The sequence below is a fragment of the Streptomyces sp. NPDC054849 genome (assembly GCF_053610945.1).
The window spans coordinates 1-55,542 of record NZ_JBSGZI010000024.1 but is presented as its reverse complement, the minus strand read 5'-3'; the positions used below and the strand labels follow the sequence as shown (position 1 = coordinate 55,542).

Here is a 55,542-nt window from a genome sequence, read left to right as displayed (position 1 = left end):
TGGGGGTGCTGCACACCGCCCAAGACGGTGACTCCTCCGAGACGCGTGGCTGAAAACTCCTCGGCGCCACGCTGACACGCAACGTGACACGCCGCACCAGTGCCCATTGCGGCCGACCATGCGACGACCGCGGGTTCCCGCGCTTCTGCCTCCTGCAGCCGGGTCAGGGCAGGCCCCGGCGCAGGCCCGCGTCGGCATACCCTCCGCACGCCCGGGTAGGGGCAGGACAGCAATCAGCCGCCGCCCAGGAGAAGCCTTACGGCGTGCGGCGACGGCGCCTCGGGTACCGCCGGAGGCTGCGGCCTTCCTGCGGTGTCCCGGTGAACGGAATGCAGGACGGACGAGGAAGGTGCAGCAGCCATGGCCAGTCCACAACAGCCCGCGGCCCGGCGTAGCGGCCGCGGCGGGGCCACACCGCAGGACAGCAGAAAGCAGAAGGCCGGCGAGGGGATCCAAGGGGGCGCCAAGGAGGGGCGCCCGCACGGTACGGACAAGGGGAGCAAGGGCGGCGGCAGGGGCGGTTCGGTTCCTCCCGAGCAGCAGCCTGAGCAAGAGGAGCGGCGCGACGCTTGACGTCGGCCCGCCCAAGCCGCGTGGCCTCAGCCTTCGACGCCGGTCGCGGTGTGGGGGGAGCCGACCGGCTTGGACTCGGGCGACCCCCGCTGGCGCAGGTAGACGGAGAGGATGACCATGGCCGCCACGGCCAAGAGCTCCGACTGCCAGTTCTGCAGGGTTCTGCTCCAGAAGTCCGGCGAGGCCACGTAGGCCCCCCATCCGACGGGGTCCTGGAGTTCCCGCAGCTGCTGCTCGTCGTAGGCGGCCACGCCCGAGATCGACTGGGCGAGCCAGGACAGCACGAACAGGGCTCCCATGACCAGGCCCAGCGAGCGCGAGTACACCCGCTGCCGCCAGTCCTTCGTGCCGGCCCAGCGCGGCGACTTCTCGTCCGCGTGATCGCCGATCCGCTGCTCGCGATCGGACTCGGTACCGATCTTGTGGAGTTCCTTGGACTCCGGGGATCCCCGCTGGACCAGCCACACGGTGCCGAAGATGAACAGGAAGAACTGCAGGAACTCCGATTGCCAGTTCTCGGTCACGTCCACGGCGAAGTCCGAGGACGTCATGTACTCGCCCAGGCTGATCCGCTGGAGCCCGTCGTCGGTGAGCTGCTCGTTGAAGTCGGCGTGCCCGGCCAGCGCCTGTCCGAGCAGGATCACCAGGAACGCCGTGCCGAAGGCGAGAGTGAGGCTGTTGTCCCGCCAGAAGCTCCCGTGCTCCCGGCGCCCTTGTCGGCTTCCGCTTCCGCTCCCGCTCATCGGTGCATCGCTCCGATCGCGATGAAGTAGCCCAGTCCGCCCACGATCACGACCAGGCAGGCGACGAAGAGTCCGCGCATGCTCATCCGCCCTTCACGACGCACTGGTAGGGCTTGTCCTCCTGCGGCGTGCAACCTGCCGCGACCACTCTCCATCCGCCGGTGAACAGCGACAGGAACAGCGTCTCGCCGTCGGCGCGTACCAGGGCTTGGCGCCCGTATACCTCGGCGCCGTTCACCGCTCCCGACACCGGGAGCTCCTGCCCCTCCAGCGCCTTCGCGCACGCTTGCTTCTCGTCCTCCTCCAGCTGGGTGCGGGTCTCAGGAGCCAGCAGATCGCACGCTGCCCCGTACTGCCGGGAGGCGAGCGCCTGCTCGAAGGCGCGGCCGGCATCCCGGGCGCCGTCCACGCGCGCCCCGGACGCCCCGCAGCCGGTCAGGAACACCGCGAGCATCCCCGCCAGGGCCACGGCGCCGGCCGCCCTCGGAGCCGCCCGGGGTGGGCAGGCGACCCGCGTCATCGGCTGTCGGCACTGGGAGTGGCCAGCGGGTCCCGCGGCGCCTTCGGCTTCTCCGCTTCCAGCCGCTCGCCGAGTTCGGTGAGCCGGTTGCGTCCCATGGCCTTGCGGACGTCGGGGAACCACTCCTTCTCCTCTTCCTCGACGTGGTGGCGGACGTTCTCCATCAGGACGCTCATCTTCGCCTTGAACCGTTCGTCGGCGGCGTCCATCCCTTTGATCTCCGACAGCATCCACACGACCGCATGGTGCTCCTCGATGCTCTCCAGGATGTGGTCGGTGGTGTCCGGCGCTGCCTCGCGGGCGGCCGGGTAGAAGATCTGTTCCTCGATCCAGGCGTGGACGGTCAGCTCCTCGACGACCTGATCGGCGATCCTGCGCCGTTGGTCCGTGTCCTCGTCCCCGGTCTTCTCGAACTGCTTGAACAGCTTCTCGACGGTCTTGTGGTCGTCACGCAGAAGCACGATCGCGTCCATGAACATCCTTCGAGCATGCGGATTACGGTTAAACGCCTCTCCAGGCTTTCCCTACCCGGGGGAGCGGGCTTTGCCGCGCAGGCGGACCGATGTCGCCCGAGTGGACCAGCACGGGCCTTTCGTCCACCGGCATGGACCGCCGGCCGGCCGGCCGGCCCGCCGGCAGGGCATGGCCGCCGCCCGTCGGATCAGGACGAAGCCGTTTCCCGCTGCCTACGCGGGGCGGGCACGCCCGCTCCGGTCCAAGGGGCCCCAGCGCCCGCGCTGCCGTCTGATCTCCTCCGTGGCCTCTTTGATCACTGCCTGGTCGATCCAGCCCAGCGGCTCGACCTCGGTGACGAGGGGCTCGTTGTCCGGGCCCCGCCCGTTCTCCGTGCCGACCAGCAGCCACGGACGCACCCGGCGGTCCTTCACATGCGGAAGATGCGCGTAGTCGTACAGACGCCGGGCGGCCCACACCCGGAGGGGGCGCTCCTCCCACCAAGGCTCGACGTCGAGGGGGCTGGCGGACAGCCCGGGCAACGGAATGCCGGTGAGGTCATCGCGGCTGGCAGGGGAAGGAAGATCTGCGTCCGGTCCCCTCGACCAGCGGACGTACAAGCCTGTTCGCCGGGCGATGAGACCGGTCAACTCGTCGAGCGACCGGATCGTCGGCATACGCGCGGTGTGGTCCTTGTGGTCCTTGTGATACACGTCCGGCGGATACCCGACTTACGGACGGACAATCCGCTGCCCGCCGGCGCATCGCCGGCGCATCGCCGGCCACCGCAGGACGGCACAGCAGGTCAAGCGACGCGGCTGACTGCGGCGCCCGCCGGTGCCCGTCCGCTCACGCGCGGAGTGCCGGGTGAGCGACCCCCCATACCACTGCCGGATCGACGGCGTAGGCCCCATCCGCCCCTCGTCCAGGCCTCGGCTCACAGGATTCCAGGGGTCGGCCGCGGCGGGTAACGCCGCGCGCGTGCAGCCCGTACCGTGGAGATGTGGAGCTGCTGACCAGCGCACCGTGGCGGAATCCGCCCAACGATGTGCGCCGGCCGACGTGACGCCCGGACTCGGAGAGGAGGAGCGCCCGTGCGTGCCCGTGAGCTGGCCGAGCCGTATCCGTTCCTGACGACCGACGATGACGCCCTGGTCGCCGCACGGATGCTTGCGGAGAAGTCGCTGCCGGCCCTGCTCGTCCTGGACAGCGACGGGCACCCGTACGCGGTCGTGCCTGGCTCCCAGGTTCTGCGTCAGGCACTTCCCGACTACGTCGTCGACGGTCCTCCGGTGGCCGCAGCGCTCCACGGTCAGGCGGACCGTGAGATCGGCGAGCGGCTCGAAGGACTCACCGTCGCCGAGTGGCTGCCCCGCAGCCTGTTCCCGCCCCCGTATGTCGGTCCGGATGCCTCGCCCATGGAAGTGGCCGCGCTGATGGCTCGCACCCACAGCCCCCTGGTCGTGGTGATCGAGCGCGAGGGTCCCCGCGTACAGCTGGTGGGCACGGTGACCGCGGGCCGGCTGATGAGCTACTTCCTCTCCGGCCGCCAGTCCGCTCCCTGACGGCCGTGTCCCGCGAGAGCGGGACCAAGCCGGTCAGCGCGCCGCCCGGGCACGGCGCCTCCGGGCACACCGCCGCCGCCGTCGCCTTCACCACGGCCGTGGCTCCCGCCTGGCCGCCGGCCGCAGCCGCATGCGGCGTCCCCGCACTCCTGGTGGGCATCGAACGGATCCACAGCGGCGCGCACTACCCCTCGGACATCGCAGCAGGCGCCGTCATCGGCCTGGCCTCCGCCGCCCTCGTCCGCGCCGCACCTCGCCTGCTGCTACACCTATGGTGCACACAGCGCCGACCCGTGATGCGTATCGCTGCGTACCGCTGCGGACCGCCCCGACACGGTTCCGCCGGGCAAGGGGGCGTCGGAGGCGGCCGCCTGGGCACATGAGGGCCATGCCCGGAGATCGCGCACGTGCCACGAGCGCCCTCCTCTGTTGCCCCCGCTCTCAGGACTGACCGGAGGCGGCACAGGCCTGGGACCCGTAGCGCCCACCACCCCTCCGCACGCACCGAACCGAGGAGCAGCCCATGAGCCCCACCACCCCGGCCGCCGTCGACCCCGAAGCGCTGCGCACGGTGATCGAAGCCGCGATCGTCGACTACCTCGGGACCGCCGGCCTGGACGCCGAGAAGCTGGACACGGGCGACTTCGCCGACCACATCACCGGCGCCGTCGAAAGGCTGCTCGCCACCCGCCCGGCCGCCGACCCGGCCACCGAGGGGGATGAGGTCTGACCAAGCGACACCGAAGGGCCCGGAGCCTCTCCGGCTGCGGGCTCTCCCGTGAGAGGACCGACCGAGCGGCCGCCGCCGCTCGGAGCGGGAGGGAAAGCCCGTGACCCTGACCGCCGTTCATCCCGACCGGGGGTGCCTGGCGCCGGCCGCCCCGGTCGCGCTGCACTCGGCGCGGCAGGGGCAAAGGCAGGTGCCGCGGAGCTGCCTACGCCCCGGGGCAAGGCCTGTAAGGGGCGGCGTCTACGCTCACCTCCATGCGATTCCCCATGATGGTGACCGGCGTGGCCGCCGTGGCCCTGCTCACTGCGGGTTGTAGTTCCGCCGAATCCGCCCAGGGCGGTGGCGCGGACGATGCGGCGAAGGCTCTGCCGGTGGCCATCACCGGTCCGCAGCCGGACGTGCACATGCGCGGCGGCGGCGAGGCTCTCCAGATCACCCCCCGCCCCGAGGTCGGCGCTCCCTTCGTGCAGAAGGTGGAGCACGCGCTGCGGGAGGACGTGCTCTCCACCGCCAAGGTCGCCGGTGAGACCGGCGCCAAGTGCCCGGCCGGCGTGACCCAGAAGGCCGGCGCGGTCAGCCAGTGTGTAGTGACGTACGCGGGGGCCGAGATCCCCTACGAGGTCAAGATCAGCGACAGCTACACGGCGGGCAGCAGCGTCATCTCGTACACGAAGGAGCCCAAGAAGGGCCTGCTGGTCGGCAAGCTCGTCTACGAGATGATCAACCAGAACTACGGTTCCGAGTCCGGGCGTACCGACGCGAGCAAGCTCGCCTGCGACGAACTCCCCGCCGCGAAGACATTCGACTTCGGCGCCGACACCGGCTACAAGTGCCATTACTGGGGCGAGCACGCCAACAGAGGCGAGCCCGGCTTCACCACCCTGCAGATCAAGATCGGCACCAAGGGCTACGCCTACAGTTTCGAAGAGGTCAAGTAGGCCCCGGCCGGGGTCCGCGCTCCTCGAACACGGCCCTTTGCTCGGGAGTAAGCGTCCTCCTGCGTGGTGTTCGTTTGATCGAGCGACAGCACCGACGGCCGCTCGCCTGATGAAGCGGTCCCCGCCGGCTGGTGCGGAGAGGCGATCCGAGGGCCGGAGCGCCGGTCGGTGTGGGGGACTACCAGATCAGCTCCGCGTGGACGGTCTTGCCGTCGTGGCGGGGGACGACGCGCACCCGGCGTGCGAGGGTCTGGACGATGGTCCACCCGCGTCCGCCGGTCACGTCGGGAGTCCGGGGGTGCGGCGGGCGTGAGCTGCTGTCCCGTACGGCGATCTCGATCCCGCCGGGAACCAGGCCGAGTTCCAGGACGAAGGGCCCGGGAGCGTGGCGGACGGCGTTGGTCACCAGTTCGGAGACGACCAGCAGGACGTCATCGTGAAAGGTGCGGCCGGCGGGCGGGGAGTGGTGGCGAAGAAAGACGACGGCGGCTTCCCGTGCCTCGGCGATGCAGCCGGGCGCGCCGTCGAAGTGCACGCACACCTCCGCATGACGGGCGTCATGCGAAATGGCCGACGGGAGCTCCATCCCCACGCCCCTCCCACTGAGTGCCTCTCGGCTCGGGTGCCCGACCGCTGCCCGGGAGCCCGTAGCACCGTCGGGGCCCAGTTCCTTGGTGTTTCCCCACTCGGCAGGGTACCCAGGCCGTTCGAAACGTTCACCCCTTCGCGTCCCATCCCGTCGTGCGCTTTCGCGCTGCTCCGCCCACGTGGTGGTGACCCGTCAGGAGAACGGGTTTCTTTCTAGTGCAGATTCACTACTCTTGGCTGGTGCCCATTACCCAGGCTGGGGGCTGCCGCATGAGAGAAGACGCAACGTGACCGGCCCGGTGTTCCAGGTCAGCCCTGCACTCGACGCCGACGGGGCCGGTCTGCGCCTCGTCGGCGCGTTGGACCTGGACGGCACCGCCCAGTTGCTTGCCGCCGTCGACGACTGCCTCGCGCGGCGGCCCGACCGTGTCGTGCTCGACCTGTGGGGCCTGCGGTTCTGTGACTGCGCGGGGCTCAACGTGCTGGTGGAGGCCAAGGCCACAGCGGATAGGATCGGCACCGAGCTGCGCGTGGAGGGCGCCCGCACGCAGGTGGCCCGACTGTTCGCTCTCACTGGCGTCGACGAACTGTTCGCCGGCGGCGTGCCGCGTCTACCACCGAGGACCCTGTGACGCCTTCGACACCGCAGACCACACCGGATACCGTGCCGCGCACCGCCGGCGGGCGCATCACGATCCTGCTCGTCGAGGACCACGACATGGTGGCCGAGGCGATCCGGCTCGCACTGGACCGCACCGACGACCTGGAGGTGGTCGGCCGTAGCCTGTGCGTGAAGGACGCGCTGGCCGACGCGGCCCGGCTGCGCCCCGCCGTGGTGGTGCTGGACCGGCGACTGCCCGACGGCGACGGCATCGCCGCCATCACCGCGCTCAAGGCCGCCGCACCCGGCACCCGGGTGCTGGTGCTCACCGGCGAAGGGACGCCGGCGGTGGCCGCCCGCGTCGCCGAGGCGGGTGGCTCGGGACTCATCCTCAAGGTCGACAACCTGCGCGAACTCCAGGACGGCGTACGCCTGGTGGCGGCGGGTGAAGTGGCCTTCAGCAAGGGACTGCTCAGCGGAGCGCTGGACCGGCTGGCCGGCAGGACCGTCGGCTTGGGCACGACCCTCACCCCGCGGGAGCGCGAGACCCTCTCCCTGCTCGGCGACGGCTTGGGCACAGCGGAGATCAGTGAGCGGCTCGGCGTCGCCCTCAACACCGCCAGGAACCACATCCAGCGGGTCCTGGAGAAGCTCGGCGCCCGCTCCCAACTGGAGGCGGTCGCCGTGGCCCGCCGTGAAGGTCTTCTCCGATGACCGGTGACAGCCGCGTCGAACAAGGTGGCGTCCTCGCCCCGACCGAGACGGCGTTCACCCTGCTGGTCACGAGCGTCCTCGACTACGGCATCTTCATGCTCGACCCCGAAGGTCATGTGTCCAGCTGGAACGCCGGCGCGGAGCGGATCAAGGGCTTCCGTGCCCAAGACATCATCGGCAAACACTTCTCGGTCTTCTACCCGCCCGAGGACATCGCCGCCCGCAAGCCCCACAAGGAGCTCGAAACGGCCATCGTCGACGGCCGGCTGGAGGACGAGGGCTGGCGCATCCGCAAGGACGGCTCCCGTTTCTGGGCCAATGTGGTGATCACCCCGCTCTTCGACAAGAACGGCGAACTGCGCGGCTTCGGCAAGGTCACGCGTGACATGACCGAGCGCCGCGCCGCCGAGCAGGCGCTCACCGAACGCCGCCGCCTGTTCACCCACCTCGTAGAGGCACAGGAGTTGGAACGCCGCCGCATCGCCTGGGACGTGCACGACGACTCCATCCAGGCCATGGTCGCCGTCGGCATGCGGCTACAGCTCCTCGCCGAGCAGGCCGGCGAGCCCTATGCGCGTGAACTCTCCCTGCTCGACGCGTCGGTGCGCGAGGCGGTGAGCCGCCTGCGCAACCTCACCTTCCGGCTCCAGCCGCCCGGCATCGACCGGCACGGCTTGATCGAGTCGCTGTCCCAGCACCTCGACGACGTGGTGGCCCGGAGCTGGGGTCTCGAGCCGACGCTGGAACACGACCTGGAGAAGGAGCCGGCCCCCGAGACCGCGATCACCGTCTTCCGTATCGTGCAGGAGGCGCTGCTGAACGTGCGCAAACATGCCCGAGCGCGCAGCGTACGGGTCAGCGTCACCCCCGAGAACCGGGGCCTAAGGGTCCAAGTGGCCGACGACGGCACCGGCCACGCGGCGGTCGCCCACAGGCTGCAGGAGCACTTCGGGCTGATGGAGATGCGGGAGCGGGCCGAGACCGCCGGCGGCTGGTGGACCCTGCGCAGCGAGCCCGGTACCGGTACCACCGTGGAGTTCTGGGTGCCCGATCTGCCGACCGGCGAGCTGGACGAACCGCTGCCCGGCGCACCCGCCAGGGGCTTCGACTCCCTGACCGCCCCTGCCCCGCAGGGGCCTTCGTGACCCCGCCCGCCATGCCCAGGAGCCCCCTGCGGTTGGACTCACCTCAGTGATTCCCCCTGCATGTTCGTACCTTCCACCAGTACGAAGTCCCGTGGAGGAACAGGAAGACTTCCCGCCGAGGGCCGCGGCTCATTCTGAGAGCCGACGCCACAAATCGAGGGGAACCACCACGATGAGTGGTCAGTTGTACGACGGCATCGGCGAAGCATTCGAAGGCTTCAAGACCCTGCCCATCATTCGTTACACCGAGGTACCGGGCTTCCTCGCCCTGGTCGGCGACGTCACCGGCAAGTCCGTACTCGACATCGCCTGCGGTACGGGCTTCTACAGTCGCGAGCTCAAGCGTCGCGGCGCGTCCCGAGTTTTCGGCTTCGACATCTCCAGCGCGATGATCGACGCGGCCAACGCCCAGGAGCAGTCCGAGCCCCTCGGCATCGCCTACGAAGTCGGGGACACGGCCACCCTGCGGACCTTCGACCAGCCCTTCGACGTCGCGGTGGCCGTGCAGGCGTTCAACTATGCGGCCGACGTCGCCGAGATCGGGCAGATGATGCGCAACATCCGGCGCAGCCTCGTGGGCGGCGGCGCGTACTTCCTGTTCGTGCAGAACCCGGACTACGACTTCGACGGCCCGTCGCTGGCCAAGTACGGGTTCCTGTGCGAGGCGACCGGCAAGGACAACGAGATCGGCCGGGGGACGCGGATCACGGCCCTGCTGGACCCGCCCATCTCGTTCGAGGCCACCACGCCGTCGAAGGAGACGTACGAGCACACATTGACGGCGGCCGGATTCACGGGGATCGAGTGGGTTCCGCTCGACGTCTCGGATGCCGGCGTGGAGAAGTTCGGCGAGGAATTCTGGGCGGACTACGCGGCGAACCGGCCACTGATCATGATCCGCTGCACCGCCTGACCGACGACCCCGCGCCCTCGCCTGGGCGTTCGCGGGGGCCGTGTGAAGGCGGTGGCCGCGGCCCCGGGGAGGGCTGGTCTGTGCTGCTGCGAAGGCCCCGCCCGGGGGAGGGCGGGGCCTTCGCGTGGGCGCAGGCGTCATGGGTGCGGGTCGTCAGGCCGGCGCCGAGATCAACCCCTGCCGCGAAGGCGCCTGAGCACTCCGCGCGCCTGGTCCCGCTTGCGCGGGTCGGAGGCCGCACGCCGCACCGAAGCGATCGTCCGCTGCCCCTGCGGGCTGCGGCTGAACTGCTTGATCTTTGCGAAGAGTCCGGACATAAGCCCTCCCGGTGTGGCCCAACGTGACGCTACGCCGTGTGCCCTGGAACTCTCCCTCCAAACCGCGGGGCGGAACGGCACTGGTGAAGCCCGTCCATGCTGTCTGCGCCGCCGTGACGGAAAGGCCCGCGCGGAGGGGCCGGCGGGGCGGGTACGGCGGAAAATCGCTTCGAGTGGCCGCCGGCTGTCTCTACCGTGGCCCGGTGACAACTCAGGTGATCGTGTTGAACGGTGGGTCCAGCTCGGGCAAGTCCGGGATCGTCCGGTGTCTGCAGGCGGTACTTCGGGACCCGTGGCTCGCCGCCGCGGTCGACTCGCTGGTCGAGTCGATGCCCGCTTCCCTGCAGACGTCGGGCACAGGAATCGAATTCGCCGCGGACGGCGGTGTGCACGTCGGATCCGAGTTCCGGAAGCTTGAAGCCGCATGGAGGGAAGGGGTGGCCGCGATGGCCCGCGCCGGCGCCCGGGTCATCGTCGACGACGTCTTCCTGGGCGGTGCCGCGTCCCAGGGGCGGTGGCAGAAGGCCCTGGGTGGACTGGACGTGCTGTGGGTCGGGGTCCGGTGCGAGAGCGCGGTCGCCGCGGGCCGCGAGATCGCCCGAGGAGACCGGGCCCGGGGCATGGCCGCAGGGCAGGCGGACGCGGTCCACCGGGGCGTGGTCTACGACCTGGAGGTCGAGACCACGCACACGGAGGCCCTGGACTGTGCACGGGCCATCGCCGCCCGCGTGGGGTGATCGTGCCGCCGAGCGGCACGGACTTCGGCAGGGGGACATTGCGCGGAAACGACGTGGCGGCGCGGCCTGCGACGGTTGCGCGGGGCAAGGTGGACGCCATGAGCGTGGACGTGGAAGCGGTGACCTTCGAGTTGTACGGGCTGAGGCCGGTGGAGTTCACGTCCGCCCGCGACGCGTACGTCGCCCGGGCCCGCCGGGAGAAGGACACCGCTGCGGCCACCGCGCTCGGCCGGCTGCGCAAACCGACCCTGGGCGTATGGGCGGCGAACCTGCTGGCCCGAAGCCATCCCGATCAGGCCGAGGCGCTGTTGCGCCTCGGCCTCGAGCTGCGCCGTGCACACCGGGAGCTCGACGGCGGGCAGCTGCGCGCGCTGTCACACCAGCAGCATCAGGTGATCGGCGCGCTGGTCCGGGAGGCCGGGCAGCTGGCGGCCGCGGCGGGGGAGCGGCTCCGGGACGCGGCGCTGCGGGAGATCGAGGAGATCCTCCGCAGGGTGCTGGCCGACGAAGAAGCCGCCCGCCAGTGGGCGTCCGGCTGCATGGCCAAGGCGCCGACGGGAACGGTCGGTTTCGAGGGGCTGGAACCGGCCCCCGGCGCCGCACCCACGCCTTCCGCTCCCGCACCCCGCCGCACTACGCCCACCCCCGCCCCCGCCCGGGCGGCGGGCAGCCGCGAGGACGCGGCGGCGCGGCGGGCCGCCGAGGAGCGCGGGGCCCGGCTGGCAGCCGCCCGGGAGCAGGCGGCGGACGCCGTGACCGCACTGGAGGACGCAGACCGGCGCCTCGCGGAGGCCGCTGCCGAACGGGACCGTACGGAGGGCGACGCGGAAGCCTTGGGCGACGAACTCGCCGCCCTGCAGCAACGGGCGGAAGCGGCCCGGGGAGCCGCCCGGGACGCGAAGCGCCTGCACCGGCAGGCCGAGCAGGCGCAGGCCAAGGCGAGGCGGGCGGCGGGGAGCGCTGCGCGCCGGCTTGAGGAGCTGGACCGCAGCGAGGCCTGACGACGCGTATGCCCGTCGCCGCCGCCCCGTCGACGACGAACCTCCGGGTCCGCGGCCCGCCGGCGGAGGCGGTCCGTCCCGCCGAGGACTTGGCGGTCCTGCCGCTGTTCCCGGCGCTGTTCCCGGCGATGCCCGTCGGCACCGCGATCCAGGCGTTCCGCAACGCCGACCGCCTGCGGGCCGACACCGAAGGACCGGTCTGCTGCCGCCGGAGGAACCGCACCATATCCCCTACCACCGGCCCGGGGGACCTGCGCACCTTCGCCTGCCGTGAGCCCCGTGAGCCCCGTGCGCCCCGGCGGGTGACGCCGCCGTGGCCCGGAGTCGCGGGGTACTCAGGGCGGACCGAGTAGCTGAGCGCATGCCGTGCGACCGGCGCCCGTCCTACGGTGAGCGGCATGAGTCCTGATCAGCTGACCTCCACCGAACACCTGCACGGCGCGCAGCCCCTGCTCCACACAGGCATGGCCTCCCTCGTGCTGGGCTCCGGCGCGTTCCTCGTCCTCGGCAGCCTGCCGATCCTGCCGTACCTCGTCCTCCTCGCCCTGCCCCTCGGCGTCGCCGCCGTCGTGTCCGGCGTCCGTGCGCTGCGCAGCGGTGTGGCCGGAACGTCCGGGCGGGTCGCGTCCGTCACCGGGATCACGCTCGGCTCGCTGGGGGTGCTGGGCTGGGTGGGCCTGATGGTGCTGTGGTACCTGGTGGACCAGGCCGTGAGCCGCTGACGCAGGGCCTCCAGCGGAGCGCCCCACGCGGAGGGACTCACACGGCGGTCTCACGCGGAGGGCCGCCCCCGGGTGAGCCGCGTCTCACCTGACCACTCCCGCTTGTCTATGCAACGAGTTGCATAGCAGGATCGCGGTATGGCGCTCGACCACGCGATCCTCGTCTCCCTGCTGGAGAAGCCGGGCTCCGGCTATGAGCTGGCCCGCCGGTTCGAGCGGTCCATCGGCTACTTCTGGACCGCCACCCACCAGCAGATCTACCGCGTCCTCAAGCGCATGGAGGCCGACGGCATGCTCGCCGTCCGCGACGTCCCGCAGCAGGGGCGACCGGACAAGAAGGAGTACTCCGTCGCCGGACCCGGCCGCGCCGCGCTCGCCCGGTGGCTGCACGAGCCGATCGAACCCGAGAGCCTCCGTCACGACCTCGCCGTGAAGATCCGCGGCGCGGCCTTCGACGACCCGGCCGCCCTGGTCTGCGAGGTGGAGCGCCACCACCAGGCTCACAGCGACCGCCTCGCGCGCTATCTCGCGGGGGAGGTGCGCGACTTCACCGGGCCCGGCGCCCCCGCACCGCTCGACGCCGGGCAGGAGCTCCAGCACGTCGTGCTGCGAGGCGGCATCGCGTACGAACGGATGACGATCGCCTGGCTCGACGACGTCCTCGCCACGCTCCACCGGCTCGGCGGGAACGCGCCGTCCGCGACCGCCTGAACCACGCCGCACGGCACCCCGCACCAGCACGCCGCACACCCCCCACCGCACTGCCCCGACCCCTCCCAACCCCTCGGAAGGTGTATCGCCATGGCCGACCCCCTGCTGTTCAACCCGCACACGTACGACCCGGCGCACTTCGACCCGGAGACCCGCAGGCTGCTGCGCGCCACCGTCGACTGGTTCGAGGACCGCGGCAAGCGCAGGCTCATCGAGGACTACCGCTCCCGCGCCTGGCTGGCCGACTTCCTCGCCTTCTCCGCGAAGGAAGGCCTGTTCGCGACGTTCCTCACCCCGGCCACCGCCGCCGGCCAGGACGCGTCGGACAAGCGCTGGGACACCGCGCGGATCGCGGCCCTCAACGAGATCTTCGGCTTCTACGGCCTCGACTACTGGTACGCGTGGCAGGTCACCGTCCTCGGCCTCGGCCCGGTCTGGCAGAGCGACAACGCCACCGCCCGCGCCCGCGCCGCGGAACTCCTCTCCGAGGGCGAGGTGTTCGCCTTCGGTCTGTCCGAGAAGACCCACGGCGCCGACATCTACTCCACCGACATGCTGCTGGAGCCCGACGGCGCCGACGGCTTCCGCGCGAGCGGCTCCAAGTACTACATCGGCAACGGCAACGCCGCCGGTCTCGTTTCCGTCTTCGGCCGCCGCACCGACATCGAGGGCCCCGACGGCTACGTCTTCTTCGCCGCCGACAGCCGACACCCGGCCTACCACGTCGTGAAGAACGTCGTCGACTCCTCCAAGTACGTCAGCGAGTTCCGCCTCGACGGCTACCCGGTCCGCGCCGAGGACGTCCTGCACACCGGACGCGCCGCCTTCGACGCGGCCCTGAACACCGTCAACGTCGGTAAGTTCAACCTCTGCACCGCCTCCATCGGCATCTGCGAGCACGCGATGTACGAGGCCGTCACGCACGCCACCAACCGGATCCTCTACGGCCGCCCCGTCACCGCCTTCCCGCACGTGCGCCGCGAGCTGGCCGACGCGTACGTCCGCCTCGTCGGGATGAAGCTCTTCAGCGACCGCGCCGTCGACTACTTCCGCACGGCCGGGCCGGACGACCGCCGGTACCTGCTCTTCAACCCGATGACCAAGATGAAGGTGACCACGGAGGGCGAGAAGGTCATCGACCTGATGTGGGACGTCATCGCCGCCAAGGGCTTCGAGAAGGACACCTACTTCGCCCAGGCCGCCGTCGAGATCCGCGGACTGCCGAAGCTGGAGGGCACGGTCCACGTCAACCTCGCGCTGATCCTCAAGTTCATGCGCAACCACCTGCTGGATCCGGCCGAGTACGCGCCCGTACCGACCCGCCTCGACGCGGCCGACGACGACTTCCTGTTCCGTCAGGGACCGGCCCGCGGCCTGGGCTCCGTACGGTTCCACGACTGGCGCCCCGCCTACGACGCCTACGCAGCCGTGCCGAACGTCGCCCGCTTCCGCGAACAGGCCGACGCCCTCTGCGAGTTCGTGGCCACCGTCGCCCCCGACGAGGAGCAGAGCCGCGACCTCGACTTCCTCCTCTCCGTGGGCCAGCTGTTCGCCCTGGTCGTGCACGGCCAGCTGATCCTCGAGCAGGCCCGGCTGACGGATCTGGACGAGTCCGTGCTCGACGAGCTGTTCTCCGTCCTCGTACGGGACTTCTCCGGACACGCCGTCGAGCTGTACGGCAAGGACTCCGCCACTGCGGCGCAGCAGGACTGGGCGCTGGCCGCCGTCCGGCGTCCGGTCGTCGACGAGGCGCGCTCGGCGCGGGTCTGGGCGCGCGTCGAGGCGCTGTCCGGGGCGTACGAGATGGCGCCGTAACAGCGCAGATCCTCCGGGGGCCTTCACGATGCCGTCGTGAAGGCCCCCCGGTCGGCCACCGCACGCCGCCCCCGCCCTGCCCCGGGCGGCGCCGACAACGGGATCCGCAGATCCCGTTGTCCGATGGGCCGACCGTCATGACGATCAACCTCCGCCGTCAACCTGTGCTCCGCAAGGCCGAAAGCACAGGCCGGGCCCGTCAGACGAGAGCGTCCGCCAGCAGCCTCGCGGTCGTGGCGATCAGTGCGTCGTCGCGCGGTGCGGTCGCCTCCGACCGGGTGGTGAGGACGGACAGCACCACGGGAGGCCGTCCCGGCGGCCAGGCGACGCCCACGTTGTTGTTGGTCCCGTAGGAACCGGCGCCGGTCTTGTCCGCGAGGGCCCAGTCGGCGGGCAGCCCGGCCCGGAACCGCTTGCCGCTGGTGGTGTTGGCCAGCAGCCAGCCGGTCAGCAGCTCCCGGTCCCCGGGTGCCAGCACGTCGCCGAGCGTGAGGCGTGCGTACGTCCGCCCGATCGCGCGGGGACTGGTGGTGTCGGTCACCCGCGACGGCTCGGCCGAGTTCAGGGCGGGCTCCCACCGGTCGAGCCGTGTCGTACGGTCCCCCAGCGAGCGGCAGAAGCGGGTGATCGCGGTGGGACCGCCCAGCTCGCGCAGCAGGAGGTTGCCGGCGGAGTTGTCGCTCTGGGCGATCGCCGCGGAGCAGAGTTCTGCCACGGTCAGGCCGCCCGCGATGTTCTCGGCCAGCTTCGTGACGTCTCCGCCGCCCGCGTCGGTGACGTCCTGCTGCGTGTAGTGGATGCGCTTGGCGAGGTGCGTGCCGTCCTGGTCGAGGTCCCGCAGCACGGCCGCCGCGGCGACCGTCTTGAACAGCGAGCACATCGGGAACAGCTCGTCAGCGCGGTGCAGTACGGTCCGGCCGGTGGCGGTGTCCCGCGCGTACACCCCGAGCCGTACCCCGTGTGCGCGTTCCAGTTCGCGCAGCTGTGCCACGACCCTTCCCCCACCGTGCGGCGACGCGGCATGCGCCGTGCCCGCAGGCAGCGCCGCGGTCAGTGCCACCCCCGCGCCCACGGTCAGCATCGCGCGGCGGGAGGGTGTCGCCCCCTGGTTCGTCACGTCGGCCTCTCCTCTTCTGTCCGTCCTGCCCGGTCATGTGGCTACGAAGACGTCAATCTTGATCAATTCGGTTCCTCCGAGATCATGCAGGGCTCATGTCGCGTACCGGGCGCGCTTTCGGCCACGTCTGAATACCGTCGGTGGCCTGGGCAAACGTCCACCGGCTCAAGATCACTGCATTGAGGTAATGCCAGCGGTTTCGTCGCGGCGACCGGGTGCACCGGCCGTTACTGTTCCCCGGGATCTGGACGGATTCCCGCATATTCCCCTCTTATTTCCTCTTTCACCGGTGACGCGCAGATGCGCCGCGCCGATCACCACCGTCACGAAGGAGACCGCGCCCGATGACCGTTGACACCGCCCGCCCGGAAGCTCCCCTGGAGCCGCCCGCGCAGTCCAGCCTGAGTACGGCGGCTGCGCGCAACCTTGCGACCACCACCAAGTCCGCCCCGCAGATGCAGGAGATCACCTCTCGCTGGCTGCTGCGGATGCTCCCCTGGGTGGAGACCAAGGGCGGCACCTACAGGGTGAACCGCCGCCTGACCTACACCGTCGGCGACGGGCGCATCGAGTTCGTCCAGGACGGTTCCGACGTCCGGGTGATCCCGCGTGAGCTCGGCGAACTGGCCATGCTGCGCGGCTTCGACGACGTGGACGTGCTGACCGCGCTCGCCGGCCGGTGCGTCCAGCGTGACTTCCGGGCAGGTGAGGTGCTGGTCGAGCGCGGTACCCCCGCCGAGCAGATCCACCTGATCGCCCACGGCCGGATCGGCCAGACCTCCGTCGGCAAGTACGGCGACGAGGTCTCCGTCGCCGTACTCGCCGACGGCGACCGGTTCGGCGAGGACGCCCTGCTGGACGACGACGCCCAGTGGGACTACACCGCCACCGCCGAGACCCCCGGTACGCTGCTCACCCTGTCGCGCGCCGAGTTCACCGCCGTGCTTTCCACCGCGCCGAGTCTCCAGGAACACATCCGCACGTTCAGCTCGCTTCCCCACCAGCGGCAGAACCGTCACGGCGAGGCCGAGATCGCGATGTCGGCCGGGCACACCGGCGAGGCCGAGCTGCCCGGTGCTTTCGTCGACTACGAACTCAACCCGCGCGAGTACGAGCTCTCCGTCGCGCAGACCGTACTGCGGGTCCACACGAGGGTCGCCGACCTCTACAACGGGCCGATGAACCAGACCGAGGAGCAACTCAGGCTCACCATCGAGGCGTTGCGTGAGCGTCAGGAGCACGAACTCATCAACAACCGGGAGTTCGGACTGCTCCCGAACGCCGCCTTCAAGCAGCGGATCCAGACCCACTCCGGCCCGCCCACCCCGGACGACCTCGACGAACTGCTCTGCCGTCGCCGTGGCTCCAAGTTCTTTCTCGCCCACCCCAGGGCGATCGCGGCGATCGGGCGTGAGTTCAACGCCCGCGGGCTGTACCCGGACCACGTCGACGTCGGCGGGCAGCAGGTCCCGGCCTGGCGCGGGGTCCCGATCCTGCCGTGCAACAAGATCCCCATCAGCAAGGAGAACACCAGCTCGATCCTCGTCATGCGCACCGGCGAGGACAACCAGGGCGTCATCGGGCTGCGGCAGACCGGTCTCCCGGAGGAGTACGAGCCCGGCCTGTCGGTGCGCTTCATGGGCCTCGACGAGAGGTCGATCATCTCGTACCTGGTGACCACCTACTACTCCGCCGCGATCCTGGTGCCCGACGCGCTCGGGGTGCTGGAGAACGTGCAGATCGCCCGCCGGCGCGACTAGGCCGTCTTTTCCGGATCATGTCGGCCGAGCCCGCGTTGTCCGGTGCCGTGCATCGCAAGGCGGAGGAGCTTCCCTCGTACTGGACGTACTCGGGAGCCCCGACAACGCCGCGAGGTGCGGTGCCGTGCAGCGCGGGCCCGCCAAGATCCGAAAGACGCGCCCTGGCGACTGCCAACGGCCGTCAACACCCGGACGTGCCCGGGCCGGCCGACCGTGCCCGGGATCCGGGACAGCCCACCCATCTCATCAAGGAGCTACGGATGCCCGATCCTGGGCTTTCCCCTCTGCAGTCGAGCCTGCCTGCCGCCGGGGCCCACTTCGGGGCCCACGTCCTTGCCGAAGCCCTCGCCGCGGGCGCCGAAGCCGTCGCCGACGTTCAGCCCGTTCTGCCCTCCCTGCCCACGGGACCCCGCCTACCCACCGGACCCTCCGCGCCCACGGAAACCCCCCTGCCCACGCGGCTGTCGCTGCCCACCGGCCCTTCCGTATTCGGTCGAGCGGCGCCCGCGCCCGTGGACGTGCCCGCACCCGACGGCGGCGCGGCCGTGGTCAGGCAGCCGCCCCCCGGCCTGGAGCGGATCCTGCGAGGACCCAGCGGTCTGGGCACGACGGGCCTGCACCCGGCCCGACGCGAGGAGCCCGCGGCGCCGGCGGCGCCCGGGACACCGGTCGCCGGCCACCCGATCCCCGGTCTCTACCACCACCCGGTACCGGAGCCCGATGCGGCGCGCGTGGAAGAGGTCAGCCGCAGGATCAAGGCGTGGGCGGAGGACGAGGTCGAGCTGTACCCCGACGACTGGGAGGACGAGTTCGACGGCTTCTTCGTCGGGCGCTACATGGTCGCCTGCCATCCGGACGCCCCCACCGTCGAGCACCTGATGCTCGCGACGCGGCTCATGGTCGCCGAGAACGCCGTCGACGACTGCTACTGCGAGGACCACGGCGGCTCGCCCATCGGCCTCGGCGGACGCCTCCTGATGGCGCACACCGCTCTCGACCCGCTCCACACGACGAAGGAGTACCAGCCGGATTGGGCGCAGTCCCTTCATTCGGACGCGCCCCGCCGTGCCTACCGGTCCGCCATGGAGTACTTCCTCCAGGCGGCGAGCCCCTCCCAGGCCGACCGGTACCGGCACGACATGGCCCGTCTGCACATGGGATACCTGGCCGAGGCGGCCTGGGCCCAGACGGAGTACGTCCCCGAAGTGTGGGAGTACCTGGCGATGCGTCAGTTCAACAACTTCCGCCCCTGCCCCACCATCACCGACACCGTCGGCGGCTACGAACTGCCCGCGGACCTGCACGCGCAGCCCGCCATGCAGCGGGTCATCGCGCTCGCCTCGAACGCCACCACCATCGTCAACGACCTGTACTCGTACACCAAGGAACTTGCCAGCCCCGGGCGCCACTTGAACCTGCCCGTGGTGATCGCCGAACGAGAGGGCTGCTCCGTACGGGACGCCTACCTGAAGGCGGTCGACGTACACAACGACCTCATGCATGATTTCGAGGCCGAAGCCGCCGAACTGGCGGTCACCTGCCCCGTCCCGAGCGTGCCGCGCTTCCTGCGCGGAGTGGCCGCCTGGGTCGACGGCAACCACTACTGGCACCAGACCAACACCTATCGCTACAGTCTGCCCGATTTCTGGTAAGGATGGGACCTCTCACATGACCAGCATCGATATCACCTCCGCCACCGCGCCCGTCACGGCGACTTCCGTGTCCATCCCCGGCCCGGCGACGCCCTACCAGGGGGACATCGCCCGCTACTGGGACCACGAGGCCAGGCCCGTGAACCTGCGTCTCGGCGATGTCGACGGCCTTTACCACCACCACTACGGCATCGGCGACGTCGACCACGCGGCCCTCGGCGACACCGAGGACAGCGCATACGAGAAGAAGCTGATCGCCGAACTCCACCGCCTGGAGTCGGCGCAGGCCGAACTTCTGATGGACCATCTCGGCGCGATCGGGCGGGACGACACGCTGGTGGACGCGGGCTGCGGTCGCGGCGGTTCCATGGTGATGGCCCACCAGCGCTTCGGCTGCAAGGTCGAGGGCGTCACCCTGTCGGCCAAGCAGGCCGACTTCGCCAACCAGCGGGCCCGGGAACTCGGCATCGAGGACTCCGTCCGCGCCCGCGTCTGCAACATGCTCGGCACGCCCTTCGAGACCGGGCAGGCCGCGGGCTCGTGGAACAACGAGTCGAGCATGTACGTCGACCTGCACGATCTCTTCGCCGAGCACTCCCGGATCCTCGAGGTCGGCGGCCGCTACGTGACCATCACCGGCTGCTGGAACCCGCGTTACGGCCAGCCCTCGAAGTGGGTCTCCCAGATCAACGCGCACTTCGAGTGCAACATCCACTCCCGCCGGGAGTACATGCGCGCCATGGCCGACAACCGGCTCGTACCGCAGGCCGTCATCGACCTGACCCCGGCGACCCTGCCCTACTGGGAGCTGCGGGCCACCTCGTCCCTGGTCACCGGCATCGAAGAGGCGTTCATCAACTCCTACAAGGACGGCTCGTTCCAGTACCTGCTGATCGCAGCCGACCGCATCTGACCGGCTGACCTCCCAAGGGGCCCGGCCGTCGCCCGACGGACCGGGCCCTTCCGGCGGGCGGCCACGGGGTGATGTCCACCGGCGTCACGCCGGCGTGTCCTGGGGCGCGACCACGGTGAAGAGCGCGCCCTCGGGATCGGCGAGCACGATCCACCGGCTCGTGCTGGACGTCTGCACCGGCGAGGCGGACCGGCCGCCCAGCCGGGTGGCGGCCTCGATCACGCTCTCCAGGTCGGTCACGCGGAAGTGGACGTGCCAGCGGGGGTGCACCACGGGGTCCGGGGCCTCGTCGAGCGCGCCGCCGCTGATGCGGGCGACGGTGTCGTGCCCGCGCCGCAGGACGACGTGGTCGTGCTCGTAGGAGATCGTGCAGCAGCCGGGACGCTCGCCGCCCCAGTCGAGGACCTCGCCGTAGAAGATGGCCGCCGCGAACGCGTCCCGGGTCCGCAGCTCCAGCCAGGCCGGGGCGCTGCCCTGGCCCACCGACCAGTCGGGGACGACCTCGCCCTGCCAGAAGCCGAACACGGCTCCCGCCGGGTCCGCGGCCAAGGCGGCTCGTCCGGTGCCGGACGCCAGGGGACCGACCGCCATGGTGGCGCCGCGCTCGCGGATCCGGGCGGCGGTCGCGTCGGCGTCCTCGACGACGAAGTACGGCGTCCACACCACCGGCCCGCCGGTACTCCCGCCGAGCGCGCCGACGCCTGCGACGGGAGCCCCGTCGCGGAAGGCGACCATGGTGCCGTCGCCCCGGTCGGCGGGATGGAAGTCCCAGCCCAGTACGGCAGCGTAGAACCGCTGCGCGACATCAAGATCCCGGGCCAGCAGGCTGACCCAGCACGGGGCACCGAAGATCTCGTGGCTCGACGTCGACACAGCTGCCAGCCTCATCTGCCGTTCATGGGAATCGGGACCCTTCCACCGTAGACCGGGCGGCGGCGCCGTGCCGTGAAGCGCGGTGCCACCGGCTGTGGCGTTCAGGAGGTCTTGCGGGGGCGGTGGCTGGTGTCGCACCAGGGGTACGTACGGCTGCGGCGGCAGGAGCACACCGCGACCATGAAGCGGTCGGAACGGGCGACCGTGCCGTCCTCCAGCACGATCTCCACCGGCCCCTCGACCAGCACCGGACCCTGAGGGTCCACCGCCACCCGTCGAGCCCGGCCGGGCGGGGCGGCTTGCGGAGCGCATCCGCGGGCGTTGTCAGCGGAGTCGTCAGGGGTGTGGCCGAGGGCGTCGACGTCGTCAGCGGCAGGCGGCACGGAGATCACCAGCTCCAGCTCTCGGATGCCGGCCTGTGGGCGGCTGACATCCGGAGCGCGCAGTGCCTCTGCGGGGCCGCGCCTCCGAGGGCCATGGCCGTACGGGGCACTGATCCACCTCCTTGGTCGGCGGCCCGGGCCGGAGCCGGGAACCGCGTGTCACGAGGGCGGCTACCCGGGGCCGCCCGGCGTACGCGCAGGCCGGAAGCCGGATTCCCCGAGGTCAGCCTGCACCGGGTGACGGAAATAGGGGCCCGCACCGGTCAGGCGGCGGCCGCCGTCCTCGCGAGGCTGTCCACCACATCCGTCAGCCTTCCGTGCCTGCGGTGGGCGGCACGCTGTCGCGACGCCCCGTCGCCTTCCGTACGCAGGCGGTCGAGCAGTGTGTCGACCAGGGACGTGTCGCCCGAGGCGCCGAGCCCTGGGGCCGCCCGCTCGCGGAGCCGGTCGACCACGGCCCAGGCCGGCACCCTGGCCCCCGTGACCGGGTCCAGACCTTCGCCGTCCAGCCCGTGCACGGCCGCGAGCCGGTGGGCCTCCCGCAGCCTTCCGCACTCCAGGTGCGGTGGAGGCCGGCCCTCTTCGGTCTCCGGTCTCATGACGGCGGCCAGCCCTCGTGTGAGTGCCGCCAGCAGTACGACCGCGTCGAGACGCGCGTTCACGTCGGCCACCCGGATCTCGAGCGTGGGCACGTGCTCGGACGGGCGGGCGTACCAGTAGATCATCCGCCGGTCCAGCAGGGCGCCGCACTGCACGAGGGCGTTGGCGATCCGCTCGTACGAGGCCTCGTCCAGGACCGGAGCGGGCCCGACGGTGGGCCAGCGGGCGTGCTGCACCGCCCGCCAGCTCGCGTATCCGGTGTCCGTGCCGCGGTCGAAGGGGGAGTTGGCGGTGAACGCCTGCAGGGATGGCAGCCAGGGCCGCATCCGGTTGGCGAGGTCCAGTGCCTGTGCCCGGCCCGGCACACCGATGTGGACGTGACAGCCGCACACCACCTGGTCGAAGTCCCCGACAGCCGACGCGTAGCGGACGACCATCCGCCGATATCGTTCATCGGGGGTGACGGTCAGCGGACGCTCCGGCGGGATCACGGGCGTTCCCGACGCGAGGATCACACAGTCCTCGGCGGCCGCGGCCCCGACCAGCACGGCCCGCAGCCGGGCCAGCTCGGCTCTCAGCGCGGCGGTGCTCGTCGTGGGGGTGGTGCACACTTCGACCTGGGCGGTGAAGAACTCCTGCTGCACCAGGGGGCCGAGCGTCCGCGCGGCCGCTGCTATGACGCGTGGTCCCCGGCCCACCGGGGCCCGGTTGTGGCGGTCGGCGAGCAGGAACTCCTCCTCCACGCCCATGGTCAGCAGGGGAGCGGGGGCACGGGATTCCCCCGCCTCGACGGGCGCACGGCTCTCACGCGCGCATTCAAGGGGTGCCGAAGCGGACACGGCCAGTGACATCGGGAGCCCTTTCGATGGTGACGACCGATCCCCCCGGGCAAGGTGCCTGATGCTTTCTGAAGGGCCTTTACCCGTCGGCTCGACCGTTACGCCAGAGCCTGGACACGGAGCCGGACGGGCGTCCTGGGCGGGGTCAGAATTCCGGCACGAACGGCCGGTAGTCCGTGTGCGGACCCGAGGGGATGACGGCGTAACTGGCCTCGGGCAGCTCGTTCCACACGCCGGGCAGGTCTCCCAGCGGCTCGGAGACCACCATGCGGGTCTCGTCGGACACCTCTCTCAGGTAGTCCAGCTCCGGGTAGAGGTGCCGGACGGTCTCGGCCCGGCTGCTGTAGAACAGCGACCGCGACTTTCCATGGCTGGAATAGCGGAAGGCCCACACCCGCTCGCCGTCGCTCACCGCCACCGTCATCTGGAGCGGCTCCGCCACGCCGTGTTCCTTGCCGAGCCGCTCCACGAGTCCCGCCATCCGGGCCACCGCCCCCGGGACGTCCTGGTCGAGGCCGAACGTGACCGCCAGGTAGAACATCACCTCGGAGTCCGTGGATCCCTCGATGGACGGGAAGAGCGCCGGGTCGACGGCCATGCACAGGTCGCGTTGCAGCCGCTGGAAGTCCCCGATGGCCCCGTTGTGCATCCACAGCCAGCGGCCGTGCCGGAAGGGATGGCAGTTGGTCTGCTGGATCGCCGAGCCCGTCGAGGCGCGGACGTGTGCGAAGAACAGGCGCGAGCTGACGTGAGCGGCCAGCTCGCGCAGATTGCGGTTGTTCCAGGCAGGCCCGATGTCCCGGAAGACCGCCGGCGTGCCGTCGCCGTTCCCGCTGTACCAGCCGATGCCGAAACCGTCGCCGTTCGTCGACTCGACGCCCAGCCGGGACCGCAGACTCTGGTTGATCAGCGAGTGCTCCGGGCGGTAGAGCACAGTGTCGAGCAGCACGGGTGAACCCGAGTAGGCGAGCCACCGACACATGCACACCATCCCCTTCGTGGCTTGCTCCGAGCCTAACTCCCCTGACGTCGTGGTTCCCGCGGACAGGCCGCCGGTGGACGGAGGAGGCGCCTGAGCGCGCACGGTCGGGCGGGCGTGCCATGCTCAAGGGGTGAAGGCCGACGCCCCGCCTCCCGACGAGGGCGCCTCACCCGAGGTGCTCGCGCTGGCCAGGGTTGTGGCCAGGCTGCGATCGGAGATCGCGGACCTGGAGGGCACCGCCGCGACCGCGGCCGTCGTGGAGCGGGCCAAGGGCGTCCTGATGGCCGAGGCGGGACTCTCCGCCGACGCCGCCTACGAGAAGCTGTCGGACCGTGCCGCCCGACGGGGCAGGACCCTCATGGAGGAGTGCTGGGTCACGCTCGGCCACGTCCGTTCCCGCCCGGCGCCCCGGATCGTCCGGTCCGCCACGCCCTCGCCCGCCGCGGTCGGGGCGCACCACGACCCGGCCGTGTCGGCGTCCGGCACCGCCGCCCCTGACGCCGGCCCCCCTGACGGCGGACGGCAGCGCCCCCTGCTGCCCCGGCTGGCCGACGGTCTGGCCGGTGCCCACGGTGAGGGGGACGTCGCGGAATTGCTCCGGGCCGTGCTGGGCGAGGCCGCAGGCGTGGACGGTGTGATGATCTACGCCGTGATGCCCGCGGGCAGCCTGGAGCTGGTCGGCCACGCCGGCATCGACGACGCGCTGGCCGACCAGTGGCGTCACGTCCCGCCGCTCAGCGGTGTGGCCGCCCTCGAGGCCACCGCCGAAGGACACGCCGTATGGCTTGAGGATCCGGTGGCGGACGCCCGCCGCTATCTGCTGATCGGCGATCCGCCCGAGCGTTGGCCCTCGCGCGCCTGGATCCCCGTACCGTGTGACGGAAACGCCAAGGTCGCCATAGGTTTTCTGCGGACCCGGCCCGGCCCCTTCGACCCCGACACCCGGGCGCTGCTGCGACGGGCCGTCCGGCTGTGCGGCGCACCGCTGAGCACCTGGCGGCGGCCCGGCGGTGGCGCCGCCCACACCGCGGCCGCTGCCGGCGAAGTGGAATCCGTCCAGCGGATCCTGGGCGCGCTGTCCGAAGCCGTCGTCCTGCTCACCCCCTTGCGTTCGGAGGCGGGTGAGGTCGAGGACTACCGGATCGACGCCGCCGCGCCGGAGTCGGTCGACGTGGCAGGGCGCCGAGGCAAGGAGCTCGTCGGGAGGCGGGTGCTGGAGACGTACCCCACCGTCGCCGGCACCGCGCTGTGGGAGGGGTACCTGGACACCCTGACCACCGGGACGGTGTACGAGGGAGAGCCCTTCACCTACGAGGAGGTGGGCGCCGGATACCCCCAGCAGTCCGTGTACTCGGTCAGGGCCACCCGCCTCGGGGAACGCCTGATCGTGTCCTGGATCCGCCACGACGCCGGCGACCGTGAGGTCCGCAGGCTGGCCGACATGCAGCGCCTGGGCAATCTCGGCTGGGCGGGCTGGAACCTGACGACGAACACCTTCGTCTGGTCCGACCAGGTCTACGCCATCTTCGACCGTGACCCCTCCCTGGGACCGATCGCGTTCGAGGAACTGCCCCGGCACGCGCTGCCGGAGGACCTGGCGAGGCTGGGTGCGGCCGTCCAGCGCCTGCTGGGAGCAGGGCAGGCCGTGGACCAGCCGTTCCGGATCATGACCGCCGACGGCGTGCGGCACCTGCGCCTCGTCGCGGAGGCCCAGACGGACGCCGACGGCGCCCCGGTGGAACTGCACGGGTTCTTCCAGGACCTCACGGCGCAGCGCGACGCCGAACTGGCCCTGCACGAGAGCGAGCGCTCCGTCCTCGTCCAGCGCGGCATGCTGAAGGCCGAACGTGCACTCGCCGCCCGGCTCCAGGACACCCTGCTGCCGATCCCGGAACAGTCCCTCGAACTCGCCGGCCTGCGCATCGACGTGGCCTACGTGCCCGCCGACAGCGGAGTGAACGTCGGAGGCGACTGGTACAGCGCCATAGAACTCCCCGACAAGAGCGCCCTCTTCGTCGTCGGGGACGTGGCGGGCCACGGCCTGGCAGCCGTCGGCACCATGGCGCAGCTGCGGTTCACCGCCAAGGGCATGACCGTCACCGGCTCGGCCCTGCCGGACGTGCTGCGCCGGCTGAACAACCTGCTGCTCCACACCGCTTCGGACCCGTCCGCCACAGCTACGGCCACCATGGTCATGGCCCGCTACCAGCCCTGGGACCGCCGTCTCACCTGGGTGCGGGCCGGGCACCTTCCCCCCTTGCTGATCCGCGGCGACCGGGCCGGCTTCCTCCCGCAGCCCGAGGGCAGCCTCCTGGGCGCCACGTACGACTCCGGCTACGGGCAAGCCGTCATCGACCTCTTGCCCGGCGATCGCCTGCTGTTCTACACCGACGGGCTCGTCGAAGAGCCGGGTGAGGACATCGACCTGGGACTCGCCCGGCTCGCCGACGCCACCCTGCGGATCCTGCAGGACGGCATGGGCGAAACGCTCGCCCGCACGCTGGCCGCGAGGCGCGCGGGGGCCCGGGACGACATCTGCGTCCTGGACATCCACGTGCCGGCCGACGCCGGGCCTGCGAGCGACGTCTGACCTGCGGGTGACGTCTGACCTGCGGCCCACGCCGGGCCGGCGGGCGACGCCGGGTCTGTGGCCGACCGATGGCCTCCACCCCGGCGTCCGCCTCGTCCGGAGGCCTGGGGCCGACCGATGGCCTCCACCCCGGCGTCCGCCTCGTCCGGGCCGACCGGTCAGGTGTTGAGCAGGCGGTTGAAGAACGACCGGTAGTGCTGGAGTGCAACGCGGAGATCCTCGGTCGCCACCTGCTCACCGCGGCCCCACTGGCCCTCCAGGCCCTGCTTGCGCTCCGAGAAGGTGCCGGCCAGGGCCTGCATGACCTCGGCCACCAGTGTGTCCGCCGACCTGACCGCGTCCTGCGGGTCGTCGACGAAACGGCCCTGGATCTCGCTCCACGCCTTGCGGTACTCCTCGGTCTCCGTCGTGCCGAGGAGCGGCTCGTCGTCGCCCGCGGGCGACTCCGCTGTGACCGACTCGGCCGCGGCCGACTCGTCAGCCTCTTCCGCCGAAGTGTCGCCCACCCCGGAGGTGGCCTCCCCCGGGTACACCGGCGCTTCCTGATCGCCTTCCGTACCCGAGTGCATGATGTCTTCCGTGGTCAGACCGGGCTCTTCGGTGGCCCGGGGCTCCCTGTCTCCATAAGTCTCCATCTCACCTGCTCCTCTGATCCGTCAGCAGTTCCTCGAAGAGGGCGCGGTAGTGCACCATCGCCCCGCGAAGCTCCTCCGTCGTCGCCTGTCCTCCGCCGCTGCGCACCTTGACGTCGTGTGCGGCGCGGTAGTGGTCCAGCGTGCGTCCGTGCTCGACCGACAGGTCCCGGAGCTGGCCCTCGTACCCCTCGGTCGGGTAGCCGCGCTCGCTCATCAGCCGCGCGACCAGCTCGTCGGCCTCGGCCACGGAGCCTTCCGGGCGGTCCACGAAGTGTTCCTGGACGTTGCTCCAGGCATCGGCGTACTCGCGTCGCCGCTCGGCGGGCAGCTCCTTGATCTCGAGCTCGTCGTGCCGCTGTTCGCGGGCGCGCAGGTCGCGCTCGGCGGCCCGTGTGCCGCCCTCCTCCTGGACCGTGCGCTCGTACTCGGGTCCGAAGCGCTCGCGCAGGTGCCGTCGTCGCGTCATCTGCCACAGCATCGCGACGAGCGCGATCACCACGACCGCCGCGACGGCGATCACCACTATGAGCGTGCTTGTTGACATGTCCGGCCTCCCATTCCGGGGCCCACTCGTTGTGCACACGCGGCTGCCCGCCTTGCCGGGGGCCAAACCCGTCGGCGAAGGGACCCGCACGGGTCCGGCGATGCGGATTGGTCCGCGCGCGTACGGGTAGGCGCCGTGCAGAGTCAGTCAGGCAGTCGTGCGCGAACCGTCACGTACGAGAAGGGGTGGTCCACGATGGCCTCACCGGCGGACGGTCGCCGATTCACCGTCGACGTGCGGCCCATGGGCGACGTGGTCGTCCTCGTGCTGACGGGAGAACTGGACCACGACACGGTGGAGCCGCTGAGCGCGGCGCTCGGCGCGGCGCTCACGGACGGTACGCCCCGACTGGTGGTGGACTTCGCGGAGCTGCAATTCTGCGATTCCACGGGGCTGAACGTGCTTCTGCACAGCCGGCTCGCGGTCCAGGAGGCGGGTGGCAGCCTCGAGCTGGCCGGCCTGCGGCGGCCCGTCGCCCGCATGTTCCACATCACGGGTGCGGACGAGATCTTCCGTGTGTACCCCGACGTGGCACACGCGCTGGCCGAGCAGCGGCACGCGTGACGGAGGAGCACCCATGGAGGAGCGACGGTCACCCCATCAGATCCGGCGCCTCGTGCTGCACGACATCCCTGACGCCGTCACCCGGTGCCGCGATTTCACCCGTGAGGCGCTGACCGCGTGGCACTGGACGGCAACCGCCCGTGACGAGTCGGAGGACGTTCTGCTGCTGGTGTCCGAGGTGGTGGCCAACGCCTGCCTGCATGCGGGCGGCCCGCGTGCGCTGCTGCTGGACTGCACGGACGAGCGGCTGCGGGTCGAGGTGACCGACGGCAATCCGGTCGCCCCGGCGCCACGGCCCCGGACCGACCCCGGCCTGCCCGGCGGCCATGGGCTGCTCATCGTGGAGCGGCTCGCCCGCAGCTGGGGCTCGGTCCCCACCGCGGACGGCAAATACGTCTGGCTGGAGGTGGACTCGCCGCTGCGGTCCCCGGCGTGCCGGGGACCGCAGTCTGTGCCTGGGCTCTGAAGGAAGGAAAACCCTGAATACCCTGAAGGCGAGGGAAGGAACCCCTGCAGCCCCTGCAGGGACTCGTCTAAGGGGACTCGTCCTCCAGGTCGGGGTCCTCCAGCATCCCGGCGCGCAGCCTGCTCACGATCCGGCTGAGCAGCCGTGAGACGTGCATCTGCGAGATGCCGAGGCGCTCGCCGATCTCCGACTGAGTGAGCTCCTCGCGGAAGCGCAGCGACAGGATCAGCCGGTCGCGCTCGTCGAGGGCGGAGATCAGGGGCTTCAGCGCTTCCAGGTCTTCGATGCGCTCGTAGCCCTGCTCCTCCGCGCCCAGCGAGCGCGTCTGCGCGCTGCTCTCCTCCTCCGGGCCGACGCTGGTGCTGAGGGATCCGGCGACGTAGCCGTTGGCGGCCTGCAGGCCCTCTGCCAGCGTGGCGTCGGAGACGCCGAGGCGTTCCGCGAGCTCGTGGTCGGTGGGCCGGCGGCCCAGCTGCTGCTCCAGCCCGTCGCAGGATTTCGCGATGTCCAGCCGGAGCTCCTGGAGGCGCCGCGGGACCTTCACGGACCAGCTCGTGTCCCTGAAGAACCGCTTCATCTCACCGGTGATGGTCGGCACGGCGAAGGTCGCGAACTCGACCCCGCGCTCGACGTCGTACCGGTTGATGGCCTTGATCAGGCCTATGGTGCCGACCTGGACGATGTCCTCGAGGGGTTCGCTGCGGTTGCGGAACCTGCGGGCCGCGTACTTCACCAGGCTGAGGTTCAGCTCCACGAGCGTGTTGCGCACGTACGAGTACTCGGGCGTGCCCTCGGTCAGCGCGTTCAGGCGCCTGAAGAGGGCGACGGACAGGGTCCGGGCGTCTGAGGTGCTGACCCCGAGCGGATCCTCGGGAATCTCGAGCGCGGCCAGTGGGGGCTCGATATGGACGGGGTCTGCCGTGTCGCGGGCCGTCGTGCGTGTCATCGGTGTCCTCCGACGGATAGGGGACCGTGCGCGGGCGCGCAGCGGGGCCGTCGTGGTTTCCCGTCGGGTTATATACCCGGCGATGCGGACCCTGACCCTTCTCGCAGCGGATGTGGACCGCAGCACTCCTCATCCGACGGTGGTCGGGCAGGCCGGCCATGGCGTCACCCGTGTTCTTCGTCCGGCGCGGTGCCTGGCCCGGATCCGGCCGGGCCGCCCCCGTTCGGCGAGAGGTGGTACACGGCGAAGGCGCGGTCGATGACCGGCATGGCGACGTTGCGCACCCGTACCCCGCCGACCGTCATCCCGTGTTCCGTGCCGAGGTGGGCGTGCCCGTGGACGGCGAGGTCCGCTCCGGCCTCGTCCACGGCCTCCGCGAGGAGATAGCTGCCGAGGAAGGGGTAGATCTCCAGGGGTTCACCGGCGAGCGTGTCCGGCACGGGCGAGAAGTGCATGAGCGCGATCCGCAGCGCGGTGTCCTCGGCGTGCAGTTCGCGCAGCGTCCGGCTCAGCCGGTCCGCGCACCTCCGGGTGTACTGGATGAACGCCTTCATCTCCGGCTCGCCGAACTCCGCGCCGCTGCGTCCGGCGAAGCCCCCGCAGAACCCCTTGGTCCCCGCCACGCCCACCTTGATTCCGCGGACGGTGAGCACCACGCCGTCACCCTCCAGCACGTGCACCTCCGCCTCGGCCAGCTCGCGGGCGACGACGTCCTGCTGATCGCTTTGGTAGTCGTGGTTGCCGAGGACGGCGACCACCGGAACGGGGAGCCCCCTGACCTCCTCCGCCACCACCCGGGCCTCCTCCCGGGTCCCGTGGCGGGTGAGGTCACCGGCCAGCAGCAGCAGGTCCGCACACTCACCGAGGGTGTCGAAGGCCGGCCGCAGTGTGCCTGCGCTGTCTGGGCCGAGGTGGATGTCCCCGACGGCCGCGACGCGGATCACGACAGCACCTCCGCGTGATCGGGAGGGCCGACGCGGTTCACGGTCAGGTCCTCGTGCCAGGGCACGCCCTCCAGCTCCTCCGCGGCGATCCGCAGGACGGCCGCCCGGGAGTCCGGGTCGGTGACGCTTCCCCAGACCATCGCCCACGCGCCGCGCGCCTCGACCCGTACCCCGAGCTCCGCGATGTCCTCGCGCGCCAGACGGTCGCGCAGGTGCGCGATGCGGTACTCGATGTTCTCGACGCCGGTCATGACGCCACCTCCCTGCGGTCGATGACGCGAAGCCGTTCGAGGAGGTAGAGGAAGGCGTCGGGCAGCGGAGCGTCCCGATGGGCCCGGTCCAGCCGCTTCCAGTCGATCTGCTCCCGCAGCATCCGGGCCATCGGCAGCAGGTCCCCGAAGTCGCAGTAGTGCTCTCCCAGCGCGGCGAGGCGGCTGTCCATGAGATCGGTGGGGGAGAGGACCGGCATCCAGACCGAGTCCACCGACTTCACGTCGGCCCGCTCCAGCAGCTCCATGCTGACCGGCCGCCGGGCGAGCTCGAAGATCAGGTCGATCTCCTCCCCACCGGAACGGCCCTTGACCAGCCAGTCCTCCGCCGCCCTGCGCATGGCGATGCCACCCTCCTCCAAGGCCTTGATCGCCGCATCGGCGTCCTCGCGGCGCAGGCAGAAGTCCGTGTCGTGCTGGAAGTGGGCGGGCACGCCGTGCGCGAACGCGGCCACGCTGCCGGCGAGGGCGAACGGCTGCCCGGACTGTTTGAGCAGCGCCGCGACCCGCTTGGTGACGTCCAGGATCGCCTGGGTGTGGTCCTTCGGGAGCTGGCCGTCGGGCACCGTCGGCGGGCTCAGGGTCTCCGGGGGAGCGAGTCCGCCCGCGATGTCGGCAGGTTGATCGTTCACGCAGGACCTCACTGATGCTCTCCGGATGGAATCCGGCTGCGCTTGGACGTCAGGGACGAACACGTGACCGGGACGCGCGAGGCGCCCGGTCGGCATTCGTCCGCCGGGGGGCTCCCCGCCGTCTCGGTGGGCGCTTAACCCGTCCGACGCCGGTCGAAACCCCTCGTACACGCGTGCGGGGCGGTGCGGCGCGCGCTGAGGGGGCCACGGCCGCCGGGGTGCCCGCCCGGCGCGCGCGGGGCACCCTGGAGGCATGGGCCGAGCCAACGACCAGGTCGAGGCGCTGCTCCAGGAGTACGCGGACCTCATCGCGATCCGGGGTGGGGAGGCCTTCAAGGCGCGCGCCTACGAAAAGGCCGCCCGCGCCGTCGGCGGCCACCCGGAGGACGTCTCGACCCTCGACCTCAAGGGCCTGTGCGAGATCCCCCACGTCGGCAAGTCGGTCGCCGAGAAGATCCTCGAATACGTGCGGACCGGGCGCATGACCGTGATCGACGAGGCCAGGGCGTCGGTACCGGCGGGGGTGCGCGAGCTGATCGCGATCCCGGGGCTCGGACCCCGCAAGGCCATGGTCCTGTACGAGGTGCTGGGCGTCGCCTCCGTCGACCAGCTGCTCGACGCCATCCACCAGGAACGGCTGCGCGACCTGAAGGGTTTCGGCGAGCGGACCGAGGACAACATCCTGCACGGCATCGCGCTGCTGCAGAAGGCCGGCGAGGGCCGGATCCTGGTCAGCGCGGCCATGGACGTCGCCGAGCAGCTCGTCGCCGAACTGTCGCAAGTCCGCGGCTGCGTCCGGTGCACCTACGCGGGATCCCTGCGCCGCATGAAGGAGACCATCGGCGACGTCGACATCCTGGTGGCCGCGCGCCGGTCGGCCCCCTTCATGGACGCCCTGACCGCCCTCCCCTCTACGGCCGAGGTCATCGCGCACGGCGAGAAGAAGACCTCCGTACGGACCGTCACCGGCCTCCAGGTGGACCTGCGCGTCCTTCCCCCCTCCTCCTGGGGCGCGGGGCTGCAGTACTTCACCGGCTCCAAGGCCCACAACATCCGCACCCGGGCCCTCGCGGTGCGCCAGGGCCTCAAGCTCTCCGAGTACGGGCTCTTCGACGCCGAGAGCGGCGAGAGCGTCACCTCCGAGTCCGAGGAGGCCGTCTACGCCAGGCTCGGACTGCCATGGATCCCCCCGACGCTGCGCGAGGACCGCGGCGAGATCGCGGCCGGGCTGCGCGGCGAACTCCCGGAGCTCGTGACGGAGAAGGACATCCGCGGCGACCTGCACACGCATACCGACCTCACCGACGGGCTCGCCCCGCTGGATGACATGATCGCCGCAGCCGCCGCCCGCGGCTATGCGTACTACGCGGTGACCGACCACGCCCCCAACCTGTACATGCAGCGCATGACCAGCGAGAAGATCCTCGCCCAGCGCGAGCGCGTACGCGAACTGGACGGCACGCACCACAGAATGCGGCTGCTGCACGGCACGGAACTCAACATCGGCCCGGACGGAGCCCTGGACTGGCCCGACGAGTTCCTCTCCGGCTTCGACCTCTGCGTGGCCTCGGTGCACTCCCACTTCCACCAGAGCAGGCAGGAACTCACCCGCCGCCTCATCCGGGCCTGCGAGAACCCGAACGTCGCCGTCATCGGCCATCCCACGACCCGCCGGATCGGCAAACGCCCGGGCATCGACGCCGACTTCGACGCCGTATTCCAGGCTTGTGCACGGACGGGCACCGCGCTGGAGATCAATGCGCATCCCGAGCGTCTCGACCTGTGCGACGAGGACGTCCTGCGCGCGAAACGGTACGGCGTGAAGTTCGCCGTGAACTCCGACGCACACGCCACCACGCATCTGCCCTACATGCGCTACGGGGTGGGCACGGCGCAGCGCGGCTGGCTGACCAAGGACGACGTCATCAACACGTGGCCGCTGACGAGGCTGCGTCGGTTCCTCAGGAAGGGGGGCGGCTGACGGAGCGGGGGCGGGAGCGAAAACGAGATGCGTGCCCTGGCCGTGCAGCCCACATCTGTCCGACAGCGCGCAGGTGCTCGAGACGTCGACGACCCGCCGCGCCGAATGGCTGCGCGTCTACAGGGACATGTGGGGCTTCGTCACCCTGGTGTCGCGTCCGACCTCCGACTGAACAGCCGCCGGTTGCGGCAGGTCGGCGCCGGTAAAATGGGAGTCGGTCGCGAACGCACGACCCGGCCCTACGAACGAAGCGGCGACTCTCCCGTGAACGACAGAGACCGAGCAACCATCCAGGACACGCGCTTCGGGGACGTCACCGTCCGGCAGGACGGTCAGGTCCGTCTCGAGGTCGAAGGCGAATCGATCCCCCACGTGGTCCTGGAGCGCGACCCGGAGGCGGAAGCGGACCCGCACATAGCCATCGGCACGCGCGACCCGGCCCGGCTGACCCTGCGGATCGACGGCACGGAAGCCGAACTGAAACCGGCGAAGGGCGGGCTGAGCAGGCGTTCGTACCGGGTGGACGTGGAGTACGGCGGCTCCGGCTACCGTCTGGTCCCGGACACGGTCTCCAGCAGCAGGCTGGCCCGCGACGGCGTGCACCTGGGCGACTTCTCCTCCGACGGTGACGAGACGGTCATCGTCGAATGGAAGGAAGGGCGCGAGATCCGGCCCGCGGACGCCGCGATCGGCTACGCCCTGGCCTCGGCGTTCGGCACCGGCGGCCAGCCCATGTGGATGATGATCGTCGACGGCGTGACCAGCGCGCTTCCCTGACCGGTGCCGTGTCGCCCGGCGGGTGGCGAACCTCGATGTCCGCCACCCGCCGGGTGGCCTCCCGCGGGTGGCCTCCCGCCGAAGGAACACCCGCCGAAGGAACACCCGCCGAAGGAACGCCCGCCGAAGGAACGCCCGCCGGGGCGCGCGCGCCTGCCGGCAGCCGGCGGCCCCGTTCAGTCCACCAGTACGCCCGGGTTGAGGATGCCCCGCGGATCGAGCGCCCCCTTCGCGGCCCGCAGGGCCAGGGCGAAGGGCTCGGGGCGCTGGCGGTCGTAGCCCGGACGGTGGTCCCGGCCGACGGCGTGGTGGTGGGTGATGGTGGCCCGGTGGCGGTGCAGGACCTCGCTCGCGACGGCCTTGAGGTCGTCCCACAGGGCGACTTCGTCACCGGCGCGGCCGGCGGCCAGGACGGTGAAGTAGGGTGCGGCGCCGTCCGGATAGACGTGCGTCAGACGACAGTTGACGGTCGCCGGGTGTCCGGTGGCCTTCAGCGCCGCCTCGCCGACCTCGGTGCGCACCGCGTCGATCAGGCCGGGGATCCGGTCCCAGGTGGCGGCCGTCTCGAAGGTCTCGGCGACGGCGCCCATCCTGGCCAGACCGTCGCGGAGGTAGGGCATCCGCAGGAAGGCCGAGCGCCAGGCGCCCACGGCCGCGTCACCGCCGGGGGCCGAGTCGGCGGTCCCGCCCGGACCGGCGGTCCCGGCGTGTCGGCCGCCGTGCGAGCGGGCCAGGCCGACGGCCCGTTCGAGCCGGGCGGTCACCGGTTCGTCCGCCGACTCGAACCCGAGGACCAGTACGGCGCTCCCGTCCCGGGCCGCACCCGACAGCGCAGCCTCACCGGCGTCCAGCAGACGGCAGTTGGCGGGGGAGAGGTCGGACTGTGCGAGGGCGCGCACCGCCCGGAGCGCGTCGTGGAAGCCCGTGAAGAAGACGGCCGCCGAGGCCTTGTGGCGGGGGCGTTCCTGCAGACGGACCCATGCCTCGGTGATGACGCCGAGGGCCCCTTCGGAGCCCAGGAACAGGCGGTCGGGGGAGGGGCCCGCCCCTGAGGCCGGCAGCCGCCAGGAATCGCTCGTGCCGGCCGGGGTGACGACGCGCATCGCCTGCACGAAGTCGTCGATGTGGGTGCGGCCGGTGGCGTAGTGGCCGCCGGCACGGGTGGCGAGCCAGCCTCCCAGGGTCGAGAACTCGAAGCTCTGCGGGAAGTGCCGCAGGGTGAGGCCGTGGGGCCGCAGCTGGTCCTCCAGACTCGGGCCGAGGGTGCCGGCCTGGATGCGTGCGGCCCGCCCCTCGGCGTCGACCTCCAGGACGCGGCCCATGGCGGTCAGATCCAGGGACAGCACCGCCCGGTGGGCGTCGCCGCGGTACTCCACGCCCCCGCTGACCGAGGAGCCCCCGCCGTACGGGACGACGGCGACCTGCCGGTCGCCGGCCCAGTCCAGGAGGTCGGCCACGCCCCGGTCGTCCGCCGGGCGGGCCACGAGATCGGGGACGCGGCCGGGTCGCCCCTGCAGGGCGCGCATGACGTCGCGGTACGCCTTGCCCATGGCATGGGCGGCACGGTCCCCGGGGTCGGCGGTGACCAGGTGGGCGAGGCTCCGCGGAGGTTCGACCGCAGGACTCCCGACGCCCAGGTCGCGGACGCGCGGGACGGGGAGCGGGCGGCTGAGGGTGCCGGGGATCAGGGCGCCCATGGCGGTGCATTCCGCGTCGTCCGGATGCGCGTCCGTCCAGCCCCAGCCCCACCAGGAGCGGGTGCGGGACGTCGGCTGCGGGGTGGTGCCGGCCATGGATGCGCTCCTGGGGTCGAGGTAATTTACCTACTGGTAAATTACCTACTGATAATATCGGCCCATGGCAACCCCCTCAGCCCCACCTTCGAAGGCCGGCACCAAGGGAGTCCCGCGGGAGCACCGCCGGCGGCAGATGCTGGAGGCCGCCACGGAGGAGTTCGGCACCCGCGGCTATGCGGCCGCGTCGCTCCCCGCGATCGCCGCGCGCGTGGGGGTCACCAAGACGCTGCTGCACCAGTACTTCGGCACCAAGGAGGACCTGTACGTCGCCTGCCTGGTGCCCGTCGGGGACCGGCTCCTGGAGGCCATCCGTACGGCGATGGGCCCGGAGGGGGCTGCGCCGCACACGGCCCTGCGCGTGCTCGACGGCATCTTCACCGCCCTGGAGGGGCGGCGAGAGGCGTGGTTCGTGCTCTACGACACCACCCTGCCGCCCGGTGGTGAGGCCGCACGGCGGGCCTCGGAGTACTGGTCGGCCATCGACCGGCTCGCGGCAGGCGGCACCGCCGAACTGCTGCACGCGGCCGGATCCACCGACCCGCTGGACGCCGACGCGCTCAAGTACGTGTGGCGGGACCTGGTCGCCACCCTCGTCCGCTGGTGGGTCAAGCACCCGGAACAGGCCCCGGCGGCCATGACACGGCGTTGCGCCCGCCTCTTCGCGGCCGCCGCCACCCTCGCCCCCGACGACGCTCACGCTGCCCACACCGGCTGAAGCCGGCGCGCCGCGGGCTCGGCCCCCGGTGTCCCTTAATGCGGAGCGGAGCGACCTCGGGGCGCGGGCGACACCGGCTGCGAAGGGATTGCACCGTGCGCCCGGGGTTGAACCGTGCCCCCGGCGTTGAACCGTGCGCCCGGGGTTACGCCGTGCGTCGGAGGGTCACGCCACGCGCCGGGTGATCAGGCCGTACGCCCCTTCTCGGCGTGCCCGCCCTTCTCGCTCTTGAGCTTGCGCCACACCCTGCCCAGCGCCTCCAGGTCCTCCTGGTCGAGGAGCTCGGTGAAGACCGGCGCCAGGGCCTCGCGCCGGGTGGCGTCGGCCTCGGCGAAGACCGCACGTCCCGCTTCCGTGAGGGAGACCTCCACCGACCGGGCGTCGCGTGCCGAGGGCGTGCGGGTCACCAGGCCCCGCGTCTGCAGGGCGTCCACGACCCGGGAGACCTGGCTGCGGCTGAGCAGCGTGCTGTTGCCGAGGACCGAGGCGGGTACGGGCTCGGGGCTGGAGGCCAGCCACAACATGACCTCGAACCAGGACACGGGGAGGTCGTGCGCCTTCACGAGGGCCCGGTCGACACGGTCGGTCAGTACGGTGCCCGCCCAGACCAGCCCGTAGAACGCGTGGTCGGCAACCGGCATGTCGGCTTCGGTGAGCTTCTTCGGCATGGCGGCAGTCTAGAGGTTGCGTGTACGCACACATAATTTTATAGTGTGTGTGCACGCACATAAATTCGTTCCGATGAAAGGCGTCCGCCATGTCGACCCCCGCCGCACCTTCCTCCACCCCCGCCGCCGCTCGCACCGTCCTGATCACCGGCACCTCCTCCGGCATAGGCCTGGCGGCCGCGATCGCCGCCGCCCGTGCCGGATGGCGTACGGTCGCCACCCTGCGCGACACCGGCCGTGCGGACGCCCTGCGCAAGGCCGCCGCCGAGGCGGGCGTCGAACTCGACATCCGGCAGCTCGACGTCGTCGACGAGGAGTCCGTGGCCGCCGCCGTGAAGGGCGTGATCGCCGACTACGGCCGGCTGGACGCCGTCGTGAACAACGCCGGCGCCGGGCACGTCGGCACCCTCGAACTCGAATCCGTCGCCGATGTCCGCGACGTCATGGAGGTCAACTTCTTCGGCGTGCTGAACGTCTCCAAGGCCGCACTGCCCCACCTGCGGGCCACCGGAGGCCGCCTGGTCACGGTCACCAGCGTCGGCGGCGTCATCGGGCAGCCCTTCAATGAGGCGTACTGCGCCGCGAAGTTCGCCGTCGAGGGGTACATGGAGAGCCTGGCCCCCGTCGCGGGCGCCGTCGGCGTCGGCGTGTCCGTCGTCGAACCGGGCGCCGTGGCCACGGAGTTCGTCAACAACATCGGGCTCGACATCGACGCCCGGATCGCTGCGGCCGGACCGTACGCCGATGCGCTGCGCCACTACGTCGACCGTACGGTGGGCCAGTTCCTGGACGGCGCGCAGACCCCGGCCGGCGCCGCCGAGGCCGTCATGGAGGCGCTGACCACCGACCGTCCGGCCTTCCGCATCCAGACCTCGCAGTGGGCGCGCGAGTTCACCGGGACCAAGCTGGCCGACCAGGACGGCTCGGCGGTCGTCGGCATGACCGGAACCTGGGTCGCCTGACCGCCCGAACCGGCACCTGCACCCCCGCACCCGCCACCGACGGCGCAACGGACCGTTCCTTTCCTGATCGGCCGGGGCCGCGGCTGGGGGAGAGGCGGGGTCCGCGGGCCGGCGCCGCCCCCCGGGTGGGGCGGCTGCGGGCTGCGGCGGCCGAACTGTGCTCCGGGTGAAACCGGGTCATGATGGCTGGAGGTCGGCGCGGCCTCGGGCCACCGACCTGCTGGGCGGCACGCCTGTCGGGAGGTGACTCGTACGCATGGACGAATCGCGCAGGGCCTGGGTCATGATCGGCGGCGCCCTCGCCGTCATCTTCCTGAACCTCCTCGCCATCATCCTGATGAACACCGTCGGGCGATGACCGTGTGACGGTCACACCCGAGATCACCGTGCCGGCGGCCAGAGGGGCGTAGGCCGAGGGGCGTAGCCGCTCAGGCCGCAGCCGTGCAGAACACGCACCCCTCCCAGGCCGGCAGCGCGTCCAGCACCCGGTGGCGTACGCACGAGGCCGTCGCGGCCTAGTCGGGCCCGGGCAGGACGCCCGCTTCGACCCTCGCGGTCGCCGGGTCGAACACCTCCACCATCGCCCGGTACACGCGCAGGTACCCCTCGGCCCGGGGCGGCTCGTAGGTCAGCTCCTCCCACCGGTGGCGGGACAGCGCCAGGTCGAGGGCGCGCAGCAGAAAATCCTTGGCCGCGGCCCGCTCCTGCGGCGTCCCCCCCAGTCGAGCTCCGTCAAGCCGAAGCCGACCACCCCACGCCCCATCACGTTCTGGTCTTGGAGCGTCAGCAGGGCGGCGAAGCGGAAGTCCCACGGATCGTGCGCCAGCGCGGACACGGCGAGCATCAGTACGTCCACGAACACCGCCGTGCCGTCGTTGGTCATCTCCAGGTACCGGCCGTCACCGCCGTCGAACACGTTCATGCCGCCAGAGTGGGGAGAGGGGGGCTCTCCTACTCGTGGCGCCCGGCACCGCGCCTCGTTCCCCCATGCCTCCGGGGACGCGGCCTGTTCTGGTTCCGGCCGCCTTGTGAGCCGCATCTCTGATGCTCCATCAATTCTGTTTGCCACAGGGCTTGTTCAGGCCACACGAACACAAGAAGAGAGTCTGCTCGGACCCTTGCCGTGCCGCTCCCGTTCGCGAATGATGCTCCGGGCGCGTCGGCCGACGGTGGTCGCGCTCCGCCCGCCATCCTCGAACCCGAGCAGGTCAGGAGCCCGTTTTGCGGACGAACCGGCACATCCGGAGATCATTCGTAGTCGTCGCCGCCGCCCTCGCCGTCGTCGTCGGCGTTCCCCAAGTGGCCTTCGCAGCGCCGCCCCCGGCCCTGCCCAGCCAGGCCGAATCGATCGAGCTCACCTTCCAGCCGGCCTACGACTACGACACCGACGGCTGCTACCCGACACCTGCCATAGGTCCGACCGGAGTTCTGAACAGCGGGCTCAAACCCACCGGCGCCCTCGACGGCAACTGCCGGGACGCCTCGGACCTCGGCAACACCAACGGCTACTCCCGCTATAAGTGCAACAACGGCTGGTGCGCCGTGGTCTACGCGCTGTACTTCGAGAAGGACCAGGCCATCCCCGGTATCAGTCTCGGCGGCCACCGCCACGACTGGGAACACGTGGTGGTGTGGATACAAAACAACGAGGCCAAATACGTCGCGACCTCCGCCCACGGCGACTTCAACATCCACGCGCGCGACCAGATCCGCTGGGACGGCACCCACCCCAAGATCGTCTATCACAAGGACGGCGTGGGCACGCACTGCTTCCGTGCGGCCAACTCCAACGACGAACCGCCCGAGAACCACCGCGGCAGCTGGCAGTTCCCCGCGCTCGTCGGGTGGTCGGGCTACCCCGCGACCCTGCGGGACAAGCTCACCCAGGCCGACTTCGGCAGCGCGCACTTCGGCCTGAAGGACGGCTCGTTCGCCTCCCATCTGGCGGAGGCCAAGCCGGCGGGCATCCCCTTCGACCCGTACCTGTAGGCGGACGGCCGCCGGCCACCCGCCCCCGGGCCCGTGTCACCCGTTCCAGATCTTCCGGTACGCCTCGCGGTAGCCGGACGGATCCCAGGACGTGGCGCCGCTGCTGTTGTCGGCCGTTGCGATGTGGACGGGTGCCACGTAGCCGCTGGCGGGCTGGGCGGCGAAGGCGCGGTTGAACTCGTCGATGATCTGCCAGCCCTGCTGGGACAGCGGTTCGGGGACGGTGGCGGACTGGAACTGCCTGCTGTTGATCCGCTGGAAGGCCGAGGGGTCGCCGTCGCCCGCCCCGATGTTGAAGGGCGGTCCGGAACCCGGTTTTCCGGCCGCGCGAAGGGCCGGGGCCGCGTCGGCGAAGTACAGGTCGTTGATGGCGACGGAGTAGGTCCACTCGTTCCGGAAGCGGGAGAGGAGGGAGGAGACCGCCTGGGGGGTGCGGCTGCTGGCGTCCGGGATGGGGATGTTCACGGACTCCAGCAGCTTCACGCCGGAGCAGGTGGCCAGCTCCCGCTGGATCAGCTCGGACTTGTTCTTGGCGAACGGAATCGAGTCGTCGGTGAAGAGGACGACTCCGGCGCCGCCGTCGGACCGGGCGATGATCCAGTCGGCGCTGATCCTCGCCACGTCCTCCACCTTCGTGGTGATGTTGGTGAACAGCCGGGGGTTCTCGCTCGGGCCGGGGGACCCCACCGCGTGCCAGCCGATGACCGGGATGCGCGCCGCTTCGGCCCGCGCCATCTGCTGCGAGGTCAGCTGGGGATCGAATCCGCCGATCACGATGCCCGAGGGCTTGAGGGTGATGGCCTGGCTGAGGGCCGCCTGGATGCCGGCGGGGGTGCCGTCGCCGTCGATCACCCGGACCTTCCAGCCGATGGCCTTCGCGGCTTCCTCGACGCCCTGGGCGACGCCTGCGACACCGGGGTTGGTCATGGTCTGTGCGACGTAGACGACGGTCTTGTCGGACACGGCCGCGGGGCCGGTGGTGGGGCCGTGCCAGGAGGCGTCCGGGTTCTCGGCCTGTTGAACGGCCGTCCGGGCCCTCGCGAGGGTGGTGGGACAGCCGGCTTGCGCCGGCCCGGCGCCGGTCGACGGGCCGCCCCCGCAGCCCGCGACGAGGGTGGCGGCTGCGGTCAGCAGGACTGCCGCCGTGAGAGGGGTCTTGCGGTTGGGGTACACGGTGCTCCTGACGCGGGTGCGCGTACGAAGTGTTCTAGGGGTGACCGTTCCTCGCCGGTGCGGCCGACGGCTCAGCGGGTGACCCACGGGTCGGGGTGGCGCTGCTGCGCAGCCGGCGGCGGGCGGAGTAGCCCGCCAGCCCGACGGCGATGAGCAGGGTGGCGCCGTTGAACAGCGGCGTGGCCCAGAACTGGGCGCCGAGCTGGCCGATCCCGGCGAGCCCGATGGCGAGGACGGCGACGGCCACGACGGTGCCGAGGGCGTTGGCGCGGCCGGGTTTGATCGTGGTGGCACCCAGCAGGGCGCCGACGAAGGCGGGCAGCAGGTAGTCCAGTCCGACGCTCGGGTTGCCGGTCTGCTGCTGGGCGGCGAGGAGGACACCGGCGAAGGCGGTGGCCAGGCCCGATCCGGCGAAGGCGTAGACACAGTATCGGTGGGTGGGGATGCCGACCATGCCGGCCGCGCGCGGGTTGGAGCCGATGACGTACAGGTACCGGCCGAGCGGCAGCCGCTCCAGGATCAGCCAGAGCGCGGCTGTGACGGCGAGGACGTAGAAGGCGGTGACCGGCAGGCCGAGGAAGCGGGAGTCGTAGAGGGCGGTGAAGGAGGCGGGCAGGCCGTTCGGGCCGGGGACGATCCGGGCGCCGTCGGTGATCCAGCCGGTGCAGGCGTACATCATGCTGCCGGTGCCGAGCGTGGCGATGAAGGAGTCGATCCGCCCGAACTCGACGATGACGCCGTTGAGGACGCCGGCCGCCGCCCCTCCGCACACCACGGCGAGGCAGGCCAGGGGCCAGGGCCAGCCCCCGTGGACGGTGAGCTGCATCACCAGCACGTGCGCCAGGCCGAGTCCGTAGCCGATGGACAGGTCGAACTTGCCGCAGGCGATGGGGATCGTCGCGCCGAGCGCCAGGATGGCGGGGATCGACTGGTTGGAGAGGATCGAGGAGATGTTGTCCCGGGTGGGAAAGGTGCTCGGCAGGCTGAGGGAGAAGATCAGGAAGAGCAGGACGGCCAGGGCCGGGAGGCCGTAGGCGCCGATGTGGTGCCCCCGAAGCCGGTCCAGCCGGGAACGGATCGAGGGGGAGGGCGAGGGCGAGGGCGAGGCCGAGGGGGAGCGCGAGGAGGTCATCGGCTCGTCGTGGTCCCGGTGATCGCGGGCATGGCCGAGGCGGTTCGGGTCAGTTCGGTGACGGTGAGGGCCGCACCGGTGAGCTCGGCGCTCACGGTCCCGCGGACGAACACCAGAGCGCGATGGCACACGTGGGCGACCTCTTCGAAATCGGTGGAGATGAGCAGGGCCGCCAGGCCGGAGGCCAGTGCGTCGTCGAGCAGCCGGTGAATCGTGGCCTTGGCGCCGACGTCCACGCTGGCGGTCGGCTCCTCGAGGACGAGCAGGCGCAGGTTCCCCCGGAGCCACCGGCCGACCATGACCTTCTGCTGGTTGCCGCCGGACAGGGTGGCGATGGGGACTTCGCTGTCGCGCGGGTGGACCGAGAACCGGTCGATCAGGGCGGCGGCCTCGGCGCGTTCGCGCCGGGGGCTGAGCCGGTGCAGAGGAAGGACGCCGGCTGCCCGGGGATTCGCCAGGAGATTCTCCCGTACGGTCAGTTGGGCGGCGCACCCCTCCTCCTGACGGTTGCCCGCGACGAAGCCGACGCCGCGGTCGAGAGCAGCGGAGACCGAACGCGGCCGGTACGGGCGGCCGTCGAGCAGCGCCCGTCCGCCGAGGATCGGCCGGGCGCCGGCGAGGGCGCGGCCCAGGTCCATGTGGCCGGCACCGGTGAGACCGACCATGCCGAGGATTTCGCCGGGCCGCAGGTCCAGGCTGACCTGTCGGGCGTGTGCGGTCGACAGGCCGTCCAGCCTCAGGAGGGGCGGGCCGGCGGCGGGGGCGGTCGTGGTCCGGTGGGGGACCGGTTCGCGGCCCACGATGGCGCGTACCAGACGGGCGGGGCTGTGACCGGCGAGTGGGCCTCGGTCGACCAGACGCCCGTCGCGCAGGACGGCGAAGGTGTCGGCGACCTTGTACACCTCGTCGAGCCGGTGGCTGACGTAGAGGATTCCGTGTCCTCGGTCGCGCAGGGAGTGCAGTACGCCGAAAAGCCGGGCGCAGTCGGCTGCCGGAAGGGTGGCGGTCGGCTCGTCGAGCACGATGAGCTCGGCCCGGGTCGCCAGGGCGCGGGCGATGGCGACCAGGGAGCGCTCGGCGGGGGCGAGGTCGGCGATCCGGGTGTCCGCGTCCAGGTGCCCGGCGACGATCCGCAGGGCGTCGTCGCAGCGCTCCCGGGCCTGCCGCCAGGAGATCAGTCCGCGGCGGCGCGGGTAGCCGGTGCCCAGGGCGATGTTCTCGGCCACCGTCATCCATGCGACGAGACCGAGGTCCTGGTGGATGAAGGACATGGTCCGCGTGGCCGCATGGGACCCGAGCGGGTGCCCGGCCACCGTCACCTCGCCCTCGTCGGCGGGGTACACCCCGGCGAGCACCTTGATGAGGGTGGACTTTCCCGCGCCGTTCGGGCCGAGCAGGGCGAGGATGCCGCCCCGGTGGATGTCGAGGTCGACGGCGGCCAGTGCGGGAGTGCCGCCGAACCGTTTGCTGAGCCCGCGGATGCGGACGAGAGGTGCTCCACCGAAGGGCGAGGGCGGGCTGGTCGAGGTGTCGGGAGCGTCATGCACAGACTTCTCCGGGGGTCGGCCTCCGAGATCTTCCCGACTGCATGGGCGATTCTATGCCGATCTGGGAGCATATGCCCGGCATTTACTTCTCGCGAATGCGCCGGTCCTGTCGAATCCGCTGTTCACCCCGAAAGTGCCGGTCACCGGTCACGCCGCGGCCAGGGCGCACTCGGCCCAGATCACCTTGCCGTCGGGGGTGTACCGGGTGCCCCAGGCCTGGGCGAGCTGTGCGACGAGGAACAGACCACGGCCGCCCTCGTCGGTGGTGGCCGCATGGCGCATGCGCGGGGCGGTGCTGCTGGCGTCGTACACCTCGCAGATCAGGGTGCTGTCGTGGATGAGGCGTACCCGTATGGGCCCGGTGCCGTACCGGACGGCGTTCGTGACCAGCTCGCTGAGCAGCAGTTCTGTGGCGAACGCGGACTCGTCCAGCCCCCACCGGCTCAACTGGCCGACGGCTGCGGCGCGGATGTCGCCGACCCGGGCCGGGTCGGCGGGCAGCTCCCAGCCGGCGATCCGGTCGGGGGACACGGCGTGGGTGCGGGCGACGAGGAGCGCGATGTCGTCACCGGGGTGCTCGGGCGCCACCGCGTCGAGGACCGCCTGGCAGGTTTGCTCGGGGGCGCGGTCCGCATGGGCCAGTGCGCAGGTCAGCTGGGCGAGGGCCACGTCGACGTCGCGATGGCGGTCCTCGATGAGCCCGTCGGTGTAGAGGACCAGCTGGCTGTGTTCGGGGACCCGTATCTCGACCGATTCGAAGGGCAGACCGCCGAGGCCGAGCGGGGGGCCGGAGGGCAGGTCCAGGAGCCTCACGGTGCCGTCGGGGCTGACCAGCGCGGGCGGCGGGTGCCCGGCGCGCGCCAGGGTGCACTCCTGGGTCGTGGGGTCGTAGACGGCGTAGAGGCAGGTGGCGCCGACGATGCCGGCGGTGCCGGGGGCGGGATGGTCCCCGCCCTCCTCCCGGTCGAGGCGCACCATGAGGTTGTCCAGGTGGGTGAGGAGCTCGTCGGGGGCGAGTTCCAGCTCGGCGAAGTTGCGGGCGGCGGTGCGCAGCCGGCCCATGGTGGCGGCGGCGTGCAGGCCGTGGCCGACGACGTCGCCGACGAGGAGGGCGACACGCATGCCGGAGAGCGGGATGACGTCGAACCAGTCGCCGCCCACCCCGGACTCGGCGGGCAGATAGCGGTGGGCGACCTCGACGGCGCTCTGCTCGGGAAGGCCGCGTGGGAGCAGGCTGCGTTGCAGGGCCAGAGCCAGGCTGTGTTCGCGGGTGTAGCGGCGGGCGTTGTCGATGCAGAGGGCGGCGCGGGCGGCGAGTTCCCGGGCCAGCGCGCGGTCGTCGTCCCCGTAGGGCGCCGGATCCTGGGAGCGGTAGAAGCTCGCGATCCCCAGGACGACGCCGCGGGCCATCAGGGGAACGGTGATGAGGGAGTGGATGTTGTGGGCGAGCAGCAGTTCGGCGTGCTCGGGGTCCTGGGCGATCCAGCCGAAGGCGGCCCTCAGGTCGGGTTCCAGGACCGGCTGTCCGGTGGTCAGACAGCGCATGTGGGGGGTGGTCGGGCTCAGGACGATCCGTTCGCCGACCGGGTAGAAGGGGCAGTCCTCCCGGATGCCGTGGACCACCGTTCGGTGCATTTCGTCGGTCGGGTGGGCGGACTCCTCGCCGCGCAGTACGGGCTCGGGCATGTCGATGGTGACGAAGTCGGCCAGGCGCGGGACCGCTGTCTCGGCGAGTTCCCAGGCGGTGCGGCTCACGTCCAGCGTGGTGCCGATGCGGTTGCCGGCCTCGGCCAGCAGTTCCAGGCGGCGGCGTGCGGCGACGGCGTACTTGCCCACCTCCGGCTCACCCACCAGCACCAGGCCCCGGACCATGGCGTCCGCGCGTTCGCCGGCGGGGTCGTCGGGGCCGTCGGGCTCGGGCGGGGCGGGGACGCGGGCCACCGTCGCGGCCGGACCGGGCGCGGCGCGGGGACGGCCCCCCGACGGCGGGACGGCGTGGGCGGGCGCGGGGGCGTGGTGCTCCGACTCCTCGGGCAGAAGCGCCTCGATGACGATGCCCTCGACCCCGGAGAGGCTCGTCACGGGACGACTCACGAGGGTGACCGACCGGCCGCGGGACAGGGACACCTCGGCGGCGGCCCGGTGCGCCGAGGACATCAGCTCGGTGGCCTTCTCCTTGAGCGTCGTCTGATCGCTCTGCTCCAGCTCGCTCTGCAGCAGTTCGTCCATGCCGATCGGGTGCCCGTCGTCGGCGTACGCGCTGCTCCGGGCACGCCTCGCGGCGTCGAGGTAGGCCTGCAGCAGACCGCGCTCGCGCGCCGAACTCTGCTCCATCAGCCGCCGTTCGATGGCCTCGGCCGCCTTGCGGACCACGGGGATCAGCGCCGGGTTGGCATCGGTGTACGGGTAGCCGAGACACAGGACGCCCTCGATGTGCCCGCTGATCTGGTCACGAACGGGGATCGCCGTACAGGCACTTGACTGGGACCGCTCGGCGAAGTGCTCGGCGCCGTAGACCTGGCAGAGCCGCCGTTCGGCGAGGGTGAGGCCGATGCCGTTCGTCCCGGCGACCTGCTCGGCGAACACGAACCCCGGAAGGGTCTGGATCGCGGGCAGACGGCCGGCCATGGACTTCTCGCCGAACCGGCGTGCAAGAACCGCGCCGTGTCCGTCGGCGAGGCAGATGTTCATCTGGCTGCCCGAGAAGATGGACTGGAGCCGGTCGAGCACGGGCACGGCAGCCCGGACGAGCCGGCCGTCCCGGTCGATGTCGTGATTGAAGGGCAGCTCGGACTGATCCGGCGACAGCCCCAGCAGGCGGCTGCGCTGCCACGAGCTCAGGATCGGACTTCTCACGCCGCCCTCGACCGACTCGCCGTGCAGGAATCGGTCACGGGAACGCACGGGGCCGATGCGGTCTCCGACGACCCCCATCTGCACCACTTCCTCACCAGGGCACCCTTGAGCGACAGGTTTGAGTATATTCCTCACGTTTTATCCGTGAGCGTGGAGCAGATCGACCGGCGGGCCGGCCCGCGGTCACAGGAGCGCGACGGGGTTGACGGGCGAGCCCGTCCCGCCGGGGACGTTCAGCGGTGTCACGACGAGCATGAACGCGTAACGCCCCGCCTCGGCGCAGGCCGCGGAGAGCGGTTCCAGGTCGAGGTTGTCCAGCAGCGGCACCCCCATCGCCGTGATGGCGAGGGTGTGGACGGGGGAGTGCAGGCCCTCGACCGGCGACGGCCGTACGTCGCTGTCCCCGTCGCCGCCGAGCAGGGCGATGGCCCGCTCCGCCAGCAGCGGTACGGCGTCCACGTGCCAGCCCGCGCTCGCCGTACCCGGGTCCCAGGGGCCGGTCTCCCGGCGCCGGCGGAAGTGGCCGGAGCGCAGCAGCACCGCATCGCCGTCCCCGATCCCCACCCCGAGCGCCCGCTCCGCGTCGAGGACGTCCTGCGCGTGCACCGCGCGCCCGGGCTCCAGCCAGTCGACCCCGAGGACGACGGGCAGGTCCAGGAGTACGCCCCGGGTGACCAGCGGGCCCAGTTCCGCCACCGCGCCGAACCGGGCGCCCGTGGCCCCGACGACCTCGCGCGCCGCGCGGTCGTCGTAGAGTCGCCCTCGGTAGGCGATGTGCGACAGTGCGTCGAGGTGGCTCACGCCCTTGCCGTGGTAGTCCACACCGAGGAAGTCCTTGTAGACGGAGGGTTCCGCCGCCTCCACGTCACCCAGGTCGGACATGTAGTGCAACGCGGGCTTCGCGTTGTCCGGCCCCGGCCGGGTGTCCCAGGGCCGCCCCATCGGGATGACCGTGCCGGACCGGACCAGGGCGGCGGCCCGCTGCACGTGGCCCGCCGTCACCCGGTTCCACGCCCCGCGGTCGGCCGCGGCCCACCGGCCCCATGTACGGACCGCCTCGAAGAGCGCGTCGAACTCCTGGCGCGAAACGGCGGGCCCGTTGCCGGACACGGCGGGAGGGGGGTCGGGGGGCGGGGGGCCGGGGCCACCGGCGGGATTGCTGCTCATGAGCGCTCGGCACTCCAAGATCGGTCGGTGTAGAGCAGGTCACCGCCCCGCGCGAGAAAGCCGGGTCATGTCCACTGGCCCATCGTGTACACAGCCCGCGGCTGCCGCATCCGGGCGGTTGCCGACGCGCGTCGGAGTGGCACGCCGTAGGGGATCATGCCCCTGCGCGTGTCGCTCGCGCAGACGCCTCGGCAACGCGCGGACGCCTCGGCAGTGGGATTCACCCCGGGCCATCCCGCCGGGTGGGAGACGTCGCCGAGGGGGCCGCACGGCCCTCTCGTACCGCGCCCGTGAGCGGGTGGTCACCGAGACCACCGCCCGGGTGCGGGAGCCCGCGGAGTGTGTCGGGGCGGCGTCCGGATGTTCAGCGGCGCCCCCACCCGAGCGTTTCGGTCGGGGGCACGCCCGCTTCCCGGAATGCCGGACGTCCGCCGCTGCCCCATCCTTCTCATGAAGGCAACCGCAGCTGACAGGTGCCGATCCCGGAAGGAGCCGTCACCGTGTCCGGACCGCGTGCCTGGCAGCGTCGCTTCACCATGCCGGGCTGGATGCGCAAGTACACCCCGTTCCTGGGCCGGATCCTCGAACAGCTCGCAGGCGTCCGCCTGCTCGACTGCGCCACCCGGCTGGCGGCACAGGCCTTCCTCGGTGCCATCCCCGCCATCTTCGTCATCGGGGCACTCGCCCCCGACTGGATGCACCAGCAGCTGATCTCCACGATCAGCACGACCCTGGGCCTGACGGGTCCCGCGCTGGACCAGGTGCGCGCGGTGTACGCCGCCGGCGACAGCACAGCCGTCGCGAGCACCGGAGCCGTGGGCATCGTGGTCACGGTGCTGTCCGCAACCGCCTGCAGCCGCGCTCTGCAAACCACCTGCGAGCGCTCCTGGCACCTGCCGAAGGCCGCAGCCCGGCTCGCCGCCTGGCGCTGGCTCGCCTGGCTCGCCGTCTGGATCACCGCCCTGCTGTTCCAGGGGCCCGTCCAGGAGGCGTTCGGCGCCGGCCGGGTTCTCGGCACGCTCGTCACACTGGTCAGCGGCACGCTGCTCTGGTGGTGGACCCAGCACCTGCTGCTCGGCGCCAGGGTGGCGTGGCTGCCCCTGCTGCCCGGAGCGATCCTCGTCGCGGTCGGGGAGACGGCGATCACCTGGGCCTCCAGGTTCTACATGCCCCACGCCGTGAACCGCAGCCTGGAGCAGTTCGGCGGCCTCGGCCTGGTCTTCGCCGTGCTTTCGTGGCTGATCGTGTTCTGCGTCGTCGTCACGCTGGGCATCGCCGCGGGATACGTACTGGCCCACGAGTCACTGCTGGCCCGCAGGCTGGGCACGCCCCCCGACGCGCCGGTGCAGACGTCGGCCGCCACGCGATGAGCCGTTGCGCCCTTCCCGCGCCATCCACTCCGCTCCACCGGCCGGTCACCCGGACTGCCGTCGTTCCGTGCGCGGAAGCCTGCCCTCGCAGGGGCCCCCGCGTGACATCACCCGGACCGGGTGACACGACTGGTGATCACCCCCGATCGCGGCTTGAGTGGAGCGCGTGGACCGATCGCCGTCCGTACCCGCACCCCCGTGTGAACCGCGGTGACCTCCAAAGAGGACCGCGCGGTGAGCGACGTTCCCGTCCGCCCGGGGCACAGGAGCCTGACACCGAGCGGTGATCCGATGCTCACCGCCAGATTCGCCGTTCCGGCCGTGCCGAAGCTCCTCGTCCACCGGCCCGAGCTGCTGAAACGCCTCACAGCGGGAGTCCAGGGACCGCTCACCCTCATCAACGGTCCGGCCGGTTCCGGCAAAACGGTGCTCACCGCACACTGGGTGGCCGACGGGCTCGCCCCGCGGCCCCCCGTATGGCTGACCGTCGAGCCCGACGACGCCCCCGGCGCCTTCTGGGCGTACGTCCTGGAAGCTCTTCACCGGGGCGGGGTGGCGCTGCCGGCCGGCGTCGGCAGGCCGACCCGCGCCGAAGGGGTGACCCGGTCGTTCCTGGTGCGGCTGGCGGAGGCGCTGGCCGGGTGCCCGCAGCCCGTGGTGCTCGTGCTCGACCAGTTCGACACGGCGCAGCCGCCCGCGATGACCGAGGGACTGGACTTCGTACTCCGGCACGCCGCCGGAGGCCTGCGCATCGTGCTCACCAGCCGAACCGACTCGCTGCTGCCCCTGCACCGCTACCGGGCGGCCGGCGAGATCGCGGAGATCCGGCACGCGGACCTCAGGTTCACCGACGAGGACGCCGAGGCGCTGCTGGACGAGCACCGGCTGGACATCTCGCCCGCCGGGATCCGACTGCTGATGGAGCGGACCGAGGGGTGGGCGGCCGGGGTGCGCCTGTGCGCCCTGGCGATGCAGAGCAGCGCCGACCCGGAGGACTTCCTGCGTCAGTTCGCGGCCGACCGCACCACGATCGCCGACTACCTGCTCCGGGAGGTGCTCGACGCGCAGCCGCCTGCCACGCAGGACCTGCTGCTGCGGGTCTGCGTCACGGACCGCGTCCACCCGGACCTCGCGGACGAGCTGACCGGCCGGGACGACGCCACCCGGACGCTCGCCGGGCTGGCCCGCGACAACGCGTTCCTGGAGCAGATCGACGCATCGGCCTGGTACCGGCTGCACCCCCTCTTCGCAGAAGTCCTGCGCGCACACCTCCGGCAGCGTCATCCGGGCCTCGAACCCCTGCTGCACGGGCGGGCGGCGCGCTGGCTCGCCCGCACGGGGCGGATCACGGAGGCGGTACTCCAGGCGGCGGCCGCCGGTGACTGGCAGTTCGCGTCGGCGCAGCTGGCCGACAACCTGGCGATCGGCCGGCTCTTCACCGGATTGGAGGCGGAGCAGCTGGGTCGCGCGTTCGCCGGGATGCCGGCCGATCCGACGGGGGCGGCGCCCGCCCTGGTCGCCGCGGCCTGCAGGCTGGCCGCACAGGACGTCCCCGGGTGCGAGGCCGCGCTGCGGCGGGCGGACTCGTACCTGACTGCCGACTCCGCTCCGGCGGTGAGGCTCGGCCGCGCCTTCGTCGGCGTGCTCGCAGGACGGCTCGCCGCGGACCCGGCGGCCACCGAACGGGCGGCGGCCGACGCCGACCGGCTGTTCCGCGAGCTGCCGCCGCCCCTGCTCGCCGGTCACCCCGAGCTGCGCGCCCTGGTGCTGGCGGGTCTCGGCGCGGTCGAGCTCGGCGCCGGTCGCCTCGACCACGCCGAGAGGGCCCTCACGGCCGCCGTCGAGGCGTGCGGGGAGCCGGGTACGGAGTACCCCCTCTGTGACGCGCTCGGTTCCCTGGCCCTGGTCGCGCTCAGGCGAGGCCGGTTGCGGCAGGCGGCCGAGCACGCACGCGCCTCCCTCGCCGTCGCCGAGCAGTCCGCACTTCCGCCCGAGCGCCTCTCCGGGGCCGACCACCTCGTCCTGGCGGGCGTCGCCGTCGAGCAGGACGACCTGCCGGCCGCCCGCCGCCACCTCGACCTGGCGCTGGCGGCCACGGCGTCGGGCCCCCGCCCGGAGCTCGCGGCCGTGGTCGGGGCCGCCGTCATCGGCGCCCGGCTCGCGGCGTCCGAAGGCGACGGGGAGGCCGCGCTCGCACTCCTCCGCGCGGCCGGGACGGCCGGGGCCCCGGCAGGGCTGCCCCGCTGGGCGGTGGACGAGCTGGCCGTGGCCGAGTCGGCCGCACATCTGGCCCGCGGCGACGCCACCACGGCCCTGCAGGTCCTGGACGCGCTGGCCGGTGTGGACGGTGTGGACGGTGTGGACGAGGGGGACGAGGGGGACGGCGTCCGGCCGGAGCACGCGGTGGCCCGGGCCCGCGCCCTGCTGGCGGCCGGCCGCCCCGACCGTGCGTCACAGGCGCTGGCGAGCCTGTCGGGAGACGACAACACCGCGACGCCGGTACGGGCGCGGGCGTGCCTGCTCCGGGCGGAGATCGCGGCGGCGGACGGCGACACCGAGGAGGCCCGCCGGAGGCTGGGGGAGGCGCTGGGGTTCGCCCGGCCGGAGGAACTGCGCCGGATGTTCGTCGAGAGCGGCCCCTGGGTGCGCCGGATCCTGCGCGGGGACCCGCATCTGGCCCAGTTGCACGGGTGGCTGCCGTCCCGCACCCCGGGGCACCCCCGAACTCCGCAGGCCGGCAGGCAGCCGTCGGTGGCGGGGCCGCCAGTGGTGGGGCAGCAGGTGGTGCCGGTGGTGGGGCCGGTGGTGGGGCCACCGGTGGTGGAGCCGCTGAGCCGGCGGGAGACCGAGGTGCTGCGCAAGGCCGCACAGCTGCTGTCCACCGAGGAGATCGCGGCCGAGCTGTACGTGTCGGCCAATACGGTCAAGACCCATCTGAAGAGCATCTATCGCAAGCTCTGCGTCACCCGGCGCAGCGAGGCAGTGCACCGGGCGCAGGACCTCGGAATGCTGTGACCCGCGCGCTCCGGCACCCCGGCGCCCGGCGCGGTGGCGTACGCACGAGCGTCTCGCCCGTACCGGGCGATGCCGAGCCGCCCGGCGGGGCCAGACCATGGCAGGGGAAGGCCGGTGGCAGACCGGGCCTGAGCCTCGGCACCGGACGCCTTCGCCCCGAGGGAAGTGACTGCTCTCATGCGCTACGAATTCCGCATTTCGGGCCTCGTGCCGGACACACTCGCCGCGAACTTCCCCGAGCTCGACCGTGTACCCGTCCGGGAGCAGACGCTCTTCCTCGGCACGGTGGCGGACGAAGCCCACCTGTACGGGCTCCTCACGCGTTTCCAGTCTGTGGGCCTGCGCGTGCTCGAGATGCGCCAGGTCCCCGCCTGAGGCCTCGGGCGCCGCGTGCCGGGACCTCCGAGCCGATCGGCGCACACCAAGACCACCCGCTGCGGGTGATCACGAGAGCCCGTCCGCCGGACGACACTGCGGTGAGGTCCGGCGCCGTACCGCCAATTGCGCGCTGCACCGCCAACTGTGAGGTGAAATTCCATGGGCCAGACGACACCGACCGGGGGAAACTGGAACACCGGCCCTGCGCCGGGTACTACGCCGCTGTTCCCGGGCGGCGGGAGCGACGGCGCGGGAAGCGGGGGCACGGTGTTCGCCGCGGTCCTCCTCCTCGTGACCGGGTGCCTTGCCATCTTCCAGGGCATCGCGGCCATCGCCAACGATGACGTCTATGCGCGCATCGGCGACTACGTCTTCGAGTTCGACCTGACGGCATGGGGCTGGATCCATCTCATCTTCGGTGTCATCGTCGTCCTCACCGGAGTGGGCCTGTTCGCCGGCTCGAACGCGGCCAGGGGCGCGGGCATCGCACTCGCCAGCCTGAGCGTGATCATCAACTTCCTCTGGCTGCCGTACCAGCCGTGGTGGTCCCTCGTCATCATCGCGATCGACGTGTTCATCATCTGGGCCCTGTGCAAGAGCTGGACGCACACCCCCGAGCCCGGTTGACCCCCAGGTCACCGGACCAGGCCGGACAGGCCTGTGCCCCCTGTGGCCTTACTGCACGCGGCACCCGCTCCGCCCACGGATCGGGTGCCGCCGTGTGCCTCGCGGCCTCATCTGACTCGGGGCGCGGTGCCACGCGACCCGCCGCGACGCCCGTCGTGGCGGGTTCGGCGGTCAGGACCAGCCCATCTCGGTGTAGAGGCGTCCGGCGCGGATGCCCTCGACGGCGGCCCGGGCGTACGGGACCATCGGCTCCGGCAGTGCGTCGGACGGCCACCAGTTCCAGCCGACGCACTTGTCCGGCTCGCGGACCTGTTCCGTTCCCTCCCATCGGTGCGCGCGGAAGACGAGCTGCAGGCGCGGCCGGGCCCCCGGGGGGTCGACCACGTGCACGGCGTGCGCGAACTCCACGTCCTGGGCCCGGATGCGCAGGCCGGCCTCCTCCCACGCTTCGCGGATCAGACAGGTGACCGCGGACTCCCGTTCGCAGTGGCCGGCGAGGAAGTGGTGGTGCGAGGCCCCGAAGGGCGAGTCGGGGTGCCGGAGCCCGAGCAGGACCCGGCCCTGGTGTTCCAGGTAGAGATGGACCCCGATGACGTGCGGGCAGGCCCGGGCACCCGGCTTCTCGGCGGGAGCCGTCGCCGACGTACGGGGGCCCGGCAGCTGTGCCTGGTGCTGGTCGATGACCTGCTGCGTCCACGGGCACATGGTCAGGTACGCGGTCCTCCGCGCGTCGAACCAGCGGAGCATGATCCCCTCCGTGAGCGGAAGGCCATCGGCGTCGCCGTCCCACGCGCCGAGATAGACCTGGATCCGGCCCGGGGTGCCGCCGGGCCCGTGACAGTCGACGACCGTGAACGGTTCCAGAGGGACGGTCAGGCCGGTCTCCTCCAGCAGTTCCCGCGCGACCGCCTCCCGAGCGGTCTCGTCCCCTTCGCGGTTGCCGCCCGGAATGCTCCACGTTCCCGGATCGCAGATGTCCGGCTTGTTCGCGTCGCGCAGGTGCAGCAGGTACTGGCCGCGCGAGTTGACCAGCAGGGCGGCGGTACCGCGCGGTTCGGCAGAGGGGATGGACATGGGCGGGCTCCTGCTCGTCGTCGAGGCCGCAGCGCGGACCCGGTCGCCGCACACGGCGGGCGCAGGCGGGCGCGTCGACACGCTGATGCTCCGAGAACGGCCCTGAACGGGGGACGTCACGGGCGACACCGTGGCGAAGGGTGAACACATGTTCCCGTGCATGCCGCTGGGCAGGCGGGCCATGGGATGGTGGTCGCGAAACTCGCTCGAACTGGGGAGAGTCACTCGAACGGGGTATTGCCCGAGGTTGACATCAGGTGTGACGGGAGCGCTTGACTGCGGGAACGAGCAGGTTCACGCCGGCAGGTTGACCGCGACAGGCCGGCGTGCCGCCACCTCGACGGCCGGGACCGCCGCCGGCCCGGCGCGCAGCGCGACCGCTGCGCCGGGGGGAGATGCCTCCGATCGGCGGGGGTGCTGACACCCCTTCGAGGGAACCGGACGCCCTGAATCAGGGCTGGCGGCCGTCAGCTGCCGAAGAAGAGGGGGACGTGCCCCCCTCGGGGCCGTGCGGTGCTCCGGCACCGCTGTGCAGTGACAAGGAGATGCCACGTGTCGCGTGTGTTGAAGAGTGCGGGTCTTGCCCTGGTGATGGGCCTGGCAGTCATCGGCGGTGCCTCCTCGGCGTCGGCGGACGCCATCGCGGAAGGCTTCGCGGCCGGCTCGCCCGGAGTCCTCTCGGGCAACGTCGTCCAGATCCCGATCCACGTTCCGATCAACGTGTGCGGAAACACCGTCAACGTGATCGGTCTGCTCAACCCGACCGCCGGCAACGTCTGCGTCAACGCCTGAGTGTCGTGAACCCCGGCTCGTCCCGGTC

The 55,542-nt window shown here is 71.6% G+C and carries 55 protein-coding genes; 30 read left to right on the top strand and 25 right to left on the bottom strand.

Going from position 1 to position 55,542, the window contains the following annotated elements; genetic code table 11:
* Positions 1-599 precede the first annotated feature (599 nt).
* The 4 genes from ACWGIF_RS13885 to ACWGIF_RS13870 form a co-directional block, all read right to left on the bottom strand.
* A complete protein-coding gene (locus ACWGIF_RS13885) occupies positions 600-1,316 on the bottom strand; it encodes a DUF6766 family protein (protein WP_453495879.1) in 717 nt (238 codons plus the stop codon).
* Positions 1,317-1,398: 82 nt separating this feature from the next.
* Positions 1,399-1,785 carry a hypothetical protein gene (locus ACWGIF_RS13880; RefSeq protein WP_453495876.1) on the bottom strand — a complete coding sequence of 129 codons (387 nt, stop codon included), beginning with the start codon at positions 1,783-1,785 and terminating at the stop codon, positions 1,399-1,401.
* A gap of 47 nt (positions 1,786-1,832) precedes the next feature.
* Entirely contained in the window at positions 1,833-2,309 is a 477-nt protein-coding gene (locus ACWGIF_RS13875) for a hemerythrin domain-containing protein (RefSeq protein ID WP_453495873.1), read from the bottom strand.
* Between the two features lie 213 nt (positions 2,310-2,522).
* Positions 2,523-2,966 carry a DUF6098 family protein gene (locus ACWGIF_RS13870; RefSeq protein ID WP_453495967.1) on the bottom strand — a complete coding sequence of 148 codons (444 nt, stop codon included), beginning with the start codon at positions 2,964-2,966 and terminating at the stop codon, positions 2,523-2,525.
* 417 nt (positions 2,967-3,383) lie between these two features.
* Between ACWGIF_RS13870 and ACWGIF_RS13865 the strand changes: the two genes are divergently transcribed.
* From ACWGIF_RS13865 to ACWGIF_RS13850, 4 genes are all read left to right on the top strand, one after another.
* The gene (locus tag ACWGIF_RS13865; RefSeq protein ID WP_453495870.1) at positions 3,384-3,854 is read left to right on the top strand and encodes a CBS domain-containing protein; all 471 of its coding nucleotides are present in this window, start codon (positions 3,384-3,386) and stop codon (positions 3,852-3,854) included.
* 5 nt (positions 3,855-3,859) lie between these two features.
* Entirely contained in the window at positions 3,860-4,237 is a 378-nt protein-coding gene (locus tag ACWGIF_RS13860) for a phosphatase PAP2 family protein (protein WP_453495867.1), read from the top strand.
* A 140-nt stretch (positions 4,238-4,377) separates the two neighbouring features.
* Positions 4,378-4,584: a hypothetical protein gene (locus ACWGIF_RS13855; RefSeq protein WP_453495865.1), complete on the top strand. Its 207-nt coding sequence runs from the start codon at positions 4,378-4,380 to the stop codon at positions 4,582-4,584.
* Between the two features lie 254 nt (positions 4,585-4,838).
* Entirely contained in the window at positions 4,839-5,522 is a 684-nt protein-coding gene (locus ACWGIF_RS13850; RefSeq protein ID WP_453495862.1) for a hypothetical protein, read from the top strand.
* Between the two features lie 178 nt (positions 5,523-5,700).
* Here ACWGIF_RS13850 and ACWGIF_RS13845 read toward each other — a convergent pair whose 3' ends face one another.
* Positions 5,701-6,108 carry an ATP-binding protein gene (locus ACWGIF_RS13845; RefSeq protein ID WP_453495859.1) on the bottom strand — a complete coding sequence of 136 codons (408 nt, stop codon included), beginning with the start codon at positions 6,106-6,108 and terminating at the stop codon, positions 5,701-5,703.
* A gap of 289 nt (positions 6,109-6,397) precedes the next feature.
* Between ACWGIF_RS13845 and ACWGIF_RS13840 the strand changes: the two genes are divergently transcribed.
* From ACWGIF_RS13840 to ACWGIF_RS13795, 10 genes are all read left to right on the top strand, one after another.
* A complete protein-coding gene (locus tag ACWGIF_RS13840) occupies positions 6,398-6,742 on the top strand; it encodes an STAS domain-containing protein (RefSeq protein ID WP_453495856.1) in 345 nt (114 codons plus the stop codon).
* A gap of 32 nt (positions 6,743-6,774) precedes the next feature.
* On the top strand, positions 6,775-7,425 hold the full coding sequence (locus ACWGIF_RS13835; protein ID WP_453495853.1) for a response regulator transcription factor: 651 nt from the start codon (positions 6,775-6,777) through the stop codon (positions 7,423-7,425).
* Complete coding sequence (locus ACWGIF_RS13830; protein WP_453495850.1) at positions 7,422-8,570, top strand: PAS domain-containing sensor histidine kinase; 1,149 nt, start codon at positions 7,422-7,424, stop codon at positions 8,568-8,570. The genes ACWGIF_RS13835 and ACWGIF_RS13830 overlap by 4 nt, the downstream gene beginning before the upstream one ends.
* A gap of 172 nt (positions 8,571-8,742) precedes the next feature.
* On the top strand, positions 8,743-9,483 hold the full coding sequence (locus ACWGIF_RS13825; RefSeq protein WP_453495847.1) for a class I SAM-dependent methyltransferase: 741 nt from the start codon (positions 8,743-8,745) through the stop codon (positions 9,481-9,483).
* 520 nt (positions 9,484-10,003) lie between these two features.
* Positions 10,004-10,537 (top strand): chloramphenicol phosphotransferase CPT, encoded by a 534-nt coding sequence (cpt, locus tag ACWGIF_RS13820; protein ID WP_453495844.1) that lies wholly within the window; start codon positions 10,004-10,006, stop codon positions 10,535-10,537.
* 98 nt (positions 10,538-10,635) lie between these two features.
* Positions 10,636-11,538 carry a hypothetical protein gene (locus ACWGIF_RS13815; protein WP_453495842.1) on the top strand — a complete coding sequence of 301 codons (903 nt, stop codon included), beginning with the start codon at positions 10,636-10,638 and terminating at the stop codon, positions 11,536-11,538.
* 8 nt (positions 11,539-11,546) lie between these two features.
* Positions 11,547-11,891 carry a hypothetical protein gene (locus ACWGIF_RS13810; RefSeq protein WP_453495839.1) on the top strand — a complete coding sequence of 115 codons (345 nt, stop codon included), beginning with the start codon at positions 11,547-11,549 and terminating at the stop codon, positions 11,889-11,891.
* A 45-nt stretch (positions 11,892-11,936) separates the two neighbouring features.
* Positions 11,937-12,260: a hypothetical protein gene (locus ACWGIF_RS13805; protein ID WP_453495836.1), complete on the top strand. Its 324-nt coding sequence runs from the start codon at positions 11,937-11,939 to the stop codon at positions 12,258-12,260.
* 138 nt (positions 12,261-12,398) lie between these two features.
* Positions 12,399-12,971, top strand: coding sequence for a PadR family transcriptional regulator (locus ACWGIF_RS13800; RefSeq protein WP_453495833.1), 573 nt, complete (start codon positions 12,399-12,401; stop codon positions 12,969-12,971).
* Between the two features lie 90 nt (positions 12,972-13,061).
* The gene (locus ACWGIF_RS13795) at positions 13,062-14,786 is read left to right on the top strand and encodes an acyl-CoA dehydrogenase family protein (protein ID WP_453495831.1); all 1,725 of its coding nucleotides are present in this window, start codon (positions 13,062-13,064) and stop codon (positions 14,784-14,786) included.
* Positions 14,787-14,985: 199 nt separating this feature from the next.
* Here ACWGIF_RS13795 and bla read toward each other — a convergent pair whose 3' ends face one another.
* The gene (gene bla / locus ACWGIF_RS13790; RefSeq protein WP_453495965.1) at positions 14,986-15,867 is read right to left on the bottom strand and encodes a class A beta-lactamase; all 882 of its coding nucleotides are present in this window, start codon (positions 15,865-15,867) and stop codon (positions 14,986-14,988) included.
* A 380-nt stretch (positions 15,868-16,247) separates the two neighbouring features.
* On the opposite strand from bla, the gene ACWGIF_RS13785 reads away from it, so the two are divergent.
* From ACWGIF_RS13785 to ACWGIF_RS13775, 3 genes are all read left to right on the top strand, one after another.
* Positions 16,248-17,663: a family 2B encapsulin nanocompartment shell protein gene (locus ACWGIF_RS13785; protein ID WP_453495828.1), complete on the top strand. Its 1,416-nt coding sequence runs from the start codon at positions 16,248-16,250 to the stop codon at positions 17,661-17,663.
* Positions 17,664-17,923: 260 nt separating this feature from the next.
* Complete coding sequence (locus ACWGIF_RS13780) at positions 17,924-19,315, top strand: family 2 encapsulin nanocompartment cargo protein terpene cyclase (protein WP_453495825.1); 1,392 nt, start codon at positions 17,924-17,926, stop codon at positions 19,313-19,315.
* Positions 19,316-19,331: 16 nt separating this feature from the next.
* Positions 19,332-20,228, top strand: coding sequence for a geranyl diphosphate 2-C-methyltransferase (locus tag ACWGIF_RS13775; protein ID WP_453495822.1), 897 nt, complete (start codon positions 19,332-19,334; stop codon positions 20,226-20,228).
* 84 nt (positions 20,229-20,312) lie between these two features.
* Here ACWGIF_RS13775 and ACWGIF_RS13770 read toward each other — a convergent pair whose 3' ends face one another.
* From ACWGIF_RS13770 to ACWGIF_RS13755, 4 genes are all read right to left on the bottom strand, one after another.
* Positions 20,313-21,050, bottom strand: coding sequence for a VOC family protein (locus tag ACWGIF_RS13770; protein ID WP_453495962.1), 738 nt, complete (start codon positions 21,048-21,050; stop codon positions 20,313-20,315).
* A gap of 152 nt (positions 21,051-21,202) precedes the next feature.
* Positions 21,203-21,484, bottom strand: coding sequence for a CDGSH iron-sulfur domain-containing protein (locus ACWGIF_RS13765; RefSeq protein WP_453495819.1), 282 nt, complete (start codon positions 21,482-21,484; stop codon positions 21,203-21,205).
* A gap of 263 nt (positions 21,485-21,747) precedes the next feature.
* On the bottom strand, positions 21,748-22,833 hold the full coding sequence (locus ACWGIF_RS13760) for a carboxylate-amine ligase (protein WP_453495816.1): 1,086 nt from the start codon (positions 22,831-22,833) through the stop codon (positions 21,748-21,750).
* A gap of 235 nt (positions 22,834-23,068) precedes the next feature.
* Positions 23,069-23,905 carry a class II glutamine amidotransferase gene (locus ACWGIF_RS13755; protein WP_453495813.1) on the bottom strand — a complete coding sequence of 279 codons (837 nt, stop codon included), beginning with the start codon at positions 23,903-23,905 and terminating at the stop codon, positions 23,069-23,071.
* A gap of 130 nt (positions 23,906-24,035) precedes the next feature.
* On the opposite strand from ACWGIF_RS13755, the gene ACWGIF_RS13750 reads away from it, so the two are divergent.
* Entirely contained in the window at positions 24,036-26,495 is a 2,460-nt protein-coding gene (locus tag ACWGIF_RS13750; RefSeq protein WP_453495810.1) for a SpoIIE family protein phosphatase, read from the top strand.
* Between the two features lie 158 nt (positions 26,496-26,653).
* Here ACWGIF_RS13750 and ACWGIF_RS13745 read toward each other — a convergent pair whose 3' ends face one another.
* Together ACWGIF_RS13745 and ACWGIF_RS13740 are read right to left on the bottom strand one after the other, a co-directional pair.
* Complete coding sequence (locus ACWGIF_RS13745; RefSeq protein ID WP_453495807.1) at positions 26,654-27,130, bottom strand: hypothetical protein; 477 nt, start codon at positions 27,128-27,130, stop codon at positions 26,654-26,656.
* Between the two features lies 1 nt (position 27,131).
* Positions 27,132-27,674, bottom strand: a complete 543-nt coding sequence (locus ACWGIF_RS13740) for a hypothetical protein (RefSeq protein ID WP_453495804.1) — start codon at positions 27,672-27,674, stop codon at positions 27,132-27,134.
* A gap of 195 nt (positions 27,675-27,869) precedes the next feature.
* On the opposite strand from ACWGIF_RS13740, the gene ACWGIF_RS13735 reads away from it, so the two are divergent.
* Positions 27,870-28,238, top strand: a complete 369-nt coding sequence (locus tag ACWGIF_RS13735) for an STAS domain-containing protein (protein WP_453495801.1) — start codon at positions 27,870-27,872, stop codon at positions 28,236-28,238.
* Positions 28,239-28,251: 13 nt separating this feature from the next.
* A complete protein-coding gene (locus ACWGIF_RS13730) occupies positions 28,252-28,704 on the top strand; it encodes an ATP-binding protein (protein ID WP_453495798.1) in 453 nt (150 codons plus the stop codon).
* A gap of 67 nt (positions 28,705-28,771) precedes the next feature.
* Here ACWGIF_RS13730 and ACWGIF_RS13725 read toward each other — a convergent pair whose 3' ends face one another.
* The 4 genes from ACWGIF_RS13725 to ACWGIF_RS13710 form a co-directional block, all read right to left on the bottom strand.
* Entirely contained in the window at positions 28,772-29,650 is an 879-nt protein-coding gene (locus tag ACWGIF_RS13725) for a SigB/SigF/SigG family RNA polymerase sigma factor (RefSeq protein ID WP_453495794.1), read from the bottom strand.
* Positions 29,651-29,814: 164 nt separating this feature from the next.
* Positions 29,815-30,594 (bottom strand): metallophosphoesterase family protein, encoded by a 780-nt coding sequence (locus ACWGIF_RS13720; protein ID WP_453495791.1) that lies wholly within the window; start codon positions 30,592-30,594, stop codon positions 29,815-29,817.
* Positions 30,591-30,845, bottom strand: a complete 255-nt coding sequence (locus ACWGIF_RS13715) for a hypothetical protein (protein WP_453495788.1) — start codon at positions 30,843-30,845, stop codon at positions 30,591-30,593. The genes ACWGIF_RS13720 and ACWGIF_RS13715 overlap by 4 nt, the downstream gene beginning before the upstream one ends.
* The gene (locus tag ACWGIF_RS13710; protein ID WP_453495786.1) at positions 30,842-31,495 is read right to left on the bottom strand and encodes a hypothetical protein; all 654 of its coding nucleotides are present in this window, start codon (positions 31,493-31,495) and stop codon (positions 30,842-30,844) included. The genes ACWGIF_RS13715 and ACWGIF_RS13710 overlap by 4 nt, the downstream gene beginning before the upstream one ends.
* 253 nt (positions 31,496-31,748) lie before the next feature.
* Here ACWGIF_RS13710 and polX point away from each other — a divergent pair, with 253 nt between their 5' ends.
* Positions 31,749-33,476: a DNA polymerase/3'-5' exonuclease PolX gene (gene polX, locus ACWGIF_RS13705; RefSeq protein ID WP_453495783.1), complete on the top strand. Its 1,728-nt coding sequence runs from the start codon at positions 31,749-31,751 to the stop codon at positions 33,474-33,476.
* 264 nt (positions 33,477-33,740) lie between these two features.
* A complete protein-coding gene (locus ACWGIF_RS13700) occupies positions 33,741-34,253 on the top strand; it encodes a hypothetical protein (protein WP_453495780.1) in 513 nt (170 codons plus the stop codon).
* A gap of 176 nt (positions 34,254-34,429) precedes the next feature.
* Here ACWGIF_RS13700 and ACWGIF_RS13695 read toward each other — a convergent pair whose 3' ends face one another.
* Positions 34,430-36,046 (bottom strand): FAD-binding oxidoreductase, encoded by a 1,617-nt coding sequence (locus tag ACWGIF_RS13695; RefSeq protein WP_453495778.1) that lies wholly within the window; start codon positions 36,044-36,046, stop codon positions 34,430-34,432.
* Positions 36,047-36,110: 64 nt separating this feature from the next.
* On the opposite strand from ACWGIF_RS13695, the gene ACWGIF_RS13690 reads away from it, so the two are divergent.
* A complete protein-coding gene (locus ACWGIF_RS13690) occupies positions 36,111-36,764 on the top strand; it encodes a TetR/AcrR family transcriptional regulator (RefSeq protein ID WP_453495776.1) in 654 nt (217 codons plus the stop codon).
* A 185-nt stretch (positions 36,765-36,949) separates the two neighbouring features.
* Here ACWGIF_RS13690 and ACWGIF_RS13685 read toward each other — a convergent pair whose 3' ends face one another.
* The gene (locus ACWGIF_RS13685; protein ID WP_453495774.1) at positions 36,950-37,432 is read right to left on the bottom strand and encodes a MarR family winged helix-turn-helix transcriptional regulator; all 483 of its coding nucleotides are present in this window, start codon (positions 37,430-37,432) and stop codon (positions 36,950-36,952) included.
* A gap of 89 nt (positions 37,433-37,521) precedes the next feature.
* Here ACWGIF_RS13685 and ACWGIF_RS13680 point away from each other — a divergent pair, with 89 nt between their 5' ends.
* Positions 37,522-38,394 carry an SDR family NAD(P)-dependent oxidoreductase gene (locus ACWGIF_RS13680; RefSeq protein ID WP_453495772.1) on the top strand — a complete coding sequence of 291 codons (873 nt, stop codon included), beginning with the start codon at positions 37,522-37,524 and terminating at the stop codon, positions 38,392-38,394.
* Positions 38,395-39,022: 628 nt separating this feature from the next.
* Here ACWGIF_RS13680 and ACWGIF_RS13675 read toward each other — a convergent pair.
* Positions 39,023-39,316, bottom strand: a complete 294-nt coding sequence (locus ACWGIF_RS13675; protein ID WP_453495770.1) for a hypothetical protein — start codon at positions 39,314-39,316, stop codon at positions 39,023-39,025.
* A 299-nt stretch (positions 39,317-39,615) separates the two neighbouring features.
* On the opposite strand from ACWGIF_RS13675, the gene ACWGIF_RS13670 reads away from it, so the two are divergent.
* Positions 39,616-40,383, top strand: a complete 768-nt coding sequence (locus tag ACWGIF_RS13670) for an NPP1 family protein (protein WP_453495768.1) — start codon at positions 39,616-39,618, stop codon at positions 40,381-40,383.
* 36 nt (positions 40,384-40,419) lie between these two features.
* Here the strand turns inward: ACWGIF_RS13670 and ACWGIF_RS13665 are convergent, their stop codons facing one another.
* The 5 genes from ACWGIF_RS13665 to ACWGIF_RS13645 all read right to left on the bottom strand — a co-directional run bounded on the left by ACWGIF_RS13665 (position 40,420) and on the right by ACWGIF_RS13645 (position 48,258).
* On the bottom strand, positions 40,420-41,556 hold the full coding sequence (locus ACWGIF_RS13665) for a substrate-binding domain-containing protein (RefSeq protein ID WP_453495766.1): 1,137 nt from the start codon (positions 41,554-41,556) through the stop codon (positions 40,420-40,422).
* 34 nt (positions 41,557-41,590) lie between these two features.
* On the bottom strand, positions 41,591-42,688 hold the full coding sequence (locus ACWGIF_RS13660) for an ABC transporter permease (RefSeq protein ID WP_453495763.1): 1,098 nt from the start codon (positions 42,686-42,688) through the stop codon (positions 41,591-41,593).
* Positions 42,685-44,235: a sugar ABC transporter ATP-binding protein gene (locus ACWGIF_RS13655; protein ID WP_453495760.1), complete on the bottom strand. Its 1,551-nt coding sequence runs from the start codon at positions 44,233-44,235 to the stop codon at positions 42,685-42,687. Before ACWGIF_RS13655 ends, ACWGIF_RS13660 begins: the two co-directional genes overlap by 4 nt.
* A gap of 147 nt (positions 44,236-44,382) precedes the next feature.
* Entirely contained in the window at positions 44,383-47,169 is a 2,787-nt protein-coding gene (locus ACWGIF_RS13650) for a SpoIIE family protein phosphatase (RefSeq protein WP_453495757.1), read from the bottom strand.
* Between the two features lie 105 nt (positions 47,170-47,274).
* Positions 47,275-48,258 carry a cyclase family protein gene (locus ACWGIF_RS13645; protein WP_453495755.1) on the bottom strand — a complete coding sequence of 328 codons (984 nt, stop codon included), beginning with the start codon at positions 48,256-48,258 and terminating at the stop codon, positions 47,275-47,277.
* Between the two features lie 500 nt (positions 48,259-48,758).
* Between ACWGIF_RS13645 and ACWGIF_RS13640 the strand changes: the two genes are divergently transcribed.
* From ACWGIF_RS13640 to ACWGIF_RS13625, 4 genes are all read left to right on the top strand, one after another.
* Positions 48,759-49,628, top strand: coding sequence for a YhjD/YihY/BrkB family envelope integrity protein (locus ACWGIF_RS13640; protein ID WP_453495752.1), 870 nt, complete (start codon positions 48,759-48,761; stop codon positions 49,626-49,628).
* Positions 49,629-49,919: 291 nt separating this feature from the next.
* Positions 49,920-52,643 carry a LuxR C-terminal-related transcriptional regulator gene (locus ACWGIF_RS13635; protein WP_453495749.1) on the top strand — a complete coding sequence of 908 codons (2,724 nt, stop codon included), beginning with the start codon at positions 49,920-49,922 and terminating at the stop codon, positions 52,641-52,643.
* A gap of 177 nt (positions 52,644-52,820) precedes the next feature.
* On the top strand, positions 52,821-53,018 hold the full coding sequence (locus tag ACWGIF_RS13630; protein ID WP_453495746.1) for a hypothetical protein: 198 nt from the start codon (positions 52,821-52,823) through the stop codon (positions 53,016-53,018).
* 162 nt (positions 53,019-53,180) lie between these two features.
* The gene (locus tag ACWGIF_RS13625) at positions 53,181-53,648 is read left to right on the top strand and encodes a DUF7144 family membrane protein (protein WP_453495743.1); all 468 of its coding nucleotides are present in this window, start codon (positions 53,181-53,183) and stop codon (positions 53,646-53,648) included.
* Positions 53,649-53,819: 171 nt separating this feature from the next.
* Here the strand turns inward: ACWGIF_RS13625 and ACWGIF_RS13620 are convergent, their stop codons facing one another.
* Positions 53,820-54,722 (bottom strand): NUDIX hydrolase, encoded by a 903-nt coding sequence (locus ACWGIF_RS13620; protein ID WP_453495740.1) that lies wholly within the window; start codon positions 54,720-54,722, stop codon positions 53,820-53,822.
* Positions 54,723-55,274: 552 nt separating this feature from the next.
* On the opposite strand from ACWGIF_RS13620, the gene ACWGIF_RS13615 reads away from it, so the two are divergent.
* Positions 55,275-55,514 (top strand): chaplin, encoded by a 240-nt coding sequence (locus ACWGIF_RS13615; RefSeq protein WP_453495737.1) that lies wholly within the window; start codon positions 55,275-55,277, stop codon positions 55,512-55,514.
* Positions 55,515-55,542 lie beyond the last annotated feature (28 nt).

Excerpts from the sequence above, each read along its gene's own strand:
- ACWGIF_RS13885 (WP_453495879.1), bottom strand. The coding sequence starts at position 1,316 with ATGAGCGGGAGCGGAAGCGGAAGCCGACAAGGGCGCCGGGAGCACGGG.
- ACWGIF_RS13875 (WP_453495873.1), bottom strand. The coding sequence starts at position 2,309 with ATGGACGCGATCGTGCTTCTGCGTGACGACCACAAGACCGTCGAGAAG.
- ACWGIF_RS13870 (WP_453495967.1), bottom strand. The coding sequence starts at position 2,966 with ATGCCGACGATCCGGTCGCTCGACGAGTTGACCGGTCTCATCGCCCGG.
- ACWGIF_RS13855 (WP_453495865.1), top strand. The coding sequence starts at position 4,378 with ATGAGCCCCACCACCCCGGCCGCCGTCGACCCCGAAGCGCTGCGCACG.
- ACWGIF_RS13850 (WP_453495862.1), top strand. The coding sequence starts at position 4,839 with ATGCGATTCCCCATGATGGTGACCGGCGTGGCCGCCGTGGCCCTGCTC.
- ACWGIF_RS13845 (WP_453495859.1), bottom strand. The coding sequence starts at position 6,108 with ATGGAGCTCCCGTCGGCCATTTCGCATGACGCCCGTCATGCGGAGGTG.
- ACWGIF_RS13830 (WP_453495850.1), top strand. The coding sequence starts at position 7,422 with ATGACCGGTGACAGCCGCGTCGAACAAGGTGGCGTCCTCGCCCCGACC.
- ACWGIF_RS13825 (WP_453495847.1), top strand. The coding sequence starts at position 8,743 with ATGAGTGGTCAGTTGTACGACGGCATCGGCGAAGCATTCGAAGGCTTC.
- ACWGIF_RS13815 (WP_453495842.1), top strand. The coding sequence starts at position 10,636 with ATGAGCGTGGACGTGGAAGCGGTGACCTTCGAGTTGTACGGGCTGAGG.
- ACWGIF_RS13810 (WP_453495839.1), top strand. The coding sequence starts at position 11,547 with ATGCCCGTCGCCGCCGCCCCGTCGACGACGAACCTCCGGGTCCGCGGC.
- ACWGIF_RS13805 (WP_453495836.1), top strand. The coding sequence starts at position 11,937 with ATGAGTCCTGATCAGCTGACCTCCACCGAACACCTGCACGGCGCGCAG.
- ACWGIF_RS13800 (WP_453495833.1), top strand. The coding sequence starts at position 12,399 with ATGGCGCTCGACCACGCGATCCTCGTCTCCCTGCTGGAGAAGCCGGGC.
- ACWGIF_RS13795 (WP_453495831.1), top strand. The coding sequence starts at position 13,062 with ATGGCCGACCCCCTGCTGTTCAACCCGCACACGTACGACCCGGCGCAC.
- bla (WP_453495965.1), bottom strand. The coding sequence starts at position 15,867 with ATGCTGACCGTGGGCGCGGGGGTGGCACTGACCGCGGCGCTGCCTGCG.
- ACWGIF_RS13785 (WP_453495828.1), top strand. The coding sequence starts at position 16,248 with ATGACCGTTGACACCGCCCGCCCGGAAGCTCCCCTGGAGCCGCCCGCG.
- ACWGIF_RS13780 (WP_453495825.1), top strand. The coding sequence starts at position 17,924 with ATGCCCGATCCTGGGCTTTCCCCTCTGCAGTCGAGCCTGCCTGCCGCC.
- ACWGIF_RS13775 (WP_453495822.1), top strand. The coding sequence starts at position 19,332 with ATGACCAGCATCGATATCACCTCCGCCACCGCGCCCGTCACGGCGACT.
- ACWGIF_RS13760 (WP_453495816.1), bottom strand. The coding sequence starts at position 22,833 with ATGGGCGTGGAGGAGGAGTTCCTGCTCGCCGACCGCCACAACCGGGCC.
- ACWGIF_RS13755 (WP_453495813.1), bottom strand. The coding sequence starts at position 23,905 with ATGTGTCGGTGGCTCGCCTACTCGGGTTCACCCGTGCTGCTCGACACT.
- ACWGIF_RS13745 (WP_453495807.1), bottom strand. The coding sequence starts at position 27,130 with ATGGAGACTTATGGAGACAGGGAGCCCCGGGCCACCGAAGAGCCCGGT.
- ACWGIF_RS13740 (WP_453495804.1), bottom strand. The coding sequence starts at position 27,674 with ATGTCAACAAGCACGCTCATAGTGGTGATCGCCGTCGCGGCGGTCGTG.
- ACWGIF_RS13735 (WP_453495801.1), top strand. The coding sequence starts at position 27,870 with ATGGCCTCACCGGCGGACGGTCGCCGATTCACCGTCGACGTGCGGCCC.
- ACWGIF_RS13730 (WP_453495798.1), top strand. The coding sequence starts at position 28,252 with ATGGAGGAGCGACGGTCACCCCATCAGATCCGGCGCCTCGTGCTGCAC.
- ACWGIF_RS13725 (WP_453495794.1), bottom strand. The coding sequence starts at position 29,650 with ATGACACGCACGACGGCCCGCGACACGGCAGACCCCGTCCATATCGAG.
- ACWGIF_RS13715 (WP_453495788.1), bottom strand. The coding sequence starts at position 30,845 with ATGACCGGCGTCGAGAACATCGAGTACCGCATCGCGCACCTGCGCGAC.
- polX (WP_453495783.1), top strand. The coding sequence starts at position 31,749 with ATGGGCCGAGCCAACGACCAGGTCGAGGCGCTGCTCCAGGAGTACGCG.
- ACWGIF_RS13695 (WP_453495778.1), bottom strand. The coding sequence starts at position 36,046 with ATGGCCGGCACCACCCCGCAGCCGACGTCCCGCACCCGCTCCTGGTGG.
- ACWGIF_RS13690 (WP_453495776.1), top strand. The coding sequence starts at position 36,111 with ATGGCAACCCCCTCAGCCCCACCTTCGAAGGCCGGCACCAAGGGAGTC.
- ACWGIF_RS13685 (WP_453495774.1), bottom strand. The coding sequence starts at position 37,432 with ATGCCGAAGAAGCTCACCGAAGCCGACATGCCGGTTGCCGACCACGCG.
- ACWGIF_RS13680 (WP_453495772.1), top strand. The coding sequence starts at position 37,522 with ATGTCGACCCCCGCCGCACCTTCCTCCACCCCCGCCGCCGCTCGCACC.
- ACWGIF_RS13675 (WP_453495770.1), bottom strand. The coding sequence starts at position 39,316 with ATGAACGTGTTCGACGGCGGTGACGGCCGGTACCTGGAGATGACCAAC.
- ACWGIF_RS13660 (WP_453495763.1), bottom strand. The coding sequence starts at position 42,688 with ATGACCTCCTCGCGCTCCCCCTCGGCCTCGCCCTCGCCCTCGCCCTCC.
- ACWGIF_RS13650 (WP_453495757.1), bottom strand. The coding sequence starts at position 47,169 with ATGGGGGTCGTCGGAGACCGCATCGGCCCCGTGCGTTCCCGTGACCGA.
- ACWGIF_RS13645 (WP_453495755.1), bottom strand. The coding sequence starts at position 48,258 with ATGAGCAGCAATCCCGCCGGTGGCCCCGGCCCCCCGCCCCCCGACCCC.
- ACWGIF_RS13635 (WP_453495749.1), top strand. The coding sequence starts at position 49,920 with ATGCTCACCGCCAGATTCGCCGTTCCGGCCGTGCCGAAGCTCCTCGTC.
- ACWGIF_RS13630 (WP_453495746.1), top strand. The coding sequence starts at position 52,821 with ATGCGCTACGAATTCCGCATTTCGGGCCTCGTGCCGGACACACTCGCC.
- ACWGIF_RS13625 (WP_453495743.1), top strand. The coding sequence starts at position 53,181 with ATGGGCCAGACGACACCGACCGGGGGAAACTGGAACACCGGCCCTGCG.
- ACWGIF_RS13620 (WP_453495740.1), bottom strand. The coding sequence starts at position 54,722 with ATGTCCATCCCCTCTGCCGAACCGCGCGGTACCGCCGCCCTGCTGGTC.